Source organism: Bradyrhizobium sp. 191 (assembly GCF_023100985.1).
GTDB lineage: Bacteria > Pseudomonadota > Alphaproteobacteria > Rhizobiales > Xanthobacteraceae > Bradyrhizobium > Bradyrhizobium diversitatis.
The window spans coordinates 4096421-4152803 of record NZ_CP064692.1 but is presented as its reverse complement, the minus strand read 5'-3'; the positions used below and the strand labels follow the sequence as shown (position 1 = coordinate 4152803).

At 65.0% G+C, this 56383-nt stretch carries 51 protein-coding genes and 1 tRNA gene (2 of these 52 cut by a window edge); 28 read left to right on the top strand and 24 right to left on the bottom strand.

What is annotated here, in order from left to right; translation table 11 throughout:
• Positions 1-108 carry the end of a trehalose-6-phosphate synthase gene (locus IVB23_RS19320; protein WP_247804718.1) on the top strand. Its footprint begins 1356 nt before the window's first position, so only the last 108 of its 1464 coding nucleotides appear in the window; its start codon lies off the left edge, out of view; it ends in the stop codon at positions 106-108.
• 132 nt (positions 109-240) lie between these two features.
• On the opposite strand, the gene IVB23_RS19315 is transcribed toward IVB23_RS19320, so the two are convergent.
• Positions 241-576, bottom strand: a complete 336-nt coding sequence (locus tag IVB23_RS19315) for a hypothetical protein (RefSeq protein ID WP_061882688.1) — start codon at positions 574-576, stop codon at positions 241-243.
• 194 nt (positions 577-770) lie between these two features.
• On the opposite strand from IVB23_RS19315, the gene IVB23_RS19310 reads away from it, so the two are divergent.
• Positions 771-860 (top strand) — tRNA-Ser (locus IVB23_RS19310).
• Positions 861-990: 130 nt separating this feature from the next.
• Here IVB23_RS19310 and IVB23_RS19305 read toward each other — a convergent pair.
• A complete protein-coding gene (locus tag IVB23_RS19305; protein ID WP_061882687.1) occupies positions 991-1944 on the bottom strand; it encodes a LysR family transcriptional regulator in 954 nt (317 codons plus the stop codon).
• A gap of 99 nt (positions 1945-2043) precedes the next feature.
• Between IVB23_RS19305 and IVB23_RS19300 the strand changes: the two genes are divergently transcribed.
• From IVB23_RS19300 to IVB23_RS19290, 3 genes are all read left to right on the top strand, one after another.
• Positions 2044-3225 carry an MFS transporter gene (locus IVB23_RS19300; RefSeq protein ID WP_061882686.1) on the top strand — a complete coding sequence of 394 codons (1182 nt, stop codon included), beginning with the start codon at positions 2044-2046 and terminating at the stop codon, positions 3223-3225.
• A gap of 15 nt (positions 3226-3240) precedes the next feature.
• On the top strand, positions 3241-4275 hold the full coding sequence (locus IVB23_RS19295; protein WP_247804717.1) for an aldo/keto reductase: 1035 nt from the start codon (positions 3241-3243) through the stop codon (positions 4273-4275).
• 121 nt (positions 4276-4396) lie between these two features.
• The gene (locus IVB23_RS19290) at positions 4397-5983 is read left to right on the top strand and encodes an amidase family protein (protein WP_247804715.1); all 1587 of its coding nucleotides are present in this window, start codon (positions 4397-4399) and stop codon (positions 5981-5983) included.
• 145 nt (positions 5984-6128) lie between these two features.
• Here IVB23_RS19290 and IVB23_RS19285 read toward each other — a convergent pair whose 3' ends face one another.
• Together IVB23_RS19285 and IVB23_RS19280 are read right to left on the bottom strand one after the other, a co-directional pair.
• Positions 6129-6974: an alpha/beta hydrolase gene (locus tag IVB23_RS19285; protein ID WP_197968608.1), complete on the bottom strand. Its 846-nt coding sequence runs from the start codon at positions 6972-6974 to the stop codon at positions 6129-6131.
• 28 nt (positions 6975-7002) lie between these two features.
• Entirely contained in the window at positions 7003-7581 is a 579-nt protein-coding gene (locus IVB23_RS19280) for a TetR/AcrR family transcriptional regulator (protein ID WP_197968607.1), read from the bottom strand.
• 215 nt (positions 7582-7796) lie between these two features.
• On the opposite strand from IVB23_RS19280, the gene IVB23_RS19275 reads away from it, so the two are divergent.
• The 6 genes from IVB23_RS19275 (at position 7797) to recQ (ending at position 17600) form a co-directional block, all read left to right on the top strand.
• On the top strand, positions 7797-8900 hold the full coding sequence (locus IVB23_RS19275; RefSeq protein WP_197968606.1) for an efflux RND transporter periplasmic adaptor subunit: 1104 nt from the start codon (positions 7797-7799) through the stop codon (positions 8898-8900).
• Positions 8900-12010 carry an efflux RND transporter permease subunit gene (locus IVB23_RS19270; protein WP_247804713.1) on the top strand — a complete coding sequence of 1037 codons (3111 nt, stop codon included), beginning with the start codon at positions 8900-8902 and terminating at the stop codon, positions 12008-12010. The genes IVB23_RS19275 and IVB23_RS19270 overlap by 1 nt, the downstream gene beginning before the upstream one ends.
• A gap of 320 nt (positions 12011-12330) precedes the next feature.
• Positions 12331-13632, top strand: a complete 1302-nt coding sequence (locus IVB23_RS19265; RefSeq protein ID WP_247804711.1) for an O-acetylhomoserine aminocarboxypropyltransferase/cysteine synthase family protein — start codon at positions 12331-12333, stop codon at positions 13630-13632.
• A gap of 12 nt (positions 13633-13644) precedes the next feature.
• Entirely contained in the window at positions 13645-14646 is a 1002-nt protein-coding gene (locus tag IVB23_RS19260) for a homoserine O-succinyltransferase (RefSeq protein ID WP_247804710.1), read from the top strand.
• 104 nt (positions 14647-14750) lie between these two features.
• Complete coding sequence (locus tag IVB23_RS19255) at positions 14751-15494, top strand: polysaccharide deacetylase family protein (RefSeq protein ID WP_061882678.1); 744 nt, start codon at positions 14751-14753, stop codon at positions 15492-15494.
• Between the two features lie 240 nt (positions 15495-15734).
• On the top strand, positions 15735-17600 hold the full coding sequence (gene recQ / locus IVB23_RS19250) for a DNA helicase RecQ (RefSeq protein ID WP_197968601.1): 1866 nt from the start codon (positions 15735-15737) through the stop codon (positions 17598-17600).
• A gap of 204 nt (positions 17601-17804) precedes the next feature.
• Here recQ and IVB23_RS19245 read toward each other — a convergent pair whose 3' ends face one another.
• A complete protein-coding gene (locus IVB23_RS19245; RefSeq protein WP_061882727.1) occupies positions 17805-18818 on the bottom strand; it encodes a 1-aminocyclopropane-1-carboxylate deaminase in 1014 nt (337 codons plus the stop codon).
• Positions 18819-18981: 163 nt separating this feature from the next.
• Between IVB23_RS19245 and IVB23_RS19240 the strand changes: the two genes are divergently transcribed.
• The 3 genes from IVB23_RS19240 to IVB23_RS19230 all read left to right on the top strand — a co-directional run bounded on the left by IVB23_RS19240 (position 18982) and on the right by IVB23_RS19230 (position 21383).
• A complete protein-coding gene (locus tag IVB23_RS19240) occupies positions 18982-19446 on the top strand; it encodes an Lrp/AsnC ligand binding domain-containing protein (protein WP_061882676.1) in 465 nt (154 codons plus the stop codon).
• A gap of 105 nt (positions 19447-19551) precedes the next feature.
• Complete coding sequence (locus IVB23_RS19235; protein WP_247804708.1) at positions 19552-20715, top strand: PLP-dependent cysteine synthase family protein; 1164 nt, start codon at positions 19552-19554, stop codon at positions 20713-20715.
• A gap of 107 nt (positions 20716-20822) precedes the next feature.
• On the top strand, positions 20823-21383 hold the full coding sequence (locus IVB23_RS19230; protein ID WP_061882674.1) for a hypothetical protein: 561 nt from the start codon (positions 20823-20825) through the stop codon (positions 21381-21383).
• Between the two features lie 207 nt (positions 21384-21590).
• Here IVB23_RS19230 and IVB23_RS19225 read toward each other — a convergent pair whose 3' ends face one another.
• Positions 21591-22463, bottom strand: a complete 873-nt coding sequence (locus IVB23_RS19225) for a hypothetical protein (protein ID WP_247804935.1) — start codon at positions 22461-22463, stop codon at positions 21591-21593.
• A gap of 215 nt (positions 22464-22678) precedes the next feature.
• On the opposite strand from IVB23_RS19225, the gene IVB23_RS19220 reads away from it, so the two are divergent.
• Positions 22679-22924 (top strand): hypothetical protein, encoded by a 246-nt coding sequence (locus IVB23_RS19220; protein ID WP_061882672.1) that lies wholly within the window; start codon positions 22679-22681, stop codon positions 22922-22924.
• A gap of 13 nt (positions 22925-22937) precedes the next feature.
• Here IVB23_RS19220 and IVB23_RS19215 read toward each other — a convergent pair whose 3' ends face one another.
• Positions 22938-23873 carry an alpha/beta hydrolase gene (locus IVB23_RS19215; protein ID WP_247804706.1) on the bottom strand — a complete coding sequence of 312 codons (936 nt, stop codon included), beginning with the start codon at positions 23871-23873 and terminating at the stop codon, positions 22938-22940.
• A 221-nt stretch (positions 23874-24094) separates the two neighbouring features.
• Here IVB23_RS19215 and IVB23_RS19210 point away from each other — a divergent pair, with 221 nt between their 5' ends.
• The gene (locus tag IVB23_RS19210) at positions 24095-24982 is read left to right on the top strand and encodes a branched-chain amino acid aminotransferase (protein WP_247804705.1); all 888 of its coding nucleotides are present in this window, start codon (positions 24095-24097) and stop codon (positions 24980-24982) included.
• Positions 24983-24998: 16 nt separating this feature from the next.
• Here IVB23_RS19210 and IVB23_RS19205 read toward each other — a convergent pair whose 3' ends face one another.
• Positions 24999-25619, bottom strand: a complete 621-nt coding sequence (locus IVB23_RS19205; RefSeq protein ID WP_247804703.1) for a class I SAM-dependent methyltransferase — start codon at positions 25617-25619, stop codon at positions 24999-25001.
• 52 nt (positions 25620-25671) lie between these two features.
• Positions 25672-26262 carry a polyhydroxyalkanoate synthesis repressor PhaR gene (gene phaR, locus IVB23_RS19200; RefSeq protein WP_247804702.1) on the bottom strand — a complete coding sequence of 197 codons (591 nt, stop codon included), beginning with the start codon at positions 26260-26262 and terminating at the stop codon, positions 25672-25674.
• Between the two features lie 306 nt (positions 26263-26568).
• On the opposite strand from phaR, the gene IVB23_RS19195 reads away from it, so the two are divergent.
• From IVB23_RS19195 to IVB23_RS19185, 3 genes are all read left to right on the top strand, one after another.
• Positions 26569-27747, top strand: coding sequence for an acetyl-CoA C-acetyltransferase (locus tag IVB23_RS19195; RefSeq protein ID WP_061882726.1), 1179 nt, complete (start codon positions 26569-26571; stop codon positions 27745-27747).
• 240 nt (positions 27748-27987) lie between these two features.
• Positions 27988-28713 carry an acetoacetyl-CoA reductase gene (phbB, locus tag IVB23_RS19190; protein WP_061882667.1) on the top strand — a complete coding sequence of 242 codons (726 nt, stop codon included), beginning with the start codon at positions 27988-27990 and terminating at the stop codon, positions 28711-28713.
• A 162-nt stretch (positions 28714-28875) separates the two neighbouring features.
• On the top strand, positions 28876-29745 hold the full coding sequence (locus IVB23_RS19185) for an EamA family transporter (RefSeq protein WP_247804700.1): 870 nt from the start codon (positions 28876-28878) through the stop codon (positions 29743-29745).
• 1 nt (position 29746) lies between these two features.
• Here the strand turns inward: IVB23_RS19185 and IVB23_RS19180 are convergent, their stop codons facing one another.
• Positions 29747-30169, bottom strand: a complete 423-nt coding sequence (locus tag IVB23_RS19180; protein ID WP_061882665.1) for a cupin domain-containing protein — start codon at positions 30167-30169, stop codon at positions 29747-29749.
• A 37-nt stretch (positions 30170-30206) separates the two neighbouring features.
• A complete protein-coding gene (gloB, locus tag IVB23_RS19175) occupies positions 30207-30974 on the bottom strand; it encodes a hydroxyacylglutathione hydrolase (protein WP_061882664.1) in 768 nt (255 codons plus the stop codon).
• Between the two features lie 108 nt (positions 30975-31082).
• On the opposite strand from gloB, the gene IVB23_RS19170 reads away from it, so the two are divergent.
• A complete protein-coding gene (locus IVB23_RS19170) occupies positions 31083-31829 on the top strand; it encodes a methyltransferase domain-containing protein (RefSeq protein WP_061882663.1) in 747 nt (248 codons plus the stop codon).
• Positions 31830-31972: 143 nt separating this feature from the next.
• Here the strand turns inward: IVB23_RS19170 and IVB23_RS19165 are convergent, their stop codons facing one another.
• The 5 genes from IVB23_RS19165 to IVB23_RS19145 all read right to left on the bottom strand — a co-directional run bounded on the left by IVB23_RS19165 (position 31973) and on the right by IVB23_RS19145 (position 39131).
• A complete protein-coding gene (locus IVB23_RS19165) occupies positions 31973-32743 on the bottom strand; it encodes a DUF4167 domain-containing protein (RefSeq protein WP_247804698.1) in 771 nt (256 codons plus the stop codon).
• A 462-nt stretch (positions 32744-33205) separates the two neighbouring features.
• Complete coding sequence (gene prmC, locus IVB23_RS19160) at positions 33206-34087, bottom strand: peptide chain release factor N(5)-glutamine methyltransferase (protein WP_247804697.1); 882 nt, start codon at positions 34085-34087, stop codon at positions 33206-33208.
• Between the two features lie 3 nt (positions 34088-34090).
• Positions 34091-35176, bottom strand: a complete 1086-nt coding sequence (gene prfA / locus IVB23_RS19155; protein WP_247804695.1) for a peptide chain release factor 1 — start codon at positions 35174-35176, stop codon at positions 34091-34093.
• Positions 35177-35232: 56 nt separating this feature from the next.
• A complete protein-coding gene (gene ptsP, locus IVB23_RS19150; protein ID WP_197968595.1) occupies positions 35233-37500 on the bottom strand; it encodes a phosphoenolpyruvate--protein phosphotransferase in 2268 nt (755 codons plus the stop codon).
• Between the two features lie 374 nt (positions 37501-37874).
• Entirely contained in the window at positions 37875-39131 is a 1257-nt protein-coding gene (locus tag IVB23_RS19145; RefSeq protein WP_061882658.1) for an aspartate kinase, read from the bottom strand.
• Positions 39132-39288: 157 nt separating this feature from the next.
• On the opposite strand from IVB23_RS19145, the gene IVB23_RS19140 reads away from it, so the two are divergent.
• The 3 genes from IVB23_RS19140 to IVB23_RS19130 all read left to right on the top strand — a co-directional run bounded on the left by IVB23_RS19140 (position 39289) and on the right by IVB23_RS19130 (position 41640).
• Positions 39289-39756 carry a PH domain-containing protein gene (locus IVB23_RS19140; RefSeq protein ID WP_061882657.1) on the top strand — a complete coding sequence of 156 codons (468 nt, stop codon included), beginning with the start codon at positions 39289-39291 and terminating at the stop codon, positions 39754-39756.
• Between the two features lie 14 nt (positions 39757-39770).
• Positions 39771-40538 (top strand): bifunctional 2-polyprenyl-6-hydroxyphenol methylase/3-demethylubiquinol 3-O-methyltransferase UbiG, encoded by a 768-nt coding sequence (ubiG, locus tag IVB23_RS19135; RefSeq protein WP_247804693.1) that lies wholly within the window; start codon positions 39771-39773, stop codon positions 40536-40538.
• 202 nt (positions 40539-40740) lie between these two features.
• Positions 40741-41640, top strand: coding sequence for an EamA family transporter (locus IVB23_RS19130; protein ID WP_247804691.1), 900 nt, complete (start codon positions 40741-40743; stop codon positions 41638-41640).
• A gap of 97 nt (positions 41641-41737) precedes the next feature.
• On the opposite strand, the gene IVB23_RS19125 is transcribed toward IVB23_RS19130, so the two are convergent.
• From IVB23_RS19125 to IVB23_RS19110, 4 genes are read right to left on the bottom strand one after another with little or no spacing between them, the layout of a single operon-like run.
• On the bottom strand, positions 41738-42223 hold the full coding sequence (locus IVB23_RS19125) for a DUF1178 family protein (protein ID WP_061882654.1): 486 nt from the start codon (positions 42221-42223) through the stop codon (positions 41738-41740).
• Entirely contained in the window at positions 42220-43098 is an 879-nt protein-coding gene (locus tag IVB23_RS19120) for a carbon-nitrogen hydrolase family protein (RefSeq protein WP_247804690.1), read from the bottom strand. The genes IVB23_RS19125 and IVB23_RS19120 overlap by 4 nt, the downstream gene beginning before the upstream one ends.
• Positions 43095-43370, bottom strand: a complete 276-nt coding sequence (gene grxC, locus IVB23_RS19115) for a glutaredoxin 3 (protein ID WP_247804688.1) — start codon at positions 43368-43370, stop codon at positions 43095-43097. Before grxC ends, IVB23_RS19120 begins: the two co-directional genes overlap by 4 nt.
• 35 nt (positions 43371-43405) lie before the next feature.
• Entirely contained in the window at positions 43406-44215 is an 810-nt protein-coding gene (locus IVB23_RS19110) for a ComF family protein (RefSeq protein WP_247804686.1), read from the bottom strand.
• Positions 44216-44428: 213 nt separating this feature from the next.
• On the opposite strand from IVB23_RS19110, the gene IVB23_RS19105 reads away from it, so the two are divergent.
• Positions 44429-45277: a methyltransferase domain-containing protein gene (locus IVB23_RS19105; protein ID WP_247804934.1), complete on the top strand. Its 849-nt coding sequence runs from the start codon at positions 44429-44431 to the stop codon at positions 45275-45277.
• Positions 45278-45536: 259 nt separating this feature from the next.
• On the opposite strand, the gene IVB23_RS19100 is transcribed toward IVB23_RS19105, so the two are convergent.
• From IVB23_RS19100 to IVB23_RS19090, 3 genes are all read right to left on the bottom strand, one after another.
• Positions 45537-45947: a (deoxy)nucleoside triphosphate pyrophosphohydrolase gene (locus IVB23_RS19100; protein WP_061882649.1), complete on the bottom strand. Its 411-nt coding sequence runs from the start codon at positions 45945-45947 to the stop codon at positions 45537-45539.
• Positions 45948-45951: 4 nt separating this feature from the next.
• Positions 45952-47193 carry a bifunctional glutamate N-acetyltransferase/amino-acid acetyltransferase ArgJ gene (gene argJ / locus IVB23_RS19095; protein WP_247804685.1) on the bottom strand — a complete coding sequence of 414 codons (1242 nt, stop codon included), beginning with the start codon at positions 47191-47193 and terminating at the stop codon, positions 45952-45954.
• A gap of 101 nt (positions 47194-47294) precedes the next feature.
• On the bottom strand, positions 47295-48233 hold the full coding sequence (locus tag IVB23_RS19090; protein WP_061882647.1) for a peptidylprolyl isomerase: 939 nt from the start codon (positions 48231-48233) through the stop codon (positions 47295-47297).
• 352 nt (positions 48234-48585) lie between these two features.
• Here IVB23_RS19090 and secA point away from each other — a divergent pair, with 352 nt between their 5' ends.
• Positions 48586-51426, top strand: a complete 2841-nt coding sequence (gene secA, locus IVB23_RS19085; RefSeq protein ID WP_061882646.1) for a preprotein translocase subunit SecA — start codon at positions 48586-48588, stop codon at positions 51424-51426.
• Between the two features lie 509 nt (positions 51427-51935).
• On the top strand, positions 51936-53312 hold the full coding sequence (gene ltrA / locus IVB23_RS19080) for a group II intron reverse transcriptase/maturase (RefSeq protein WP_247799886.1): 1377 nt from the start codon (positions 51936-51938) through the stop codon (positions 53310-53312).
• A 398-nt stretch (positions 53313-53710) separates the two neighbouring features.
• Here ltrA and IVB23_RS19075 read toward each other — a convergent pair whose 3' ends face one another.
• Positions 53711-54154 carry a MarR family transcriptional regulator gene (locus tag IVB23_RS19075; RefSeq protein WP_061882645.1) on the bottom strand — a complete coding sequence of 148 codons (444 nt, stop codon included), beginning with the start codon at positions 54152-54154 and terminating at the stop codon, positions 53711-53713.
• 179 nt (positions 54155-54333) lie between these two features.
• On the opposite strand from IVB23_RS19075, the gene IVB23_RS19070 reads away from it, so the two are divergent.
• Together IVB23_RS19070 and IVB23_RS19065 are read left to right on the top strand one after the other, a co-directional pair.
• Positions 54334-55518: a substrate-binding domain-containing protein gene (locus IVB23_RS19070; protein WP_197968589.1), complete on the top strand. Its 1185-nt coding sequence runs from the start codon at positions 54334-54336 to the stop codon at positions 55516-55518.
• A 165-nt stretch (positions 55519-55683) separates the two neighbouring features.
• Positions 55684-56383, top strand: the 5' portion of a protein-coding gene (locus tag IVB23_RS19065; RefSeq protein WP_061882644.1) for an amidase. The gene runs 815 nt beyond the window's last position; 700 of the gene's 1515 nt are visible here — the first part of the coding sequence; the start codon lies at positions 55684-55686; its stop codon lies off the right edge, out of view.

Here is a 56383-nt window from a genome sequence, read left to right as displayed (position 1 = left end):
CTCGAGAAGTGCCGGACGGAGAAGGTGGCGGTCGCGCCGCTCGCAGCCCAGCCGCCGCAGGCACTGCGCTGGCTGAAGTCGGCGATATCAGGCGTGCGGTTGATTTAAGATCTTCGCAGGCTCTGTCCACGCCGTGATGGCCGGCCATGTCCCGGCCATCACGTCTCGCCAGGCGGATCCGAGAACTTGGATGCCCGGGAGGAGCCTCGGGCATGACGGCCCAGGCGAATGGCGCGAACCTCAATAACAATACGACACGCCCTCCAGAATTGCGCATTGCCGCTTGTTCGGCGCGTTGGGATCGTCCAGCGGCATCACGCCCTTGCCCTGGCCGACGAATACGCCTGACCCGACATGGACCGAGCTCTTGTTGCCAATGACGACGCTCTGATGCGGCGTCGAGCTCGAGCGCGTTCCGTCCGGCCAGAGGATGGCATCGCCCGAAAGCACCCCGCGCCGACCATCGTCACAGCTGACGTCGACGCCTTGCCGGGTGCAGACCTGCGCGGCGGCGGGCACGGCGAAGCCGATGGCCGAAATCAGGCCAAGGGCGGCGATGGTCCTGCAGATGGTCATGGCGTCCCCGGTCGTGTTTGGCGGCTTACTGTGAATCGTCGCGCCAAACCCGCCTGCGGTTCAGCCAACAGGCGGGTCAAGGCACGTCTGGCGTCAGATATTGTCCCGTAAATACAATGAGTTGCGGAAAAATCGCCGGATATCCCCGCGATCCCTTGCAAAATCGTTGGCGCCCCTTCAAGAGAGGGCGCTCCGGAGAGATGGCCGAGTGGCTTAAGGCGCACGCTTGGAAAGCGTGTGTGCGGGAAACCGTACCGTGGGTTCGAATCCCACTCTCTCCGCCAGCCTTCGCAAACGAAGTTTGCGCAAGGCTGGCGTGCCGAAGCCCGCAGGGCGAAGGCGGAGTCGTTGCCGTTTGCTTCGGCTCGGCAAGCCGGCCGGAATCAAACTTCTCCTGCGCTCTCCGCCGCCACCTCACCCCACCAATCTCCACCTTCCGTCACTCGCCCGTTTCAACGCCGGATCGCCCACCCGCACGTGCTCGGCGAGAAAATCGATGAACGCGCGCACGCGCGCGGGCAGTGGCGCGGTGTGGCCGACATAGACGGCGTGGATGTCTTCGCGGTCGCCGGGATTGTAGCCTTGCAGCACCGGGACGAGGCGGCCGGATTCGATGTCGGGGCCGATGTGGAAGAGGGCGAGGCGGGCAAGTCCGACGCCGCCCAGCGCAAGGCGGCGGGCGGCTTCGCCGTCGCTGGCGCGCGCGACCGGCGTGGGCACCGCCTCCTCGGTGTGATCCCCGCGCCTGAACGGCCAACCGCGGATGCTGCGCGGAAAAGTCCAGCCGATGCCGCGGTGATCGGCAAGGTCCGCCGGCGTTTTCGGCGTGCCGCAACGGGCGAGGTAGGCCGGCGCGCCGACCACGACCATGCGGCTGCTGCCGAGCTTTCGCGCGACGAGACGCGAGGCCCGCAGCGGGCCGACGCGGATGGCGACGTCGGCGCGCTCCTGCATCAGGTCAATCAGCGTGTCGGTGAGCACGAGATCGAGCGTGACGTCGGGATGCCGTTCCAGGAAGCGCGGGACCAACGGCACCACATGCAGCATGCCGAAGGGAATGTTGCAGTTGACCGTGAGGCGGCCGCGCGGCGCCGCGCCTGAGGCGGCCTCGCGCTCGGCCTCCTCCATTTCGGCGAGGATGCGCAACGAGCGCTGGTAGAAGGCCCGGCCCTCCTCGGTCAGCGTCAGCTTGCGCGTGGTGCGGTTGACGAGTCGCGCGCCGAGCCGCGCCTCCAGCCGCGACATCAGTTTGCTGACGCCCGACGGCGTCAGGCGCAGCTTTCGCGCGGCCTGGGTGAAGCCGCCGAGATCGACGACGCGAACGAAAACCTCCATCTCGGCGAAGCGGTTGGTGTCGAAACGGGCCATGTTGAATTCACGTCACAAATGATTGGATTGCCGACATTCTAATGGTTTTGCGGCCATGCGGCTATCTGCGGGACTTCGTCTCATCCATCGGAGCCATGCATGCCTCCCGCCGTCCTCGCGCTCACCGCTGGTGCCTTCGGCATCGGCACCACCGAATTCATCATCATGGGTCTCTTGCTCCAGGTCGCCGCCGACATGCATGTTTCCGTGCCGGTCGCCGGCCTGCTGATATCGGGCTATGCGCTCGGTGTGTTCGTCGGCGCGCCGGTGCTGACGCTGGCGACGCGGCGGATGCCACGGAAAACAGTGCTGCTCGCGCTGATGGCGATCTTCACGCTGGGCAATGCGGCTTGCGCGCTGGCCCCGAATTACGAACTGCTGATGGCTGCGCGCGTGCTGACCTCGCTCGCCCACGGCACGTTCTTCGGTGTCGGCTCGGTCGTGGCCACCAGCCTCGTCGCCGAGGACAAGCGTGCCTCCGCGATCGCCACCATGTTCATCGGCCTGACGGTCGCCACGCTCCTGGGCGTGCCCTTCGGCGCGTGGTTCGGCCTGATGCTCGGCTGGCGCGCCGCGTTCTGGGCCGTGACGGTCATCGGCGTGATCGCGTTCGCAGTGGTCGCCGCGCTCGTGCCTGGCCATGTCGGCAATGGCGACAAGCCGATCTCGCTTACCGAAGAAGTGGCCGTGCTCGGCCGTCCGCAGGTGCTGCTCGGCCTCGCCATGACCGTGTTCGGCTTCGCTGGCCTGTTCGTCGTCTTCACCTATATCCAGCCGATCCTGACGCGTTTTACCGGTTTCTCGGAGGCTGCCGTCTCGCCGATCCTGCTGGTGTTCGGCGTCGGGCTTGCGATCGGCAACGTTGCCGGCGGCAAGCTTGCGGACCGCGGCCTGGCACGGGCCTTGACCGGCACGCTTGCTGCGCTTGCGATCGTGCTGCTCGGGCTGGCAGCCGTGCTATCGATCAAGATCCTCTCCATCGCGTTGATCCTGCTGCTCGGCATCGCCGCCTTCGCAACCGTCGCCCCGCTCCAGCTTCGTGTGCTGGAGGCAGCCGGCCCCAGCGGCCGCACGCTCGCCTCCAGCCTCAACATCGCCGCGTTCAATCTCGGCAACGCGCTCGGCGCCTGGGCCGGCGGCGTCACTATCGATCGCGGATTCGGGCTTCCCGCGCTGCCGCTGGTCGCGGCCGGCATCACAGCGATCGGCCTCGCGCTGGCGCTGTGGAGCCTTCGGCTCGATCGCGCGTCGGTCGCCGCCGCGGCGTGTCCGGCGGAATAGTGGAGGAAACCCGTCATGGAATACCGCAATCTCGGTGCCTCCGGACTCAGGGTCCCCGTCCTCAGCTTCGGGACCGGCACGTTCGGCGGGCAGGGTCCCCTGTTCTCGGCCTGGGGCCGCAGCGATGCGGACGAGGCGCGCAGGCTGATCGACATCTGCCTCGATGCCGGCGTCAACCTGTTCGACAGCGCCGACGTCTATTCGGACGGCGCGTCCGAGGAGATCCTCGGCGCTGCGATCAGGGGCCGGCGTGACAAGGTGCTGATCTCCACCAAGATGAGCCTGCCGACGGGCGAGGGGCCGCACGATGCAGGCTCGTCGCGGCAGCGGCTCCTGACCTCGGTCGACGCGGCGCTGCGCCGGCTTGCCACGGACCACATCGACCTGCTCCAGCTCCACGCTTTCGACGCCTTCACCCCGATCGAGGAGGTGCTGTCGACACTCGACATGCTCGTGCGCGCGGGCAAGCTGCGCTATGTCGGCGTCTCCAATTTCGCCGGCTGGCAGCTAATGAAGTCGCTCGCCATTGCGGACCGGCATGGCTGGCCGCGCTATGTCGCGCATCAGGTCTACTACTCGCTGCTCGGCCGCGACTACGAGTGGGAGCTGATGCCGCTCGCGCGCGACCAGGGGGTGGGTGCGCTGGTCTGGAGTCCGCTCGGCTGGGGCCGCCTTACCGGAAAGATCCGGCGCGGCCAGCCGCTGCCGCCGAACAGCCGCCTGCACGCGACCGCACAGTTCGGTCCGCCGGTGCGCGAGGAGATGCTCTACGCCGTCGTCGACGTGCTGGACGCGATCGCGATGGAGACCGGCCGCACCGTGCCGCAGGTCGCGATCGCCTGGCTGCTGAGCCGCCCCACGATCGCCTCCGTCATCATCGGCGCTCGCGACGAAGCGCAGCTGCGCGACAATCTCGGTGCAGTAGGCTGGTCGCTGAGCGCGGATCAGGTCAAGCGTCTCGACGAGGCCAGCGCGGTGATGCCGCCCTATCCCTACTATCCCTATCGCATCCAGCAGGGTTTTGCCCGGCTGAATCCGCCGGCTGTTTAGGCCAGGGGACGCAGGCAATTCGTCGCATCGGTGTACCGTCGCAATGCGCCATGCAGAAACGCGGCTGTACACGCCTCATCCTCGTCCGTAACCTCCGCCGCACAGTTTCAGGAGATGCGACGTGGCGAAGAAAACGGCAACCAAGAAGAAAAGTACTTCCAGGAAAGCGGCAACGAAGACGAGCAAGAAGGCATCGAGCAAGAAGACCTCAGCCCGAAAGGGCGTCGCTGCGAAAACGATCAAGCCCGCCAAGAAGGTCGCCGCGCGCAAATCAGCCACCGCGCGCCGGCCCAGGGGACCGGCCTGGCAATGGTCCGCGGTCGATACCGCGGCCGCGATCCGCTCCGGCGCAATCTCCGCGGTCGAGGTCGTGGAAACGCATCTCGAGCGGATGCGCACCGTCAATCCGGGGCTCAATGCCGTTGTCGTGGATCTCTCGGAAGAAGCGCTCGCAGCCGCGCACGCCGCCGACAAGCAGCGCGCCAAGGGCGGTGAGCTCGGCCTCCTGCACGGTGTGCCCATCACCATCAAGGAGAATGTCGACTATGAAGGCCGGCCCAACTTCAACGGCGTTCCCGCCAACAAGGATCTCATCGCGCCATCGGATGCGCCTGTTGTCCGCAACCTCAGGAAGGCCGGCGCCATCGTTCTTGGTCTCACCAACACTCCGGAATTCTCCTTCCGCGGCTTCACCGACAATCCCCTGCACGGGCTGACGCTGAACCCCTGGGATCCCGATATCACCTGTGGCGGCTCCTCGGGCGGTGCGGGTTCGGCGGTCGCGGCAGGCATCGGCACCATCGCCCATGGCAACGACATCGGCGGTTCGCTGCGTTGGCCGGCGCATTGCAACGGCGTCGCCACCATCAAGCCGACGCAGGGCCGCATCCCCGCCTTCAACGGAAGCGCAACGGCGGAGCGGCCGATGCTGGCGCATCTGATGTCGGCGCAGGGTCCGCTCGCCCGCCACGTCGCCGACGTCCGCCTCGCGCTGGAGGCGATGAGCCAGCGCGATCCGCGCGACCCCTGGTGGGTGCCGGCACCGCTGATCGGACCCAAGCCGAAGGGGCCGATCAAGGTCGCGCTGGCGAAGATCCCCGAGGACATGGACGTCGATCCCTCCGTCGCCGCGGCGCTTCGCCAGGCCGCCGACCATCTCGAGCGTTCCGGCTATCGCGTCAGCGAGGTCGAGGTGCCCGACATCAACGGTGTCTGGCAGACCTGGTGCGACATCATCACCAACGAGACCGTGGTGATGCAGGAGGCCGGCATGCTGAAGGTCACGTCGGAGGATTTCCACAAGGCCTGGGGCGGCATGAAGGCCGAGGCCAACGTGCTCGATCTCAAGGCCTGGATGCAGGCGACTGCAGCACGCAGCAGCCACATCCGCGCCTGGCAATTGTTCTTCGAGGAGTATCCGGTTGTGCTGGCGCCGACCACGGTGAAGCCGACGCCGGGCCCGCGCGACGACACCGTCAGCGCCGAGCGCGTGTGCGAGATCTTCTGGGGCGAGATCCGCTTCATCTCCGCCATCAACGTGCTGGGTCTGCCCGGCGCGGTGGTGCCGGTGGCGCTGCATGACGGCAAGCCGATCGGCGTGCAGCTCATCGCCGGCCGTTACCGCGAGGACCTCGCACTCGATGCCGCCGCCGCGATCGAGACGCGTGCCGGCGTGCTGACGCGCCAGCTCTGGGAGAGGATGGGTTAGGGCGATAGCCTTATCCCTATCCCCTTGCGGAAGAGGGGGCTCGCGGACAGCGTCTCGGCAGCCGGAGCTCTGCGGCGCTGAAGAGCCAGATCGAGACAGTCGCTTATGTCGGATTAACGGCGTTCACCGCTGATGGACGGGTATTCTATCCCAAGATCACGCGAGCCAGTTCCGACGGGTTTTCGACAGCCGAGAAGTGGCCTGTCTTCTTGAGCGTCACCATCCGCGAAGCGGGAATCAGCGACCTTGTGCGTTCGCGCTCATCGTGCCGAGACCAGTCGCTGTCGCCATAGACGAGCGTCGCGGGCGCCGAGATCTGCTGATAGTAGTCGCGTGCCTTGCTCCAGGAGCGCCAACCAGCCAGCACCTTCCGCGCCGCTCGCTTGTATCCGGGGCGGCGGGCGACTTCACCGAATTCGGCGAGCAGATCGGCCGGCAGTTTGCGCGGGTCGTGATATCCGCCGCCCATGATCTTGCCGAGGACGAGCTTGTTTTCGAGCCAAGCATTGATGGCGCCGAGCACCGGGATCTGCAGGCTTCCGATGATGAAATTCGCGAACCAGTTGCCGCGCCGAATGCCGTCGCCGTAACGGGTGTCGTAGTCGTAGGGATTGATCGCAACGACCCGCTTCACCCGCTGCGGAAGCGACGCTGCAACTGTAAGGGCCAGTGTTCCGCCGATCGATTCACCAACGAGCGTCACGTCCGAGAGGTCTAGCTCTTCGATGAAGCGTATCACGCCCCGTCTGAAGTAGGGTTCATCGAAGCTTGCGCTTGGGTCGATTGCCGAGTGTCCGTGACCGGGAAGGTCAATGGCGTACACTGTGTGTGATCTCGCGAGGATGGGCGCAAGAGCACGAAAGTATTCCAGCTGGGTCCGGATCGTATGCAAGAGGAGCAGCGGAGGCCCGCTGCCAGTCTCTTGAAAACGTACGCTTAACTTGTCCGATATCTCCAACAAACTGGGTTTGGCTTCGGCGATGCTGAGCATTGGACTGTCTCCGTGCTTCGGGGGGCGTTCAAGCGGCTGCGGCAGCGCGAACCTGTTCGGCCGCTGCATCCAGAATGGCCTGAGCCAGCTCAGGGTCATTGACCACGCGCGATAGCGTCACCGCGCCGACCATCGTCGCGAGAATGGCCATGGCCTTGCTGCGGGAGGCCTCGTCGCGAGTTCCGGCGAGAAAGCGGTCGAGCACGTCGAGATGCGCTTTGATTCCTGCTTCGAATTCCGCCTTCACCTCAGGGCCCTGTCGAGCGGCATCCGAGCCAAGCGCCACGATCGGGCAGCCGTCCATCTTCTCTCCGCGATGGTCTCCACTGAGGTAGAACCCAATCACTGCGCCGAGTGGATCGTCGGGATGGGTCGCGGCCGCGTCTGACCATCGGCCGGATGCGCTTTCCAATGCGCGCCTGGACGCCTCCACCGCCAGATCCTCTTTTGATGCGAACTGCTTGTAGAAGGCGCCTTGGGTTAGCCCGGCCCCCTTCATCAGATCTTTGAGGCCGATGCCATCAAAGCCGCGCTCCCTGAAGAGGCGACTGGCCACATTGATCACGGTTTGGCGGTTCTCGGCCGCCTGGGTGCGACTCACTCGCATCGCGGATCTCCATTTGGATTTCGTCCAACCTCTATAGTCAATATAGAGTTCAATCGCAATCTATAAATCCGCGCAGCTAGATTTTGAGCGCAGCGCGACGAGAACCCGTGCTCTGGGGATCACGCTCCCGTGATCATCTCAGAATTTAGATTGCGAACGAAATCTAAATTCCATATAGAGGTCGCTTGAAATCTAAATTTCAAAAGGAGACGGTCATGAAAAGGGGTGTTGCGGTGCTCGCCGGTATTTTGATCCCGGCGGGGGTGGCGACCTTCGTTGCTCTTGCGATTCCCGCCCATGAAGCCTCTGCGGTCATCGACCCCAGGCAAGAGCCCCCTATGGTCCGCCTGGTGACGCCCACTCGCGTCAGCGGATCTGAACGTGGTTTCACGGGGACCGTCGGCGCCCGCGTGGAAAGCAATCTCGGTTTCCGCGTTGCCGGGAAGATCGTCGAACGACTCGTGAATGTCGGTGAGCAGGTCAAATCCGGCCAGCCGCTGATGCGGATCGACGAAACCGACCTGCGCCTGGCGGTCACAGCGAAGCGCAACGCCGTCGCCGCTGCGCGTGCGGTTGTCGTTCAGACCGACGCCGACGAGCGGCGCTACGCCAATCTGGTGAACGACGGATGGACGTCAAAGCAACGCTACGAGCAGGCGAAGGCCGCATCGGACACCGCCAAGGCGCAGCTCGCGGCAGCCGAAGCCGAAGCAGGAGTCGCCGAGAACCAGGCGACCTATTCCGTGCTGGTGGCGGACGCTGACGGAACGGTCACCCAAACGCTTGGTGAGCCCGGCCAAGTCGTCGCCGCCGGCCAGGCGGTGGTTCGGCTGGCCCAGTCCGGTCCTCGCGAAGCTGTGGTGGCGCTTCCCGAAACGACCCGGCCGGCGATCGGATCGCTCGCCGAGGCGAGCCTGTATGGGAGCGATGGGCGCCGCTTTACCGCGCATCTGCGCCAGTTGTCGGATTCCGCCGATCCCCAGACCCGCACCTATGAGGCCCGATACGTGCTCGATGGTGACGCCGCGGCGGCGCCGCTTGGCGCGACGGTCACCATTCGGCTTGCAAGCCAGGATCATCGGCCGGAAGTCCAGGTGCCGCTGGGAGCCGTGCTCGATGACGGCAGAACGACCGGCGTTTGGGTCTTCGACAGCGCGAACTCAACCGTGCGCTTGCAACCCGTCAAGCTTCTGCGCGTGACCAGCGAAACGGCTGTTATCTCCGGATCGAAGTCCGGTGACCAGATTGTCTCCCTCGGCGCTCATCTTCTGCACGAGGGCGCTCGCGTCAGGACCGCGTCGGAAACCAGGAGTAACTGATGAGCTTCAACCTCTCCGCCCTCGCCGTTCGCGAACGGGCCGTCACCCTGTTCTTCATCCTCCTGCTGGCAGCTGCGGGCGCCTACGCCTTCTTCATGCTTGGGCGGGCCGAGGATCCGTCCTTCACCATCAAGACCCTGACGGTGACGACGGTTTGGCCGGGCGCGACCGCGCGCGAGATGCAGGACCAGGTCGCCGAACCGCTGGAGAAGCGGCTTCAGGAGCTGACCTGGTACGACCGGGTGGAGACGACGACGCGGCCCGGTTATGCCTACATGACCGTGACGCTGAAGGACAGCACGCCGCCGTCGAGCGTGCAGGAGGAGTTCTATCAGGCCCGCAAGAAGCTCGGAGACGAAGCGCGCAAGCTGCCCTCTGGCGTGCTCGGCCCCTTCGTCAACGACGAATATTCTGACGTGAGCTTCGCGCTTTATGCGCTCAAGGCCAAGGGCATGCCGATGCGCGAACTCGCAAGGCAAGCCGAGACCATCCGTCAGGACCTCCTGCACGTGCCCGGCGTCAAGAAGATCAACATCCTCGGTGAGCGTCCCGAACAGATCTTCGTCGAATTTTCCTATGCCAAGCTGGCAACGCTCGGCGTATCGGCAACGGATATCGTTGCCGCCTTGCAGCGGCAGAATACCGTCACGCCGGCAGGCTCGATCGACACCAAGGGACCGCAGGTCTTCATCCGGGTCGACGGCGCCTATGACAGCGTCGAGGCGATCGCCGACACGCCGATCGTCGCTGCCGGGCGGACGCTGAAGCTGTCCGACATTGCCGAGGTCCGCCGCGGCTACGAGGATCCACCCACCTACATCATCAGGCACCAGGGCGAGCCCACCATCATGCTCGCAGCGGTGATGCAGGAGGGCTGGAATGGTCTGGCGCTCGGCAAGGCGCTGGAGGAGAGGTCCGCAGCGATCGCTGGGACGCTGCCGCTCGGAATGAGCCTGGCCAAGGTCAGCGACCAGGCCGTCAACATCACCTCGGCGGTCGACGAATTCATGATGAAGTTCGCGATGGCGCTCGGCGTGGTGCTGCTGGTGAGCCTTCTCAGCCTCGGCTGGCGCGTCGGCATCGTCGTGGCGGCTGCCGTGCCTTTGACGCTCGCCGTCGTGTTCCTGATCATGCTGGAGACCGGCCGGTTCTTCGACCGCATCACGCTCGGTGCTTTGATCCTGGCGCTCGGTCTCCTCGTCGACGACGCCATCATCGCCATCGAGGTGATGGTGGTGAAGATGGAAGAGGGCATGGACCGCATCAGCGCGGCAGCTTACGCGTGGAGCCACACCGCGGCGCCGATGCTGTCCGGAACGCTCGTGACGATCGCAGGCTTCCTGCCGGTGGGCTTCGCCCGCTCGACCGCCGGCGAATATGCCGGCAACATCTTCTGGGTCGTGGGCTTCGCCCTCATCGTCTCATGGATCGTCGCGGTGATCTTCACGCCCTATCTTGGCGTCAAGATGCTGCCCGCGATCAAGCCGGTCGAAGGCGGTCACCACGCGATTTACGGCACGCCCAACTATCAGCGCCTGCGTAGCCTCATCACCCTCGCCGTGCGCCACAAGTTCCTGACCTCCAGCATCGTCGCCGTCGCCTTCGCGCTTTCCGTCGTCGGCATGGGCGGAGTCAAGCAGCAGTTCTTCCCGACATCCGACCGCCCGGAAGTGCTGGTGGAGGTCCGTCTGCCGGAAGGCGCCAGCATCGAGACGACCACGGCCACCGTCGAGAAGCTCGAGGGTTGGCTGCACGATCAACCCGAGGCCAAAATCATTACCAGCTATGTCGGTCAGGGTGCGCCGCGCTTCTTCTTCGCGATGGCGCCGGAGCTGCCCGATCCGGCCTTCGCAAAGATCGTCGTCCTGACGCCTGACGCAGAGGCGCGGGAGGCTTTGAAGCACCGGCTCCGGCAGACCGTGTCACAGGGCCTGGCACCCGAGGCCAATGTGCGCGTCACCCAACTCGTGTTCGGACCTTATACGCCCTTCCCGGTGGAGTTCCGGATCATGGGGCCGGATCCCGCTCAATTGTATGCCATCTCTCAGAAGGCTCTCGAAGTCATGCGTGGCGTTCATGACGCGCGGCAGGCAAATCGGGATTGGGGCGATCGCACGCCAGTGCTCCGCTTCATCCCAGATCAGGATCGGCTGAACCTGATCGGCCTTTCGCCGGCCGAGGTGGGCCGCCAGCTCCAATTCCTGCTCACTGGCATTGCCGTGACCCAGGTTCGCGAGGACATCCGCAATGTCCCCATCGTGGCGCGCAGCGCCGGCGGCGAGCGGCTGGATCCATCGCGTCTGGCGGATTTCTCATTGATGAGCAGGGACGGCCGCTCGATTCCGCTCGACCAGGTCGGTCATTCGGAAATCCGACTCGAAGAGCCGATCATGAAGCGCCGCGATCGCACGCCGGTCGTCACCATTCGCTCTGATATCAATGAGGCGACCCAACCTCCGGAGGTCTCCAAGGAGATCAAGACGGCCCTGCAGCCGCTGATCGCCTCCCTTCCGGCCGGCTATCGTATCGAGCTCGGCGGATCGATCGAGGAAGCTACCAAGGCCAACGACGCGCTGGCGACGATCTTCCCCGCCATGATTGCCGCGATGCTGATCGTCGTCATGCTACAGGTGCGGTCCTTCTCGACGATGGCGATGGTCGTGCTAACCGGACCGCTCGGCCTCGTCGGCGTCGTGCCGGCACTGCTCCTCTTCAACCAGCCGTTCGGGTTCAACGCGATCCTGGGCCTGATCGGACTGGCGGGCATTCTAATGCGCAACACTCTGATTCTGACCGAACAGATCAAGGAGAACCTCGCCGCCGGACTTGACGACTATCACGCTGTCATCGAAGCCACAGTCCAACGCACCAGGCCCGTGATCCTCACGGCGCTTGCTGCGGTGCTTGCCTTCATCCCGCTCACGCACTCCGTCTTTTGGGGATCGATGGCCTACACGTTGATCGGCGGCACCGCGGTCGGAACGGTGCTGATCCTGCTGTTCCTCCCAGCGCTCTATGCAGCGTGGTTCCGGATCAAGCCGACCGCAGATGATATGCATGAGGCTTCACGCGAGAAGCCGGAATTGCAAGCGGCATTGGCTGCCGAGTAAGGCTCCGTTGATCCCATGGAGGATCGTCCGGTCCGAACGGGAAAAGGACAAGGCCCGCGCCCACATCCGGGAAGTGGCGGAAGTACGCTTTCGCTGGGGATCACCACAGGGCGTCGGTAGCCGACATCGCCGCCGCTAATTGATTAATCCAATTTAACTCGAACTTTAGCCAATTTGCCAACGGCGGTTAAGGTTACTTCCTCGATCTCTAGGCGATTATTGTCCGCTTTACCACCCGCCTCTAACACGAGGACGGCGGACAACGCACATGCCTCATTCTAGGCCAATAAGTGCGGCCCGCTCCACGCGGAGGTGGTACGATGCGCAACGAGACGATCGCTGTTCACGCCGGTTACGAGCCCGAGGCCACGACGCATGCGGTGGCCGTGCCGATCTACCAGACCGCGGCCTACGCATTCGACAGCGCCGATCACGGCGCCGCCCTGTTCAATCTCGAGACCGAAGGTTTTCGCTACAGCCGCATCGCCAATCCGACCAGTGCGGTGCTGGAGAAGCGTATCGCCCAACTTGAAGGCGGCGTCGGCGCGCTTGCGGTCGCGACCGGGCAGGCTGCGCTGCATTTCGCCTTCGTCAACGTCGCCGATCACGGCGGCAACATCGTTTCCGTGCCGCAGCTTTACGGCACCACGCACACGCTGCTCTCCCACATCCTGCCGCGCCAAGGCATCACCGGCCGCTTCGCCGAGAGCGACAGGCCTGAGGCGATCGAGAAGCTGATCGACGAGAACACCCGGGCCGTCTTTGCCGAGACCATCGGCAACCCCGCCGGCAACGTCTGCGACATCGAGGCGCTGGCGAAGATCGCGCATGCGCATGGCGTGCCGCTGATCGTCGACAACACTGTCGCAACCCCGATCCTGCTCAAGCCGTTCGACTACGGCGCGGACATCGCGGTGCATTCGCTCACCAAGTTCCTGGGCGGTCACGGCACCACGCTCGGCGGCGCCATCGTCGATTCTGGCAACTTTCCCTGGGCCAAATACGCCGAGCGCTTCCCGGCCTACAACAAGCCGGATGCCTCCTATCACGGCCTCGTCTATGCCGAGCGCTTCGGCCGTACCGCCTTTATCGAGCGCGCGCGCAGCGTTTATCAGCGCACCATGGGCTCGGTGCTGTCGCCGTTCAACGCCTTCCTGCTGCTCCAGGGCATCGAGACCGTCGCGCTGCGCATGGAGCGCCATGTCGAGAATGCGCGCAAGGTCGCCGAATTCCTCCGCGGCGATCCGCGCGTCGCCTGGGTCAATTACACCGGTTTTCCGGACAGCCCCTATTACCCGCTGGTGCAGAAGTACCTGAACGGCAACGCCTCCTCGCTGTTCACCTTCGGTATCAAGGGCGGCATGGAGGCCGGCAAGACCTTCTATGACGCGCTGAAGCTGATCACGCGGCTCGTCAATATCGGCGACGCCAAGTCACTGGCCTGCCATCCGGCCTCGACCACCCATCGGCAGATGTCGGCGGAGCAGCAGCGCGTTGCCGGCGTGCTGCCGGAGACCATCCGCTTGTCGATCGGCATCGAGCATGTGTCTGATATCATCGAGGATATCGACCAGGCGCTGGAAAAAGCCTGCCCGTCGGCGCGGCTCGAGGCCGCGGAGTAGGCGGCGTCGACCATGACGATCCTGATCGACAGGGATCAAGTCGTATCGAGCCCGGCCCTGGTGCCGGGCGAGGGCGATCTCGTGCGCGATCATGCCGGCGCCGACCTCACGATCGGGCTGATCAACAACATGCCGGACCCGGCGCTGAAGGCGACCGAGCGGCAGTTCATGAAGCTGCTCCAGGCCGCCGCGGGCCCGCACCGCATCCGCTTCCACTGCTTCTCGCTTCCCAGCGTGAAGCGGTCGCCCGAAGCGAAGTGGCATGTCGAGAGCGAGTATTCCGACCTTTCCGATCTCGAGCGCGGCAAGTTCGACGGACTGATCGTGACCGGCGCAGAACCGATCGCGCCCGAGCTCGACCAGGAGCCATACTGGCAGGACCTCACGAACCTCATCGACTGGGCCAAGACCAACACGCGTTCGACGATCTGGTCGTGCCTTGCCGCGCATGCCGCGGTGCTGCACCTCGACGGCATTGAACGGCGGCGGCTGCCGGCCAAATGTCACGGCATTTTCGATTGCGACGTCGTGACGCGCGATGGGTTGACCCGTGCTGCGCCTGCGCCGCTCAAGGTCTCGCATTCACGTCTGAACGAGATCGCCGAGAGCGACCTCGTGCAGGCCGGCTATCAGGTGCTGACACGCTCGGCTCAAGCCGGCGTCGACGTCTTCGTCCGCCAATATGCCAGCCGCTTCGTGTTCTTCCAGGGCCACCCGGAATATGACGCGCTGTCGCTCCAGCGCGAATATCTGCGCGACATTGGCCGCTATCTCGCGCGGGAGCGCGAGACCTACCCGCGCCTGCCGGTGAGCTATTTTGACGCAGCGACCGAAGAGAAGCTGGCTCGCTTCGAGAAGAAGGCGGCGCATCAGCGCCATCCGGCACTCGCCAACGAGCTGCCTGGGCTGAACTTGCGCGCCGATATCGGCGCTGGCTACGCGGCGGCAATGCTATTCCGCAACTGGTTGCGCTATCTCGGCGCGGACGCCGACGCATCGGTAGCGGCGCGCTAGTCCAAGCGGCATTGGTCTCACGTTAGGATTACCCAGGCGTTAGGCTTGCCTCAGCCTGCGCACGAATGTTTCACTTGAGGAATGGGAATCACGGGAAGCGCAGCGTGTGGTCGGCACTCCAAGGACGCGTGAACAATCGGTTGGCCCGGCATTTCCACGCCGCGCCGCACCGATTGCCCGCGCATGCGCCGATGGTGAGCTTCACCTTCGACGATGCCCCCGATAGCGCCGCAGACGAGGGGGCCGAGCTTCTGGAGCAGCATGGCGGGCGGGGGACATTCTATCTCGCCGGCAGCTTGATCGATCAGCCGTCGGACCATTGGCACGGTTTGTCGAACGATGCGATCGTGCGGCTTCACAGGACCGGTCACGAGATTGCCTGCCACACCTTCTCGCACCGGAGTTCGGCCACTCTCGATGAGACCGCGATGGCTCGCGAGATCGAGCGGAACCGCAGTCATTTCCGCGGCATCGATTCCTCGATCACGCTGGAGAACTTCGCCTACCCCTATGGGCTCGCCTCGGTCTGGCGCAAGCCGCAACTCGCGAAAGCCTTCCGTTCCGCGCGCGGCATTCTTCCCGGTGTCAACAGCGACGTCATCGATCTCCAGTTCCTGCGCGCCTCGCCGCTTGTGGATTGCGAGATCGATCAGGCAGGCGTCGATCGCTATTTTGACGAGGCGGTCGCTAGCGGCGGCTGGCTGATCTTCTACGGCCACGACGTCGCCGATGCGCCAAGTCCTTATGGCTGTACGCCGCATCTGATGCGTCATGCGCTGGAGGCCGCTGGGAAGCGCAACATGCCGATCGTGACGGTCGCAGAGGCACTGCGGCGAATCGGGGCGTAGGCCTGTTCACCTCTCCCTGCTCGCGGGGAGAGGTCGGATCGCCCTTGCGATCCGGGTGAGGGGGTACAGGTCTCACATGCATCTCATCTGCGGAGAAATGCCCCTCACCCGAACCCTCTCCCCGTAAGAACGGGGAGAGGGAGAGGAAGCTGCGTGTCTCGCCCCCAAACAGTCTTGCCACGCCCACGCCGGCATGCGACTGGCGTTGTGATGAATCTCACGGCCTGATCTGTTCCGCCCATGTCCGCTCCCTCCACCGCTCCGCTCTCTGCGCCGGCCAACGGCCGCGACGCGCTGTCGGTGCTGCATTCGGTGTTCGGCCTGCCGGGTTTTCGCGGAGCGCAGGGCGAGATCATCCGGCATGTTACCGAGGGCGGCAATTGCCTCGTGCTGATGCCGACCGGCGGTGGCAAGTCGCTGTGCTATCAGCTTCCGTCCTTGCTGCGCGAAGGCTGCGGCATCGTGGTGTCGCCGTTGATCGCGCTGATGCGCGACCAGGTTGCCGGGCTGATCGAGGCCGGAGTCAATGCCGCCGCGCTGAACTCGTCGCTGACGCAGCAGGAGGCGTCCGACATCGAGCGACGCCTTCTCGCGGGCGATCTCGACCTGCTCTATGTCGCGCCGGAACGGCTGGTCACGCCGCGCTGCCTGTCGCTGCTGGCGCAGGCGAAGGTGGCGCTGTTTGCGATCGACGAGGCGCATTGCGTCTCGCAATGGGGGCATGACTTCCGACCCGAATATGTCGGCCTCTCCATCATCGCCGAGCGGTTTCCCGACGTGCCGCGCATCGCCCTGACCGCGACGGCCGACGAGCTGACGCGCAAGGAGATCGTCGAGCGGCTTCAACTGACGGGTGCGCCGCAATTCGTCTCGAGCTTCGACCGGCCCAACATCCGCTACGAGATCGTCGACAAGCGCAACGCGGTGTCGCAACTGAAGGAATTGATCCGCGAGCGCCACATGGGCGACGCCGGCGTGGTCTATTGCCTGTCGCGCAACCGGGTCGAGGAGGTCGCCGCCGCGCTTCAAGACGCCGGCATTGCGGCGCTGCCCTACCACGCCGGGCTCGACGGGGCGTTGCGCTCGCGCAACCAGGACCGCTTCCTCAACGAGGACGGCATCGTCATCGTCGCGACCGTGGCGTTCGGCATGGGCATCGACAAGCCCGATGTGCGCTTCGTCGCCCATCTCGATCTGCCCAAGAGCATCGAGGCTTATTATCAGGAGACGGGGCGCGCCGGCCGCGACGGCAAGCCGTCGACGGCCTGGATGGCCTATGGCCTCTCGGACATCGTGCAGCAGCGCCGCATGATCGACGAGTCCAACGCCTCCGACGAATTCAAGCGGGTCTCGATCGGCAAGCTCGATGCACTGGTCGGCCTTGCCGAGACGCCGCATTGCCGGCGCCACCGGTTGCTCGCTTATTTCGGCGAGATCGTGATGGGCGAGAGCTGCGGCAATTGCGACAATTGCCTGACCCCGCCCAAGATGCGCGACGGCAAGGTGCTGGCGCAGAAGCTGCTCTCCTGCGTCTACCGTACCGGGCAACGCTTCGGCGCGATGCACCTGATCGACGTGCTGGTCGGGCGCCTGACCGAGAAGGTCACGCAGTTCGGTCACGACAAGCTGTCAGTGTTCGGCATTGGCCGCGAGCTCAACGAGAAGCAATGGCGCACCGTGCTCCGGCAATTGGTGGCGATGGGCCATTTGCGAAGTGACAGCGAAGCCTACAGCGCGCTCAAGCTGACGGAGTCTTCGCGCGGGGTGCTGCGCGGCGAGACCGAGGTCTGGCTCCGCGAGGAGGCGCCGGGCATCCGGCTGCGTTCGAGCCGCGCCAAATCCCGTCGCGGCGACCTCGCGCCCACGGCCAGCGCGCCGCAGGGCGATGTCGATCCCGAACTGCGCGCGCGCCTGCGCTCATGGCGTTCCGACGTGGCGCGCGAACGTGGAGTGCCGGCCTACGTGGTGCTGCACGACGCAACGATCGACGGCATCGTCCGGGCCTGGCCGACGACGCTGGACGAACTCCGCAACGTGCCGGGGATTGGCGACAAGAAGCTCGAGCACTACGGCGACGAGCTGCTGCAGATCATCAGGACGCGGTAGGGAGCGGCCTTTAACTCCGCCGTCATCCCGGACAAGCGCGCCCAAAGCGCGCGCAGATCCGGGATCCATAGCCACAGGACGATGTGGTTACGGCAGGCAGGCCACCACGAGCCGTCGCAAAACGATTGCTGCGGCGTATGGGTCCCGGATCGGCGCTGACGCTTGCCCGGGACGACAGCGGAGGGGAGGCGAGAGGTGGGTACCTCACCCATTCCTGAACGCATACGCGTATCCGTTCAGCGCGGGGGCGCCACCGAGATGGGCGTAGAGGATCTTCGCACCCTTCTCGAAATAGCCTTTCTTCGCGAGGTCGATCAGGCCCTGCATCGACTTGCCCTCGTAGACGGGGTCGGTGATCATGCCTTCGAGCCGCGCGGTGAGGCGGATCGCCTCCTTGGTTTCTTCCGACGGCACGCCATAGGCGGGATAGGCGTAGTCCTCGATCAGGACGACGTCGTCATCCACGAGATCCTTGCCGAGCTCGACGAGCTTAGCGGTGTTCTGCGCGATCTCGAGCACCTGCGCCTTGGTCTGGGCCGGCGTGAACGAGGCGTCGATGCCGATCACCTTGCGGGCGCGGCCATCGGCGGCGAAGCCGACGAGCATGCCGGCATGGGTGGAGCCGGTGACGGTGCAGACGATGATGTAGTCGAACTTGAAGCCGAGCTCGGCTTCCTGCTTGCGCACCTCCTCCGCGAAGCCGACATAGCCGAGGCCGCCAAACTTGTGCACGGAGGCGCCGGCGGGAATCGCGTAGGGCTTGCCGCCCGCCGCCTTCACCTCCTCGATCGCCTGTTCCCAGCTCTTGCGGATGCCGATGTCGAAGCCGTCGTCGACCAGGCGCACGTCGGCGCCCATGATGCGCGAAAGCATGATGTTGCCGACGCGGTCATAGACCGCATCCTCGTGCGGCACCCAGGCCTCCTGCACCAGACGGCACTTCATGCCGATCTTGGCCGCGACCGCGGCGATCATGCGGGTGTGGTTGGACTGCACGCCGCCGATCGAGACCAGCGTGTCGGCGTTGGAGGCGATCGCATCGGGGATGATGTATTCGAGCTTGCGCAGCTTGTTGCCGCCATAGGCGAGGCCGGAATTGCAGTCCTCGCGCTTGGCATAGATCTCGACATTGCCGCCGAGGTGTTTTGACAGCCGCTCCAGCTTTTCGATCGGCGTCGGGCCGAAGGTCAGCGGGTAGCGCGCGAATTTTTCCAGCATCATTGGTCATCCCGATTGGCGGTGGCGTCTGGGAAACGGAGCTAGCATTACCTTGGATAAATGTGCTCTCGAATATCGGCTCGATACTATTCGTATCTTGCACAAATAGATACGATAAGCCGGATTTCTTCCATATTGTGCGTAATGAATGAAAGCTTCTTCCATGGCCGCTCGACTTGACCGCATCGACCTTAAGATACTGAGATTGCTTCAAAATAATGGCCGGCTCAGCAATGCCGAGCTGGCCGAGACGGTCGCGATCAGCCCCGCCACCTGCCATCGCCGCACTCAGCGCCTGTTCGAGGACGGCTTCATCGCCACCGTGCGCGCCATGGTCGCGCCGAAGAAGCTGGCAAAGGGTACGCTGGTGATGGTCGGCGTCGTGCTCGACCGCTCGACGCCTGAGAGTTTTGCCACCTTCGAAAAGGCCATCGCGAAGTTGAAATTCGTGCTCGACTGCCACCTAGTCGCCGGCGACTTCGACTACTTCCTCAAGATCCGCGTCGGCGACATGGAGGATTTCAACCGCATCCATGGCGAGCAGCTCATCGCGCTGCCCGGCGTGCGCCAGACCCGAACCTTCTTCGTGATGAAGGAAGTCGTCGACAACGCGCCGCTGGAGTTTTGAACGGAAGCGTTTTCCAGCGAAGTGGAAGCCGGTTCGCATCATAAAACACGTCAAACAAAATCCAGCGCACTTGATGCGCGATCGGCATCATGAGAGGTTCACCCGATGCAGACATTCCCCTTCCGCCAGTTCAATCCGGCCGGGCCGAGCTATCGGCGCGGCTGGGTTGACGAGGCCGTAGCTGCGATCGAGGCCGACCAGTGCCGCACCGCCGACACGCATCTGATCCGGCTGATCGTGCCGGCGCTCTCCGGCATCGACATCTATCTCAAGGACGAGTCTACGCATCCGACCGGCAGCCTGAAGCATCGCCTCGCGCGTTCGCTGTTCCTCTATGCGCTCTGCAACGGCCACATTGGCGAAGGCACGCCCGTGATCGAGGCATCGTCGGGATCGACGGCGGTGTCGGAAGCCTATTTCGCGCAGATGATCGGCGTGCCCTTCTACGCCGTGATGCCGCGGACGACCTCGGCGGAGAAGATTGCCGCGATCGAGCATTATGGCGGCAACTGCCATTTGATCGACGACGGTCGCGCGCTCTATGCGGACGCCGCGGCGCTCGCCGCCCGTCTGAACGGCCACTACATGGATCAGTTCACCTTCGCCGAGCGCGCCACCGACTGGCGCGGCAACAACAACATCGCCGAGTCCATCTTCACGCAATTGCAGGGCGAGCCGCGCCCGCTGCCGGACTGGATCGTGATGGGCGCCGGCACCGGCGGCACGTCGGCCACCATCGGGCGCTATCTGCGCTATCGGCAGTATCCGACGCGGCTATGCGTCGCCGATGTCGAACATTCCGCCTTCTTCGACTGCTTCCGCTCGCAGGACCGCTCCCATGTCTGCGACCGCCCGTCGCTGATCGAGGGTGTGGGCCGGCCGCGCTGCGAGCCGTCCTTCGTGCCGGGTGTGGTCGATCGCATGATGAAGATCCCGGATGCGGCGACGATCGCGGCGATGAACGTGCTGTCGCGCCGGCTGCGCCGCGCGGTCGGCGGCTCCACCGGCACCAACTTCCTGGCGCTGTGCCGGCTCGCCTCGGAAATGCGTCAGGCGAACGCGACAGGGTCGCTGGTGACGCTGATCTGCGATTCCGGCGAGCGCTACCGGCAGACCTGTTACGAGCCCGCATGGCTGACGGCGCGCGGCCTCGATCCGGCGCCTTACGAGGCGGCCTTGTCGTCGTTCCTCGCGACAGGCGAGCCGCTGAGGCTCGATGTCGACGACGTCTTCAATCCGCAGGGCGCACGAAGCCCCGCCGCGTCATAGCAGCGCCTTCCTGCCGTTTTTCAAATTGGCACGACCGTCACGCCAACTTCACTTGCCCTGCGCACGCATGCAGGTGACGGTTGCGGTCTCAACGAGGAGATCCTGCCGTGCGCCTTCCCATTCTCGATCCCAAGGATCTGACTGACGAACAGAAGCCGCTCTATGACGACATGCGAGCCGGCATCACGGACCATTTCAAGGGCTTTGTGAACATGCGCGACGACGGCGCGCTGCTCGGGCCCTGGAACCCCTGGATCCGCGAGCCGCGCTTCGGCGGGCCGGTGTGGGAGCTGGTCAAGGCGGTCGCGTCGAACCCGCTGCTGCCGGCGCCGGTGCGCGAGGTCGCGATCCTCGTCACCGGCTCGCATTTCCGGTCCGGCTACGAGCTCTATGCCCACGTTCTGGTCGCCGAGCAGCGCGGTCTGTCCGACGAGAAGCTGGCGACCATCGTCGCCGGACAGCGGCCTGTCGATCTGACCAGGCAGGAGGCGGTCGCCTATGACATGGCCTCGGCCCTGGTCAGCGGTGGCGTGCTGCCGGAGCTGACCTATCGTGCGGCGGTGAAGGAGTTCGGCGAACACGGCGCGGCCGAGCTGTCCTATCTGGTCGGCGTCTACTGCATGGTCTCGGTCACGCTCAACACGTTCGACGTGCCGGTGCCGGATTAAAGCGAAGTGGCTTTCAGGTTGATCGACTGTTGCGGCTCGTTCACCTCTCCCGCTTGCGGGAGAGGTCGGCGCGAAGCGCCGGGTGAGGGCTTTCTCCTCTAGGGGATTGTCCCATTGCGGAAGCACCCTCTCCCGCAAGCGGGAGAGGGTGCGCACTTCTGTCGTTGCGCGATCAAGCGTCATTTTATCGCGTTTTAGCTCGCTGCGCTAATTGCGCACGGCGTAGAGCGGCGTTCGCAACGTCAGCTGATAGGACGGCTTCGGCGTCCACCCGATCAGCGCGGTGATGCCGAACAGGCGGTTGTCGTTGTCGTCCATGCGGTCAAGGTCGAGCCGCAGGATCGGCTGGGTGAAGGACTCCGCGATCGTCCGTCCCGCGAGCTGTGCGCCACCGAAGGACTGCATGCCGAAGCGCCCGGTGAACTTCCAGTTGCTCGGCCATTGGTAATAGCCGCCGCCATAGAGGACCGTGTTCGGCCGGATGCTGGCGAACGGGCTGGCAATGGTGGCGGTGGTGTATTGCATGCCGGCCAACCAGCCCCGCGTCTCGTCCTCGTCGAGCGCGTAGTCGAATTCCAGGATGTTGTTGAAGGAATTCACCATGCCCTGCTCGTTCGGCACCGACTGCGTCAGCGTCGATTGCAGCGTGATCGTCGGGATCTTGCCGCCATTCTGCTGGTAGAGGTCGGCCTGCACGCCGATGTTCCAGCTGGTGATATCGAAGGACGACCAGCCGCCGCCAATATCCGTCGTCGATCCGGACACGCCGCCATAGAGCGAGACGCGGTCGGTGACGTCGACGGTCAGCGGCAGGTCAACGGCAATCGACTTCGCCGCCGGCAAGCCGTTCGGCAGCGTCGTGCTTCGTCGCGCCGCCAGCGCTTGGAGCGCCGCCGACAGCGAGGTGGTGCCGAAGCCGAGCCCGAGCGTGCCTGCGGGAATCGTCGCATAGCTGGTGCGGAGGTCGAGGTAGATGTTCGGAACAGCCGGCTTTGCCGCTGCGTCCTCGTCCGCCTCGGCGGCGAAGGCAGCGCTCGCTGAAACCGTCAGGCAGGCCAGCCCCAGCGCGATCGCGCGCAAAGCCGGACGATGCGGAGGGTTGCGAGTTGACACGTGACAATCCGACGCGTGAGGCTCTGGTGGCGGAAACGCTCGCTAGATGGAACGTGATTGTTCCCGCGGTCAAGCGCTATCCGCAAACGATGGACTGTATCGACGCACGCGGCTACCCTGTCGTGACTGCACCGACACTCTCGCCGGCCAGAGTGCAGGCCAGACAACGGAGGACGACAGCCATGAACACGTCACGCCGCATCCTGCTCGCCGGAATGGCGGGGCTCGCCCTCGCTCCGACCGCTGCGGCGGCCGCACCGGCGCCAGTGGTCGATGATGTGACGGTTGCCGAAGAACGCTTTGCGCGCATGATCGCTGGCGCGCATGCTCCGGACGTCACTTGCGCACGGCAGGCGGAGCGCTATGCGGATGCGCACTGGCCCGAGTATCTCGCGGCCGCCAGAGCCGTTCTCGACGCACGCGTGTGATTCTCGCGCTCACTCACTTCTTCACCGCCCTCCGCACCTGTTCGCCGATCTGCGACAGCACGAGCTGGGCCTGCGGCAGGATCGCGCCCATGGCGTGGAAATTGTGGACCATGCCGTCGTGGCAGACATGCTCGACGGCGACGCCCGCGGCGAGCAGCTTGCGAGCATAGGCATTGCCTTCGTCGCGCATCGGGTCGTATTCGGCGGTGTGGATGATCGCGGTCGGCAGTCCCGTCAGCCGTGTCGCGCGCAACGGAGAGACGCGGGGATCGGCGGCGTCGATGCCCTCGGGCAGATAGTCGGAAAGATCCGCTTCGATCGTGGCGCGGTCGATCAGGTGGCCCTCGGCAAAGGCCTCGCGCGAGGGCGAGGTCTCCTCGAAATCCAGCACCGGGCAGATCAGACATTGCGCGGCAATGGAGAGGCCGGCGGTCTGCGCTGCCTCCTGGCACACGACCGCAGCGAGCGTTGCGCCGGCGGAATCGCCACCGATCACCAGGCGGTCCGCGTCGATGCCGAGCGATGCCGCCTCGCGCGCCACCCACTCGGTAGCCGCTATCGCGTCATCGACGGCGGCGGGGAATCTGTGCTCGGGCGCGAGCCGGTAGTCGACCGACACGAGGCGGCAGCCGGTGGCATGCGCCAGCGCGGCCGCGATGCGGTCGTGCGTGGCAATGCTGCCGGCGACGAGCCCGCCGCCGTGAAAGAACACGAAGCCCGGTGCGAGCTCCTCGGCGCTTGCCGGCGTGTAGAGGCGATAGGGCAGTTCGCCGGCGCGGCCGGCCAGAACGCCGTCGGACGTCGTCACATCCGCCGCCTCGGCACGCGCGAACTGCATCAGCTTTGCCAGCGATTGCCGCCGCGCCTCCACGCTGGGCCGGCTCCGCGCCTGCGGCGCAGCCGCAGCCATCATGGTCAACAAACGCTTGGCGAGCGGATCGAGCGGCATTGATTCTTCCTTCTCCCCTTGTGGGAGAAGGTGGCGCGCAGCGCCGGATGAGGGGTTTTCTCCGCAGATGAGTTCGCGGATGGATACCCCTCACCCGTCTCGCCGCTACGCGACGAGCCACCCTCTCCCACGAAGAGGAGGGTAGCTCACCAAGTCCCCGCAGGGAATCTTTTAGAAATTGGGCGCAATAGTGCCCGGACATTTCCAAGGGGAGGCCGGTCATGGCCGAGATCAAGAAGCCCATCGACTATTCGCCGAGCTGGACCTTCTTCGAGGGCGAATGGCACGAGGGCAACGTGCCGATCATGGGCTCGCGCACGCATGCGGCCTGGCTCGGCTCGATCGTGTTCGACGGCGCGCGCGCGTTCGAGGGGGTTGCGCCCGATCTCGACCGGCACGTCGCCCGCGTCAATCAATCGGCGATCAATTTTGGCCTGAAGCCGGTGCTCGATACCGGCGCCTGGCTTGCGCTCGCGACCGAAGGCATTGCGCGATTTGCGGCGGATGCCGAGCTCTATATCCGTCCGATGTACTGGGCGCAGAACGGGAGCGGTGGCGGCGTGCTGTTCGACCCCGAGACCACCAATTGTTGCCTGTGCATCTACGTGGCGCCGATGCCAAAACCCGTCGGCAACGCGATCACGCTGTCGCCGTTCCGCAGGCCCACCGCCGAATGCGCGCCTGTCGAGGCCAAGGCGGCCTGCCTCTATCCGAACAATTCGCGCGCACTCGCCGAGGCCGCCGCGCGCGGCTTCAACAACGCGCTGATGCTCGACATGCTCGGCAACGTCGCCGAGTTCGGCAATTCGAACGTGTTCATGGCGAAGGACGGCGTGGTCTTTACGCCGGTGCCGAACGGCACATTCCTGAACGGCATCACGCGCCAGCGTGTCATCAGCCTGCTTCGGGCCGACGGAGTAACCGTGGTCGAGAAGACGCTGCGCTATGCCGATTTCCTTGCCGCCGACGAGATCTTTTCATCCGGCAATTTCGCCAAGGTCGCGCCCGTGATCCGCATCGACGAGCACGAGCTGAAGCCGGGGCCGTTCTATACGCGCGCGCGAAAGCTCTATTGGGATTTCGCGCATGCGGTGAAGCTGGCGGCTTGAGCCGGCTGTCGCGCGCTTATGAGCTGCGTCTCCGGAACCGGCTGAACTGAAACGCCTGCGTTGAATCCCACGGCGTGTGATGCGTCTCGCTGCGCGTCTCGACGAGCTCAAACTCAGGCCCGAGCTCCGCTGCAAGGCTCGCGCTGTCGTGTCGCTGAACCGGCAGGCCGCTGCATTTCTCCGGACCATCGGGCGCGAACGTGCCGATGATGACTTGCCCGCTGGGGGTAAGCGCTGCCCGCAGGCGTTCGACATAGGCCGCCCTGTCGCGCGGCTCGGTCAGGAAATGAAACGCGGCGCGATCGTGCCAGACGTCGTAGGACTTCGCCGGCTGCCACGTCGTGGCGTCGGCAACGATCCAGTCGACGATCGAACCGGCTCCACCGATTCGCTTCTTCGCCGCATCAAGCGCGTTGGCAGAGAGATCCAGCACGGCGACGTCGCGATATCCGTCCTGCAGCAGCGCATCGACCAGCCGCGAGACGCCGCCGCCGATATCGATGATGGCTGCGCCATGATCCGGATTGGCCGCGCGGATCATCTCGAGCGAGATTGTCGGACTGTCCTGAAACCAGCTGACCTCGGCTTCGCCCTTGGTGGCGTAGACATTGTCCCAATGGGTGCTTCGGCCAGACATGGCTCGTCCTCGCTCGTCCTCCCGCTCGCTGGGGGCCGGTGCAAATGAAGGACTACTCGTCCTTCTTCGACATCCGCTCGAGGCGTTCCTGCATCTCCTTCATCTGCTGGCGCAGATCGTCGATGTTGCTGTCCTTCGACTCCTCGGTACTCGCACCGACCTCCGGCTCGGCAGTGGCAGTCGGACGGGGCGCCGCGAACGGCTTGAACATCGAGAAGGTCTGCTGGAACAGCTCCATGTTGCGGCGGACCTGCTCCTCCAGCGGAGCAAAAGGAGTGCCGGACAGCGTATTGGCGATCTGCTTGCGGAACTTCTCCTGCTCCTGCGTCAGCGTCGCGATCGACTGCTCCAGATATTTCGGCACCACCATCTGCATGCTGTCGCCATAGAAGCGGATGAGCTGGCGCAGGAAGGTGGTCGGCAGCAGGTTCTGGCCGGCCTTGTTCTCCTGCTCGAAGATGATCTGGGCGAGCACGGAGCGGGTGATGTCGTCGCCGGTCTTGGCGTCATAGACCAGGAAATCTTCGCCGTCCTTGACCATGGCGGCGAGGTCTTCCAGCGTCACGTAGGTACTCGTTCCGGTGTTATAGAGCCGGCGGTTCGCGTATTTCTTGATGGTGGTGGGTTGGTCTGATTTCGCCATGGGCTCTCACTTGCAAACGCGGAGAACGGGAACCTGTCGGGCAATGCCGCAGGGCGGGAAGAGTACGCAACGCAACAAAATAAGCATTTTCAAAGGGCTCACGCTACCGTTTTGTGCGGCACGGTTAATCGCAGAGCAAAATCCTGCTTGCGAAAGCGCCAAGAACGCTATTTTGAATGCGTTGCGGCATGAATTCGGAGACCGTCCGATTGACATGCCTCAACGACGTTAACAGGATGCCGGTCGAGACTGGCGAGCCGTCTTTTCCCCAGCCCCGCCTGCCCCCTTCAAACCCAGGAGATGCCCATGTCAGACGATGTCGTCATCGTCAGCGCCGCCCGCACCCCGGTCGGTAGCTTCAACGGAGCGTTCGCGACCCTTCCCGCCCACGATCTCGGCGCTATCGCCATCAAGGCCGCGCTGGAGCGCGGTGGCATCGAGCCCGGCCGGGTCTCCGAGGTCATCATGGGTCAGATCCTGACCGCCGCCCAGGGCCAGAACCCGGCCCGCCAGGCTTCGATCGCCGCCGGCATTCCGGTGGAGAGCCCGGCCTGGGGCGTGAACCAGCTTTGCGGCTCGGGCCTGCGCACGGTTGCGCTCGGTTATCAGGCGCTGCTCAACGGTGATTCCGAGATCGTGGTCGCAGGCGGCCAGGAATCCATGAGCATGGCCCCGCACGCCCAGTACCTGCGTGGTGGCGTCAAGATGGGCCCCGTCGAGTTCGTCGACACCATGATCAAGGACGGCCTGTGGGATGCCTTCAACGGCTACCACATGGGCAACACCGCCGAGAACGTCGCACGGCAGTGGCAGATCACCCGCGCCCAGCAGGACGAGTTCGCCGTCGCTTCGCAGCAGAAGGCGGAGGCCGCGCAGAAGGCCGGCAGGTTCAACGACGAGATCGTCCCCGTCACCATCAAGACCCGCAAGGGCGACGTGGTCGTCAGCGCCGACGAATATCCGCGTCATGGCGCCACGCTCGACGCGATGGCCAAGCTCAAGCCGGCCTTCGAGAAGGATGGCACGGTCACTGCGGGCTCGGCCTCCGGGATCAACGACGGCGCCGCCGCCGTGGTGCTGATGACCGCCAAGCAGGCGGCCAAGGAAGGCAAGAAGCCGCTCGCGCGCATCGTGTCCTGGGCTCAGGCCGGCGTCGATCCTAAGATCATGGGCTCGGGCCCGATCCCGGCCTCGCGCGCCGCGCTGAAAAAGGCCGGCTGGAGCGTCGGCGATCTCGACCTGATCGAGGCCAACGAAGCCTTCGCGGCACAGGCCTGCGCCGTCAACAAGGATCTCGGCTGGGACACATCCAAGGTCAACGTCAATGGCGGCGCGATCGCAATCGGCCATCCGGTCGGCGCATCCGGCGCACGCGTGCTGGTGACGCTGCTGCACGAAATGCAGAAGCGCGATTCGAAGAAGGGCCTGGCCACGCTGTGCATCGGCGGCGGCATGGGTATCGCGATGTGTTTGGCGCGCGACTGACGACAACCTTGCACGGAGCTGACGCGTGCGCCGCACACGTCAGCGCTGCGTTGCACGCGGCTAAAAAGGCGGCGGTTGCAAATCAAATATTCTTCGCAACCACGCAAGCCTCGACTAAAGAGAAACGCCCGGCTCGACGCCGGGCGTTTTGTTCTTGATGTCCGTCAAACGTCCCGCATAATCCGCAGCTAAAAACAGTCACTCTCAAGCGTCCGAAGAGTCCAAGGGAAGGAATACGACATGGCACGTGTTGCACTGGTGACGGGTGGTACGCGGGGCATCGGAGCGGCGATCAGCAAGGCGCTGAAGGCGGCCGGCTACAAGGTCGCGGCGAACTATGCCGGCAACGATGCGGCGGCGGAGAAGTTCAAGGCCGAGACCGGCATCGCCGTCTACAAATGGGACGTCAGCAGTTTCGACGCCTGCGCGGCCGGCGTGAAGCAAGTCGAAGCCGATCTCGGGCCGATCGAGGTGCTGGTCAACAATGCCGGCATCACCCGCGACACCGCCTTCCACAAGATGACGCTCGAGCAGTGGACCGCCGTCATCAATACCAATCTGGGTTCGCTGTTCAACATGACGCGCCAAGTCATCGAGGGCATGCGCGCGCGCAAGTTCGGCCGCATCATCTCGATCTCGTCGATCAACGGCCAGAAGGGGCAGTTCGGTCAGGTCAACTATTCCGCGGCGAAGGCCGGCGACGTCGGCTTCACCAAGGCGCTCGCGCTCGAGAACGCCAAGGGCGGCATCACCGTCAATGCGATCTGCCCGGGCTACATCAACACCGAAATGGTGCAGGCGGTGCCGAAGGACGTCCTGGAGAAGAACGTGATCCCGCAGATCCCGGCCAACCGGCTCGGCGAACCCGAAGAGATTGCGCGCGCGGTCGTGTTCCTCGCGGCCGATGAGTCCGGCTTCATCACCGGCTCGACGCTGACGATCAACGGCGGCCAGTACATGGTGTGATGCGATCGCATCACGTGCGATCATATTGGTGACCCAGTCATGCCCGGGCTTGTCCCGGGCATGATGCCCTGTCATTCCGGGGCGCCGCGCTAGCGGCGAACCCGGAATCTCGAGGTTCCGGGTTTGGCTCTTCGAGCCGCCCCGGAACGACGAGGCCCTGGAATGACTCCCCGTACCGCCACGCTGATCGGTTTGACCGCGATCCTGATGTGGTCGCTGCTGTCAGTGATGACGGTGGCGACCGGAAAGATCCCGGCATTCCAGCTCGCCGCGATGACCTTCGCGATCGGCGGTGTCGTTGGGCTGCTCACCTGGATCGGGCGGAGCGAGGCGGCGAAAAGCCTGCGTCAGCCGCTCGCCGTCTGGGTCGTCGGCGTTGGTGGCCTGTTCGGCTATCATGCGCTGTATTTTCTCGCGCTGCGCTTCGCCCCGCCGGCCGAAGCGGGCCTTCTGAACTACCTGTGGCCGCTGCTGATCGTGCTGTTCTCGTCATTCCTGCCTGGCGAGCGGCTGGCTGCGCATCACATCATCGGCGCCGTGCTCGGCCTCGTCGGCACGGTGCTGCTGTTCGCCGGCAACACCAGCGGTTTTGCGCCTGGAGCTGTGCCGGGTCTCATCGCGGCCTTCATCGCGGCGTTTGTCTGGGCGACCTATTCGGTGCTGTCGCGCCGGTTGAAAGCGGTGCCGACCGATGCGGTCGCGGGCTTCTGTCTTGCCACGGCAATATTGGCCGCGCTGATGCACGGCCTGCTTGAAACCACGGTCTGGCCGGGGACGGGCTTGCAATGGCTCTCGGTCATCGCACTCGGCATCGGCCCGGTCGGCGCCGCGTTCTACGCCTGGGACATCGGCATGAAGCGCGGCGACATCCGCGTGCTCGGCGCCGCCTCCTACGCGACGCCGCTGCTCTCGACCGGCTTCCTCATCGCCGCCGGTTTTGCCAAGGCCAGCACCAGCATCGCCATCGCCGCCATCCTGATCGCCGGTGGCGGCCTGATCGCGGCAAAGGACATGGTGCTGCGGAAGAGGTGAGCTACGGCTCCCAGCCCTTTGGTGCGAGCTCGAACTTCGCGAACTCGAATGCGGGCGCCACGGTGCAGCCGACCAGCGTCCACTCGCCCGTGGTTTCTGCCATCTGCCAGGCCTGCGCCGGCACGATCGCCTGCGGCCGCTCGCCGTTGGCGAGGTCGGTGCCCAGCCGCACCTCATGCTGGGAGCAGCCGTCATGGGCGATGCGCAGCATCAAGGGACTGCCGGCGTAATAGTGCCACGTCTCGACCGCATCGACGCGATGCCAGTGCGAACGCTCGCCGCGGGCGAGCAGGAAATAGATCAATGTCGAGCGCGAACGCCCGTTGGCGTCCGTGGCCAGATCGCGAAACGTTTCGCGGTAATGCCCGCCTTCGGGATGCGGCCGGAGTTCGAGGCGCGCGATGATCTCGGCTGCGGTCGGCATCGATCCCCGTCAGGATTTGTTCTTCAGGACTTGTGCTTCAGGACTTGTTCTTGCGCTCGCGCAGTTCGCCGAACACCGCGGCGGCATCCGCGCCCTTCATGTGCAGCTTCGCCGCGACCGCCGGCTCATCGGCGCGCAGGAATACGTTGGCGCGCTTCTCCTCACCAAGCAGCGAGGGAATGGTCGGCTTGTTCTCGGCCCGCAGCTTCGCCACTTCCGCGGCGCGCGCCTGGAGCGCCGCATTGTCCGGCTCGATGGTGAGTGCGAACTTGACGTTGGACGCCGTGTATTCGTGGCCGCAATAGAGCTTGAAGTCGTCGGGCAGCGCCCGCAGCTTCAGAAGCGAATCCCACATCATCGGGTAGGTGCCCTCAAAGACGCGGCCGCAGCCGATCGAGAACAGCGTGTCGGCGGCGAAAACCGTCTTCTCGGTGTCGAACACGTAAGAGATGTGGTCGAGCGTGTGGCCGGGCGTCTCCACGACACGCGCCAGCAAATTCCCGATCTTCACCACGTCGGCGTTGGCGACACGCAGGTCGACATTCGCGATCTTCGTGGTCTTGTCGTGCGGCGCCACGACGCGGCAATTGTATTTCTGCTTGAGTTCGGCAACCCCGCCGACATGATCGCCGTGATGATGGGTGATCAGGATGTCGGTGAGCTGCCAGCCCTCGCGCTCCAGGGCCTGGAGGATGGGACCGGCCTCGGGCGCGTCGATCGACGCCGTCGCCTTGGTTTCCACATCGTGGATCAGATAACCGAAATTGTCGTTTAAACAGGTGAAAGTACGAATTTCGGCGGCCATGTCATCTCCATCGGGCTCAGCCCCGCCAGACAAATATGGCGTTAACGTTGCGCAGGCAATGCAATATTCCGCGCGCAGTGGCGGCCTGGCGCATGTTACATTGCCGTCATGACCATCGACGTCGTCGACCTCCGCGAGTTCTATTCCCGCCGCCTCGGGATCGTGGCGCGGCAAATGATCAATCGCGGCATCAGGGAGCGCTGGCCAAGCGCCGAGGGCCAGCGCGTGCTCGGCATCGGCTATCCCACGCCCTATCTGGGATTGTTCCGTGAGGACGCCGAGCGCTGCATCGCCTTCATGCCGGCGGCCCAGGGCGTCCTGAAATGGCCGACGGGACGACCGGCGCTGGCCTCGCTGGTCGACGAATACTCGCTGCCGCTTCCTGACGCCGCGGTCGACCGCATCCTTCTGGTCCACGCGCTGGAGATGTCGGACGATCCGGCCGCGCTGCTGCGCGAGGTGTGGCGCGTGCTGTCGCCGTCCGGGCGCGTGATCGCCGTGATCCCGAACCGGCGCGGGGTGTGGACCCGCACCGACAGCACGCCCTTCGGTCACGGCCGGCCCTATTCGCGCTCGCAGATCACCGAGCTGCTGCGCCAGACCTGGTTCACGCCGACCGCCTGGGGCGAGGCGTTGTTCATGCCGCCCTATGCCGGAGGCTGGGTGCTGAAATCGGCGCAGATGTGGGAGCGCGCCGGGGCAGCGTTGTCGCTGCCCTTTGCCGGCGTCCATATCGTGGAGGCGACCAAGCAGGTCTACCGCGCGATCCCCGCCAAGCGCGAGCGCGCGCGGCTCATTCCCTCGCTCGCGAAGCCGGTGCTGGTGCCGTCCCAGACGACAGCGACGCGCGGCTAGCTTAACCTCTCCCTATGGGTCCCTATGGGAGAGGTGGTCCGTGCTTGCGGCCCCCACCGATTGGACCAACGCACACCGTCCAAACAAATCGTCCCGGCGCGAGGCCGGGACGATTTCAGTTCAGGACATCAGATCAGAAATGGCTACTCGCCAGGGGCGACCTCGTCGCTGGACGCGACTGGGGCGGCCTCGCGCTCGGGGCGCGGGCCATGCGGCCGGCGCCGCCGCCGCGGATAGCGCTCGCCGCCACCGGCGCCCTCGAACCCGCCCTGGCCGCCATTCGCTGCGACATTCACTTGCGGCTGCGCGCCGGTGATGAAGGAGGGCAGGCGGTCGACGCTGCCGGCATCGGCGATGACGGGCTGCGGCTGGTTGGCGGGTTGCGGCTGATATTGCGGCTGAGCACGATGATCGCGTTCGCGGTGCTCGCGCGGCTGCTGGTTGTCGCGCTGATAGGGCTGCTGGCTCTCGCGCTGCTGCTGATCACGCTGGTGGTGATCGCGCTGGCCATCGCGGTCGCGCATGAAGGGCTGCTGCGGAGGCTGCGGGACGAAACCCGGCTCCTGGCCGAAAGCTGAGAAATTCTCGCCGTCATCCTCGCCGTCGTCGCTGCTGCTGACGGGCTCATCGCCGCGCGGCTGCTGGTTCTGACGGAACTGCTCCTGGGCCGCCGCGATCAGGCGGAAGTAATGCTCGGCATGCTGGTAGTAGTTCTCGGCTGCAACGGGGTCTCCGGAGGAGCGCGCATCACGCGCAAGCTGGAGATACTTTTCAGCGATGTGCGAAGCGGTGCCGCGAATCTTGATGTCGGGTCCGTTGGACTCGTAGACCCGGGTCATCGGGTTCTGGCCACGCCGGTTGTTGTTATTGTTGTTGCGGTTGCGCATCCGCTGCTTGTTCTGACCGTTTCTCATGTCCTGCCTTCGATTCCAGCCCTAAAGGTTGCACGCATTACTGATTGCTAGGAGTGACCTGGTGACAGCGGCTCACATCTCTCGCGCGCACCGCGCGCAAGCCGGATCGAGCCCTGCCAATGTTCGTCGACCGTCGCGTTCAACAAAGACGCGTTCCCCACCCGCCAGCATTCGTTGCCAGCGAACCCATTCATTTCGCCTGCCGAAACAAGCCCAGCGTTCTTGCGTAAGTCTTCAAGCGCAATATCAGGCTTTCGTTCACGTTGCGGTCGGAGAGCAGCGCAGCTCCACTGGCCATCGCGCTCAACAGGACCTGCGGCTTGGAACCTTTAAATCAGTAACGCTCTCGCCCGAGAGCCCGGCTTTCACCCGTAGGTATACGGGGCCGGCACCGATGTGTTGGACGGAACGTAGTCGTTCCCAGGCGATATTCCAAGAGGTTTTTGCAGCCCAATCCAGCTTTTATGGAGGCATTTTTCGGGCCGAAACGGCCCGCGGAATGCCCGCCAGGTCGGCCTTGGGCGGCCGGTCCAGCGATAACGCGGCGCCCCTCATCAAGGTTTCAATATTTTGGGCCTGACCCTGTCCGGCCTCGACGATCACCGCTCCGCCGGGCGCGAGCCGTTCGGCCGCCTGGGGGATCAGCGCGCGGTAGGCGTCATATCCGTCATTGCCCCCGTCGAGCGCCAGATACGGATCGTGCCCGCGCACCTCGATGCTCAGTTTCGGAATCTCGGCCGAGGGAATATAGGGCGGGTTCGAGACGATGAGATCGAACGGGCCGCGGAGCGCAGCGGCGTAGGAGCAGGCGACGAAGGCGGCGCGGTCGGCGAGGCCGAGCGCGGCGGCATTGTCCCTGGCGGTTCTGAGCGCGTTCTGGCTGAGATCGGTGCCGACGCCGAAAGCATCAGGAATTTCGTGCAGCAGCGCGAGCAGGATCGCGCCGGATCCGGTGCCGATGTCGGCGATACGCGGCGGATGAGACGCCTGCCGCTCGCGAAATATCTCGAGTGCAAGCTCGACCACGGTCTCGGTATCGGGGCGCGGGACCAGGGTTGCTTCCGACAAGCGAAATGGCAGGCCCCAGAATTCGCGTGTTCCGAGGATGCGCGCCACCGGCTCGCCGGCGACGCGGCGCTGCGCATGCTGCGCGAGCCGCGATGCTTCGGCCGCGGTGAGGGGACGGGCAGCCTGCGTGACCAGGCCGGTGAGGTCGAGGCCGAGCACCGCACCGATCAGGATGCGGGCGTCGAGCTCGGCTTCGTCGAGCTGTGCCGATCTCAACAGCGCAGCGAGCGTGCGCCGCGCACCCTCGATGGATTGTCCGGTGAAGGGGTTGCTCACGCCTCAGGCCGCCGCGCCTTGCGCAGCGAGCTGTGCGGCCTGGTGCTCCGTCGTCAGTGCATCGATCAATTCGCCCAGGGCTTCACCCGCGATCACCTGCGGCAGCTTGTAGAGCGTGAGGTTGATGCGGTGGTCGGTGACGCGCCCTTGCGGAAAATTATAGGTGCGGATGCGCTCGGAGCGGTCCCCGGAGCCGACCTTCTCCTTGCGCTCGGCGGAGCGTGCGGCGTCGACGCGTTGCCGCTCGGCGTCGTAGATGCGCGAGCGCAGGATGTTCATGGCGGAGGCGCGGTTCTTGTGCTGCGAGCGGCTGTCCTGCATCATCACCACGATGCCGGTCGGGATGTGGGTGATGCGGATCGCCGATTCGGTCTTGTTGACGTGCTGGCCGCCCGCTCCTTGCGCGCGCATGGTCTCGATCCGCAGGTCGTCGTTCTTGATGTCGACGTCGACGTCCTCGACCTCCGGCAGCACGGCCACCGTCGCGGCCGAGGTGTGGATGCGTCCCTGCGTCTCGGTGTCGGGCACGCGCTGCACGCGGTGCACGCCGGATTCGAACTTCAGCTTCGAGAACGCGCCGCGGCCCTGCACCTCGGCGATGATTTCCTTGTAGCCGCCGACGGTGCCTTCGCTGGCCGAGATCACCTCGACCTTCCAGCCCTGAAGGCTGGCAAAGCGCTCGTACATTCGGAACAGGTCGCCGGCGAACAGCGAGGCTTCGTCGCCGCCGGTGCCGGCGCGGATTTCCAGCACCACGTTGCGGTCGTCCATGGCGTCCTTCGGCAACAGCGCGACGCGGATCTTCTGGACCAGCTCCTCGATTTGTCGCGTCAGCTCGTCGCGTTCGGCCTCCGCCATGCTGCGCATCTCGGCATCGGTCGCCGGATCGGCGATCAGCGCCTCGGTGTCCGCCAGCTCCTTGACGGCGGAGCGATAAGCCTTCACCGCTTCGACCAACGGGGTGATCTCGGCGAGCTCGCGTGTGATCTGCACATACCGCTCGGAGGTGAGTTGTCCGAGCGATTCGGCCTCGAGCGAGGCGTGATGCGCGAGCAGGACGTCCAGTTTGGCTTCGGGGAGTGATGACATCGGTTCAGTCTCAATAGCGGCAAGAGGCGGGGCGGCAGGACGCGGCGACAGGCCCGCTACAAGGCCAGCCCTTCGGCCTCGGCAAATTCCGTCAGCTTCTGCCGGATCGAGACGCTGCCGGCCGGCGCATCCAGCAGCGGGCCAAGCGCCGCCTCGGCCTTCTTGGCGTCGAGGTCGAGCACCATCGCCTTGACCGGGCCGAGCGCAGTCGCCGAGAGCGACAGCGAGCGGTAGCCCAGCCCGATCAGCGCCAGCGCGCCGATCGGCTTCGACGCCATCTCGCCGCACAGCGAGAGCGATTTCTTCGCCGCGTGCGCCTTGCTTGCGATGTCGCGCAGCGCGCGCAGGATCGGCGCCGACATGGTGTCGAAGCGTTCGGACACCTTGGCATTGCCGCGATCGACCGCGAACAGGAACTGGAACAGATCGTTGGAGCCGACCGAGATGAAGTCGACCTTCTTCAGGAGCTCGTCGAGCTGGTACAGCAGCGCCGGCACCTCGACCATGGTGCCGATGTCGATTCTTTCAGGCAGCGTGTGGCCGTGCTGGCGCAGATATGTCAGCTCGCGCTCGACCAGCGCCTTGGCCGAATCGAACTCGGCGACCTCCGAGATCATCGGGAACATGATGCGCAGCGCGCGGCCGCCGCCGGCGCGCAGCAGCGCGCGGATCTGGCCGCGCAGCAGGCCGGGACGATCCAGCCCGAGCCGGATCGCGCGCCAGCCGAGCGCGGGATTTTCCTCGATCACGGCTTCCATATAGGGCAGCGCCTTGTCGCCGCCGATGTCGAGGGTGCGGAAGGTGACGGGCTTGCTGCCGGCGGCGTCCAGCACGGTGCGATAGAGCGCGAGCTGGTCGCTGGTGCGCGGCAGGCTCTGGCCGACCATGAATTGCAGCTCGGTGCGGAACAGGCCGATGCCGGCGCTGCCGGTGTCCTCGATATGCGGCAGGTCGATGGCGAGCCCTGCGTTGATCATCAGCTCGACCTTCTGGCCGTCCTTGGTGACGCAGGGCCGGTCGCGCAGCGCCAGATACTGGGCCTGGCGGCGGGCGCGGAAGCGCACGCGCTCGGCGAAGGCCGCCTCGATCTCCTGCGACGGCCGCACATAGATCGAGCCGGACGTGCCGTCGACGATGATGGCGTCGCCGGGATCGGCGATGCCGGGCGCGTTCGGTACTTCGCCGACCGCGGGAATGCCGAGCGCGCGCGCCACGATCGAGACGTGCGAATTGGCGGTGCCTTCCTCCAGCACGATGCCGCGCAGGCGCTTGCGGTCGTAGTCGAGCAGTGCCGCCGGGCCCATCGCGCGGGCGATGACGATGGCATTGTCGGGCAATTGTTCGCGCGAAGGCGCGTGATCCTGGCCGACCAGCTGCCGCATCAGGCGGTAGCCGAGGTCTTCGAGGTCGTGCAGGCGGTCGCGCAAGTATGGATCGGTCGAGCGCAGCATGCGCGCGCGGGTGTCGGATTGCACGCGTTCGACGGCGGCTTCCGCGGTGAGGCCGGTGGCGACCGCCTCGTGCAGCTTGTGCGACCAGCCCTGGTCGTTGGCGAACATGCGGTAGGCTTCCAGCACCTCGCGATGCTCGCCGCCGTCGGCGACGTCGCCGCGCTCCAGCATGCGGTCGAGGTCGGCGCGCAGCTTGGCGAGCGCGGTGTCCAGCCGCTTGATCTCCTTCGGCAGGTCCTCGGCGATGTAGTCCTTGATGACGACGCGGGGCTCGTGCAGCACGACATGGCCGAGCGCGATACCCTCGGACAGGATCGCGCCGGCCTTCTGCGCGGAATGGCGCGCCGCCGGCTCCTGGCCCGGCTGGGCCAGCGCGGACAGCTCGCCCGAGGCAATCAGCTCGGCCAGCACCATCGCGGTGGTCTGGAGTGCCTCGAGCTCCTCCTCGACATAGTTGCGCTTGGCGCGGTTCTGCACCACCAGCACGCCGAGCGTGTTGCCGGCGCGCAGGATCGGCACGCCGAGGAAGGAGTGGTAGATCTCTTCGCCGGTCTCGGGGCGGAACGAGAAGGCGGGGTGGCTCTGCGCATCGCTCAGATTGAGCGGCGTCGCCTCGCTGGCGACCAGGCCGACCAGGCCTTCATGGGCGCTGAGCACGGTATGGTGCACCGCCTCGCGGTTGAGACCTTCGGTGGCGTAGAGCTCGAGCGTGTTGTCGATGCGCAGCACATAGACCGAACACACCTCGGCCACCATGTTGGCGGCGATCAGCACCACGATCTTGTCCAGCCGCTCCTGGGCCGAGACCTGCTCCGCCATGGTTTCGCGGAGCCGTCTCAACAAGACGCGGGGACCTCCCGACGCGCTCCGCATGAACCGTCAATCTCCTCCGTCTGCCGGGCCCGGCGGTATCAGCCGGCGGCTGGCTCAAAATTCCAGAAAAACAACCAAATTGTTTGTCCGGCGCAGGCACAAGCCCAAAATCTACCTGAGATTTAGCGCTTGTACCGAATCAGCGCCGCCTGAACTGGGACACAGTCTGCGGCAGCCCACCCTGTTCGCCGTATAGCGAATTGAGGCTTGTTTTGCCAAGCAAAACGCCTGCCAAACGCGAAGGTGTGTACACCTTCCCGTTTGCTGCGACCGCTAAGAGAAAATTAGCCTAGGCATGGTCCGGGAAAGTGCGAGGCGGTTTTCCGGAAAGACCATGCTCTGACAACAACCTGAAGCGCAACGATGGTCGCGCTTCAGGCCTGATCGAGGCCGTAGAGCGTATGCAGGGTGCGCACCGCCAGCTCGGTATAGGCGGCATCGATCAGAACCGAGAATTTGATCTCGGAGGTTGTAATAGCCCGGATGTTGATGTTCCGCCCGGCGAGGGCCGAGAACGCCTGGGCGGCAACGCCGGCATGGCTGCGCATGCCGCTGCCGATCACCGAGATCTTGGCGACGTCGGTGGCGGTATCGAGCCGCGCATAGCCGATCTTGGCCTTGGCGGCGGTAATCGTATCCTTGGCGCGGGTATAGTCGGCGGCCGGCACCGTGAAGGTGAGGTCGGTGGTCTTGCCGTCCTCGGACACATTCTGCACGATCATGTCGACGTTGATGTTGGCATCCGCCAGCGGGCCGAAGATCGAGGCCGCGACGCCGGGCTTGTCCTCGATCTGGCGCACCGAGATCTGAGCCTCGTCCTTCGAAAAGGCGATGCCGGTGACGACGTGGCTTTCCATGATCTCCTCCTCGCTGCAGATCAGCGTGCCGGGCGGCTGGTTGGCATGCGGGTCGATATCCTCGGGCTTGTCGAAGCTCGAGCGGACGAAGATCGGCATGTTGTGGACCATGCCGAGTTCCACCGAGCGGACCTGGAGCACCTTGGCGCCCTGCGAGGCCAGTTCCAGCATGTCTTCGAACGCGATCTTGTCGAGCCTCCTGGCCTTCGGCACGATTCGCGGGTCGGTAGTGTAGACGCCGTCGACGTCGGTGTAGATGTCGCAGCGATCCGCCTTGACGGCGGCGGCGATCGCCACGGCCGAGGTGTCGGAGCCGCCACGGCCGAGCGTGGTGATGCGATTGGTCTCGGGGTTGATGCCCTGGAAGCCGGCGATGACCGCGACCTCCTTGCGCTCCCTAAAGCGCTTGATGATCTCGCTGCCGTCGATGTCCTCGATCCGGGCCGAGGCATGGGCGTCGCTGGTCTTGATCGGGATCTGCCAGCCCTGCCAGGAGCGGGCCTGGATGCCCATGCCCTGGAGCACGATGGCAAGAAGACCCGACGTCACCTGTTCGCCCGAGGCGACCACGGCGTCGTATTCGCGCGCGTCGTGCATCGGCGAGGCCTCGGTGCACCAGGCGACCAGCTCGTTGGTCTTGCCGGCCATCGCCGAGACGACCACGGCCACTTCATGGCCGGCATCGACCTCACGCTTCACATGGCGTGCGACGTTGCGGATACGTTCGATGTTGGCGACGGACGTGCCGCCGAATTTCATCACGAGGCGGCTCATGACGACGCGTGCATTCCTTCATAAGGATCAGTATGGTGACCCGCACCGGACGGGTGCCTCGCGGACACCGACGCGCGTATACATAGCGGCGGGGGCCGGGGGGCAAGCGGGTTCCTGCGGGGGGCAGGGCGCGGGGGAAAGTAGGTCAACCGAGATCATGGCGCGCTATATCGACGAGATCCTGCAACCGGGCGAGCGGGTGCTGTATTCGACCAATGCGCACTGGATCTTCCACTTTCCGGCCATCGTGGCCTGGATCGTGGCGCTGGCCCTGTTCGTGCTGTCCCGGCAGGCCACCGCCGACTGGCTCGTCCTGCTTTGCCTGGTCGCCTCGGGTCTCGTGGCTCTGGCCGCCTTGTATTGGACCATCAAGGGCTGGTTCCATCGCTTCACCACCGAGACCGACGTCACCAATCTCAGGGTCGTGCACAAGACCGGTTTCATCAAGCGCCGAACCTTCGAGATGGCGCTGGACAAGGTCGAGAGTGTCGACGTCGACCAGTCCATCCTTGGACGTATTCTCAACTACGGCGACGTGACGATTCGCGGCGTCGGCGAGGGCATCGAGACGATCAGGACCATCGCCTCGCCGCTCGCCTTCCGTAGTTCGATCACCACGCGGTAGGACCGCGCGCAACCATGAGCATGCAGCAAAATACTTCCCTTTCCGCCCAGCCGGGCTCCACCGTCGACGCCGCCGAGATCGCGAAATTCTCAAAACTCTCCGCGGAGTGGTGGGACCCCAAGGGCAGGATGGCGCCGCTGCACCGGATCAACCCGCTGCGGCTCGGCTATATCCGCGATGCCGCCTGCCGCAAGTTCGAGCGCAACGTGCGCAGCCTCAATTGCCTCGGGTCCCTGCGCGTGCTCGACATCGGCTGCGGCGCCGGCCTGCTGTGCGAGCCGTTGTCGCGGCTGGGCGCACAGGTCATCGGCATCGATCCTTCCCAGAGCAACATCGCGGCCGCAAAGCTCCACGCCGACAAGAGCCATCTTGCGATCGACTACCGCTGCACCACGGTGGAGGAGATCGACCCGCGCGAGCGCTTCGACATCGTGCTGGCGATGGAGGTGGTCGAGCACGTCGTCGATGTCGGCGTCTTCCTGAAGCGCTGCGCCGCGATGCTGAAGCCGAACGGCCTGATGGTGGTCTCGACGCTGAACCGCAACTGGAAGAGCTTCGCGCTCGCCATCGTCGGCGCCGAATACGTGCTGCGCTGGCTGCCGCGCGGCACCCACGAATGGAGCAAGTTCGTCACCCCCGACGAGCTCGCAAAACACCTGCTCGACACCCGCCTCGTCATCACGGAGCAGACCGGCGTGGTCTACAGCCCCTTCGCCGACAAATGGACCCTCTCGTCCGATATGGACGTGAATTACATGGTGGTTGCGGAAGCCATGGTGTGAGGGGGCATGAGCGAGATGCGAAGTCCAACGCCCCGGGCGGTGTCGTCCCTGCGAACGCACTAGATACGTGCATGCCCTAGTGCGTGCGCAGGGACGACACCGAATTTGTTGCGAGCGCATCGCACCCATGACACCCATGCGGTTGACCAGCGAATCTGTTCCCGTCACGCTGATCACCATTCCTCTCTGATTACCCACCCCGATGCTCACCATCGCCAGCCTCTGGATTCCCTTCACCATCATTGCCGCGCTCGGGCAGGTCGCGCGCAATGCGATGCAGCGGTCGTTGACGAAGCCGCTGGGGACCTGGGGCGCGACCAATATCCGCTTCCTGTTCGGCTTTCCATTCTCGGTGCTGTTCCTCGCCGTCGTGCTGCTCGCGACCGGCGATCATCTGAGCGTGCCGCCGACCGTGTTCTGGCCCTGGCTGCTGTTAGGGGCACTCAGCCAGATCGTCGCCACCGGCCTGATGCTGCTTGCGATGAACGACCGCTCCTTCGTGGTGACGACGGCTTACCTGAAGACCGAGGCGATACAGACCGCGATCTTCGGCTTCATCTTCCTCGGCGATCACCTCACCTGGCTCAAGGTGCTCGCGATCGCGATCGCCACCGTCGGCGTCGTCATCACCGCGCTGCGCCCCGGCGGCGAGAAGAGCTTTGCCGAACTGAAGCCGACCATCACCGGCCTCGTCGCCGCCGCGGCGTTCGCGCTGTCCGCGGTTGGTTTTCGCGGAGCGATCATCACGGTGCCCGACGTGTCGTTCGTGACGGCCTCCTCGTTCACGCTGGTGCTCGGCCTGTTCGTGCAGACGCTGGTGCTGACGATCTATCTGCTTCTACGCGCGCCAGACGTATTGCGGGGAATCCTCGGATTATGGCGGCCGTCGATGCTCGCCGGCTTCACGGGCGCCTTCGCCTCGCAATTCTGGTTCCTGGCGTTCGCGCTGACGGCGGCTGCCAATGTCCGCACACTCGCTTTGATCGAGGTGCTGTTCGCGCAGGCCGTGGCCTACTACTCGTTCAAGCAGCCGATCGCGCCGCGCGAGCTCGCAGGGATCGCGCTGATCGTGATCGGCGTGGCGGTGCTGGTGGCGGTGTAGCTGGGCGTCATTCCGGGGCGCCCGACGGGCGAACCCGGAATCTCGAGATCCCGGGTCCGGTCCTTCGGACCGTCCCGGAACTGACGCGCTCCGCGCGTCAGTTCCGGTCTTCCGGGAGCGTCGGCAGCGGCGAGACCTCGATGCCTTCGTCGATCAGCGACTTCGCCTCTTCCGGCGAGGCCTCGCCGTAGATCGGACGGTGCTCCTTGTCGCCGTAGTGCATGGCGCGGGCTTCGTTCGGAAAACGCTCGCCGACATTGTCGGCGTTCTTGACGATGTGATCGCGCAGCTCCTTGAGCTTGGCGCGCAGCTCGCGCTCCTGCGCCATCAGCAGCGGGGTCGGTCCTGACGGTGCAGCATCGGGCGTCGTGGCCGTGGTAACTGGCTCCGGCGGCGGCACTGCGGGACCGCGGCCCTTCTTGCCGACGATGCGTGGCGCCATGATCGCCTTGTCGACCTTGGCCGAGCCGCAGATCGGGCAGGTCACGAGCTTCCGCTTCACCTGCGAATCATAGGCCGACGAGCTCTGGAACCAGCTCTCGAAGGCGTGGTCCCGGTCGCAGCGAAGGGCGTAGCGGATCATGCCGAGCCCCGCACGAGGTGCAAATGGTCCGGTCCCGCCTTGGGGTCGGAGACGCCGAAGCGGCGGCCATGCTGGAGCGACGGAATGGCCCGGCGGGCGGTCTCGACCTTGGCTGGGTCGATCCTGGCCATGATGATGCCGGGCTCGACATCGCCCTCGGCGAGGATCTCGCCCCAGGGATCGATGATCAGCGAGTGGCCGTAAGTCTCGCGCTTGTTCTCGTGCAGGCCGGCCTGGGCCGCGGCGAAGACGAAGCAGCCGGTCTCGATCGCGCGTGCGCGCAGCAGCACGTGCCAATGCGCTTCGCCGGTCTTGCGGGTGAAGGCCGACGGCACCGTGATGAAATACGCGCCGCTCTCGGCGAGCGCACGGTAGAGTGCCGGGAAGCGCACATCGTAGCAGATCGTCAAGCCCACGCGGCCCCAGGGCAGATCCGAGATCACGGCGGTCTCGCCCGGCTGGTAATTGGCGGATTCGCGATAGCTCTCGCCGTCCGGCAGCTCGATGTCGAACATGTGGATCTTGTCGTAGCTCGCGAGCACATCGCCCTCGGGCCCGATCAGGAAGGAGCGGTTGACCGCCTTCTCCGGCGAGAAGCGCAGCGCCAGCGAGCCGACATGGAGATGAATCTTCAATTCCGCCGCGAGGGCGCGATAGGCCTTCAGCGAAGCGTCGTCCTCTTCACTCTGCAGATGCTCGAACAATGCCTTGCGGTTCAGCTGCATCATGTTGCTGACTTCGGGCGTCTGCACGTAGTCGGCGCCGTTGGCCGCAGCCTGCCGGATCAGTTTCGTTGCCTGTTCGAGGCTCGGCTCGGGCATCAGGCCGGTGCGCATCTGCACCATGGCCCCGGTGAAGGTGCGATTCTCGCTCATGAGACCGCCTTGACGCTCTCGAGCATGCCGTCGAGCTTGCCGTTGCGGTCGAGCGCATAGAGCTCGTCGCAGCCGCCGACATGGGCGCCGCCGATCCAGATCTGCGGGAAAGTCGAACCTTGGCCGGCGCGGCCGTACATTTCCTGGCGCCAGGACGGGTTCTTGGCGACGTCGAATTCGGTGAAGGTCGCCTTCTTGCGGGTCAGCAGCGACTTGGCGGCGGAACAATAGCCGCAGCCCGGCCTAGTGTAGATCTCGACAGCAGCAGTCATTTCGTCTGGCGCTCTCATGTCATGAAGTCATTGAACTATATGGGACGGGGGCCGCTTTCGACAACCCGGGCGAAGACCAGCACGTCGACCTGGGCCGCTTTGGCGCGGAGCAGGACCCGCGCGCAGGCATCCAGCGTCGCCCCCGAGGTCAGGACATCGTCGATCAGGACAATGCGGCGGCCCTGAATCTCGGCCTGACGGTCGGGAGATACCTGGAATGCGCCCTGCACATTGGTGGCGCGCTGGGCACGCGACAGGCCGATCTGCTGCTCGGTGGCGCGCACCCGGCGCAGCACATCGCTCTGCACCTTGACGCCGCTCTGCCGCGCGATCACGCGCGCCAGCGCCCCGGACTGGTTGTAGCGGCGCCGCCAGGCCCGCCGCCAGTGCAGGGGCACCGGCACCAGCATGTCGGCGCCGGCCAGCAGCTCGCCGCCCGCCCGTGCCATCCAGCGGCCCATGGCGGGCGCCAGATCGGTGCGGTCCTGGTATTTCAGCGCATGCACCAGCGTGCGCGCGACGTCGTCGTAACGTACCGCCGCCCGCGCGCGCTGGTAGGCCGGCGGGCTCGCGATCGCCTCCATCGACAGCATGTCGGGGCCCGGGTCATAAACGAAGGGAATGCCCAGCCGCGGACAGTAGGGTCGCTCGATGAACGACAGCCGCGCCCAGCACGAAGCACAAACGCCCTCGCCGTCGACCGGCTCGTGGCAGGATACGCATTGCGTCGGCAGTGCGATGTCGAGCGCGAGCCGTGCCGCGCGCGACACCACGTGGCGGCCAGCCGTCCACGCGGCCCGCAGCAGTACGGCGATCGAGCGGGTGGGGGCGGCGTCGGCTTCCATGAGACAAGGCTAGCGTTCCGCTTGCAAGGGCTCAAGCGGCTGTACCGGTCTCGTGCCCCGGACGCAGCGCACCGCGCAGTGGTGCGCTGCTGAGCCGGGGCCCAGCGAGCCGCACGTGCAGATGCATGGGTCCCGGCTCTGCGCAGCAGCGCTGCAGCGCGTCCGGGACACGAGAGCGTTGCAAGAACCGTGGCGATCGGCGTAACCAGCGGCATGGCTCAGACCCCGCAAACCCCGCCCGCCTTGTTCGATCGCGCCTTGCTGAACGCGCGGCAGCGGCGCGCGCAGGCGCTGGGCGAGGTGACATTTCTGCTCGATCGCGTGGCCGAGGACATGTCCGACCGGCTGGCTGCGGTGATGCGCGAGTTTCACGCTCCGGCCGATCTCTGGACGCCCGGCGACGGGCTCGCTGTGTTGCGCACGCGGCTTCCGGCAATCGCGCGGATTGCACCCGACGCGACGGGCGCGGAGACGCTGCCCTTCGCGCCGGAAAGCCTCGATCTCGTCGTCTCGGCGCTGGCGCTGCAATTCGTCAACGACCTGCCGGGTGTGCTTGCGCAGGTTCGCCGGGCGCTGAAGCCGGACGGCCTGCTGCTCGCCGCGATGATCGGCGGCGACAGCCTGACCGAGTTGCGGCAGGCCTTCGCCGCGGCGGAAGCCGAATGCGAGGGCGGCGTGTCGCCGCGCGTGGCGCCGTTCGCCGACCTGCGCGACATCGGCGCTCTGTTGCAGCGGGCGGGCTTCGCGCTGCCGGTCACCGACGTCGACCGCGTCGTGGTGCGCTATGCCAATGCGTTCGCGCTGATGCAGGATCTCCGCCGCATGGGCGCGGCCAACGTGATGATCGAGCGGCGGCGCACGCCGAGCCGGCGCGCGACGCTGCTGCGGATGGCCGAAATCTACGCCGAGCGCTTTGCCAATGCCGACGGCCGCATTCGCGCAACGTTCGACATCATCTGGCTGTCCGGCTGGGCCCCCCATGCGAGCCAGCAGCAGCCGCTGAAGCCGGGATCGGCGAAGGCGAGCCTGGCGGAAGCGGTGAAGAAGGCGGGGGAACGCTGAGTCGTTCTCTCCGTCGTGGCCGAGATCGTCGTCCAAGAATTGGATGTCGTCCCGGACAAGCGTAGCCTGGCAACGCGTAGCGTTGTCCAGAGCGCAGCGCCGATCCGGGACCCATAACCACAGGAAGTCGTTTGGCGAGGATTCGGAGTGACCACTTCCTCTACAACATGGCTCCGTGGTTATGGGTCCCGGATCTGCGCGCGCTTTGGGCGCGCTTGTCCGGGACGACGATAGAGATTGAGGCGTGGCGACTGCGACCTCACATCAGCAGATCGATCAGATGCGGGATCAGCGGAATGTCCGCCGGCGGCATCGGATAGTCGCGCAGCTTGTTGGCGCGGACCCAGGCGAGGTTCTGCCCTTCGCGCGCCGTCACCATCCCTTCCCAGCGCCGGCAGATGTAGAGCGGCATCAGGAGGTGAAAGGTCTCGTAGCCGTAGCTGGCGAAGGTCAGCGGCGCGAGGCATGGCTCGGCGACGGTGATGCCGAGCTCCTCATGGAGCTCGCGGATCAGGCTTTGCTCCGGTCGCTCGCCCGGCTCGAGCTTGCCGCCGGGAAATTCCCAAAGGCCGGCCAGCTGCTTGCCCTCGGGACGTTGCGCGATCAGGATGCGCTTGTCGGCATCGACCAGCGCGCAGGCCACGACGAGGGTGAGCTTCAGTTCGGCCATCCGATCAGGACCTGTAATCCCCGTTGATCGCGACGTATTCCTTGGTGAGGTCGCAGGTCAGCACGCGGTCGCGACCCTTGCCGAGCCCGAGCGAGACCTTGATCGCGATCTCCGGCGCCTTCATCGCTTCCGACACCTGCGCTTCGTCATAGTCAGGATCGCGCGCGCCGCTCTTGGCGACGCGGATGCCGTTGAACGAGATCGAGAGCTTGTCGCGATCGGCCGGCTCGCCGGCCTTGCCGACCGCCATCACCACGCGCCCCCAATTGGCGTCTTCGCCCGCGATCGCGGTCTTCACCAGCGGCGAGTTGGCGATCGACATCGCGATCTTGCGCGCCGAGGCCTTGGTCTTGGCGCCCTCGACCGTGATCTCGACCAGCTTGCGCGCGCCTTCGCCGTCGCGTGCCACCTGCTCGGCGAGGTTGGCAAGCACCTGGTTGAAGGCTTTGACGAAGGCCTTCAGGCGCGGATCGCTGGCGCGGCTGATCTTCGGTGCGCCCTGCCCGGCGGCGGCGCCGGTCGCAAAGGCCAGCAGCGTGTCCGACGTCGACGTGTCGCCATCGATCGTCACCGCATTGAAAGTGTCCTCCACGCCGCTCTTGAGCAGCGCCTGCAGCGCGGCCGGCGCGATCGGGGCGTCGGTGAAGATGAACGACAGCATCGTTGCCATGTCGGGGGCGATCATGCCGGCGCCCTTGGCCATGCCGTTGATGGTGACCCTGGCCTTGCCGAGCTTGACCGTCGCGGTCGCGACTTTCGGGAATGTGTCGGTGGTCATGATCGCCTTGGCCGCGGCGAGATAGTCGCCGGGCTCGGCGGTCTCGGCGAGGCGGCCGAGCACGCCGTCGAATTTGGTCGCATCCAGCGGCTCGCCGATCACGCCGGTCGAGGCCAGGAAGATCTCGCCCTCGCTGCACCCGACCGCCTTGGCGGCGATCTTCGCGGTCAGCGCGGTGGAGGCGCGGCCGGTCTTGCCGGTGAAGGCATTGGCATTGCCGGAATTGACCACGAGCGCGCGGGCCTTGCCGCCCTTCAGCTTGGCGCGGCACCATTCCACCGGGGCGGAGGGGCACTTCGACTTGGTGAAGACGCCGGCGACGGCGGTGCCCTTGTCCACCACCGCCAGCAGCACGTCGGTGCGGTTCTTGTAGCGGATGCCGGCTTCGGCCGTCGCAAGACGGATGCCCGCGATCACGGGCATGTCGGGAACGGTTTTGGGGGCGAGGGGAGAGACGGCAGAGGACATCGTGGGGCGCCTTGGTGGGTCTGGACATGCAGATGGCCGGGGGATGCCCGGCCATTGCGATGCTTAGATACTCTCGGCGTCAGCGAAGTGACAGCGAATTCTTACTTCTTCGCTGGCGGCGCCATCTTGCTGTCGGACGGCTTGGCAGGATCCGCCGGCTTGGCGTCCTTGGACGCATCCGCCGCCGGCTGGTCCAGCCGCTCGACCTTGGCTTCGGTGCGCAGTTTGGCGACATACTCGGCCTGAGCCTTGCGGGTCACGTACTGCTCGATCTGGGCCTTGACCTGCTCGAAATCGGGCGCCTTGCGGTTGCGCTTTTCCTCGACCTTGATGATGTGCCAGCCGAACTGCGACTTCACGGGGTCGGAGATCTTGCCGGGCTCAAGCGAGAACGCCACGGCCGAGAACTCCGGCACCATCTGCTCCTTGGTGAAGAAGCCGAGGTCGCCGCCATCGGCGGAGCCCGGGTCCTTGGACTTCTTCTTGGCGAGCTCGGCGAAATCGGCGCCCTTGTCGAGCTCGGCCTTGACCGCCTTGGCCTCGTCCTCGGTCTCGACCAGGATGTGGCGGGCGCGCACCTCCTGCTCGCCCGTGATCTGCTTGGCGGCTTCCTCGTAGACCTTCTTCATGGCGTCCGGCGTGGTGGCGGCCTTGCCTTCATTGGCGAGCAGGCTGTCCATCAGGAGCCGGTTGCGGGCGAATGCCAGGCGCTTCTTGAACTCCTCGCTGTCGGCGATCTTCTTGTCTTCGGCAGCCTTGCTGACGATCTTCATGTCGATGAGAAAGGACAGGACGTTCTCGTCCTTGGTCGCCGGGTCCATCTGGGCGAGGCTCGGCCCGAGTTCCTCCTCGGCCATGGCGACGTCGCTCTTCTTGATTTCCGCGCCATTGACCTTCGCCAGCACCGGATCGTCGGCGGCCCGGAGCGGGCCCGCGAACGCCAGGGACAGCGCCAAGCAGGCTGTCAAGCCGAGGCTGCCAGCCAGGGCCGACGCATGCCGGAAGCGCTGGCCGGTGGTTACCGGGAACGAGGTGGTCATGGAAAATCCTTATGTTGAAGCAGGGGGCTGCTCGAGCGGGGCGGACACTCGCCCAATTCAGGGGGGCTTGGCAACGCGAAAAGTCTGTCAAAATGATGAATTAGCCGCAATGCGCCCGCCGTTGACAAGGCCCTGACCGGGCCATATCTCTGCCCGGTCGCGACCATGGCGATGGCGTTTATTTTGCTGCGTTTTTGGCCGTTGAACCCAGACTTGCCCAATTCCCACCCATATGGCGGATGAACCCGCAGTCCGGGCTCTGATGCCGCGAGGCGTCACGGTGAGTTGATAGGCGGGCGGGTGACAACTTCTTGGCTGCAACGCGGTTGAATCGCGAACACAGGAACTAGGCATGATCGGCGCGCTCGCCCGCAAGTTTTTCGGCTCCGCCAACGACCGGCGGGTGAAGGGATACCAGTCCCGCGTCAACGCGATCAACGCGCTGGAGCCCGAGGTCTCGAAACTCTCGGACGAGGCGCTGAAAGCGCGCACCGCCGACTTCAAGAAGCAGCTCGCCGAAGGCAAGACGCTCGACGATCTCCTGGTACCGGCCTTCGCCACCGTGCGCGAGGCTGCCAAGCGCACGCTCGGCCAGCGTCATTTCGACGTCCAGCTGATCGGCGGCATGGTGCTGCACGAGGGCGACATCGCCGAGATGAAGACCGGCGAAGGCAAGACGCTGGTCGCGACGCTCGCGGTCTACCTCAATGCGCTCGCCGGCAAGGGCGTCCATGTCGTCACCGTCAACGACTACCTCGCCCGCCGCGACTCCGGCTGGATGGGCCAGATCTACGGCTTCCTCGGCATGACCACCGGCGTGATCGTGCACGGCCTCGACGATGCCGAGCGCAAGGCGGCCTATGCCTGCGACATTACCTACGGCACCAACAACGAATACGGCTTCGACTATCTGCGCGACAACATGAAGTACCGGCTCGAGGACATGGTCCAGCGCCCGCACTTCTTCGCCATCGTCGACGAGGTCGACTCCATCCTGATCGACGAGGCGCGCACGCCGTTGATCATCTCCGGTCCACTCGACGACCGCTCGGATTTCTACAACACCATCGACGGCTTCCTGCCCAGGCTCGACAAGACCGATTACGAGGTCGACGAGAAGCAGCGCACGGTGACGCTGACCGAAGCCGGCATGGAGAAGATCGAGACCCTGCTGCGCGACGCCGGCCAGCTCAAGGGCGAGTCGCTCTACGACGTCGAGAACGTCTCCGTCGTGCACCACATCAACCAGGCCCTGCGCGCCCACACGCTGTTCACGCGCGACAAGGACTACATCGTCCGCGACAACGAGGTCGTCATCATCGACGAGTTCACCGGGCGCATGATGCCGGGCCGCCGCTATTCGGAAGGCCTGCACCAGGCGCTGGAGGCCAAGGAGCACGTCCAGGTCCAGCCCGAGAACCAGACGCTGGCCTCGATCACCTTCCAGAACTACTTCCGCATGTACGAGAAGCTGGCGGGCATGACCGGCACGGCCGCGACCGAAGCGGACGAATTGTTCGACATCTACAAGCTCGAGGTCGTGGAGATCCCGACCAATCTGGCGGTTGCGCGCCTCGACGAGGACGACGAGGTCTATCGTACCCAGCAGGAGAAATACGCAGCCATTCTTGCCGAGATCGAGCGCGCCAATTCGCGGCTCCAGCCCGTGTTGGTCGGCACGGCGTCGATCGAGAAATCGGAGGTGCTTGCCGAGTTCCTGAAGAAGAACGGCTACAAGCAGATCGATTTCGGCAAGGAGGGCGCGCTCGACAAGCTCTACGCCGCGGCCCGCGCCGGCAAGCAGGCGAAGCTGTTCGCGGTGCTGAACGCGCGCTTCCACGAGCAGGAGGCCTATATCGTCGCGGAAGCCGGCGTGCCCGGCGCGATTACGATCGCCACCAACATGGCCGGCCGCGGCACCGACATCAAGCTCGGCGGCTCGCTGGAGATGCGCATCCAGCAGGAGACCGCTGCTATCACCGACGAGGCCGAGAAGGCGAAGAAGATCGAGCAGATCAAGGCCGACATCGAGCGCTTCCGCGAAATCGTGCTCAAGGCCGAGGAGACCGTCGAGATCGAGCCGGCGAAGGGATCCAAGCCTGCCAAGACCGTGAAGAAGCCCGGCGGCCTCTACATCATCGGCTCGGAGCGCCACGAATCCCGCCGTATCGACAACCAGCTGCGCGGCCGTTCCGGCCGTCAGGGCGACCCCGGCCGCTCGAAATTCTTCCTGTCGCTCGAAGATGACCTGATGCGGATCTTCGGCTCGGACCGTCTCGACAGCATGCTCCAGCGTCTCGGCCTGCAAGAGGGCGAGGCCATCATCCATCCCTGGATCAACAAGGCCCTGGAGAAGGCGCAGCAGAAGGTCGAAGCGCGCAACTTCGACATCCGCAAGAACCTCCTCAAGTTCGACAACGTCCAGAACGACCAGCGCAAGGTAATCTTCGATCAGCGCGTCGAGCTGATGAAGGACGAGAGCGTCGCCGAGACCGTCACCGACATGCGCCACGCCTTCATCGACGACCTCGTCGCCAAGCACGTGCCCGAGCATGCCTATGCCGAGCAGTGGGATGTCGCGGGTCTGAAGGAGGAACTGAAGCGCGTGCTCGATCTCGACCTGCCGGTCGACGAATGGGCGAAGGAAGAAGGTATCGCCGACGAGGAGCTGCTGAACCGCATCGAGACCAAGGCCGACGAGCACATGGCGGCCAAGGTCGGGCAATGGGGCCCCGACGTGATGCGTTACGTCGAGAAGACCATCCTGCTCCAGACCCTCGACCATCTCTGGCGCGAGCACCTGATCATGCTCGATCATCTGCGCCAGGTCATTGGCCTCCGCGGCTACGGCCAGCGCGATCCGCTGCAGGAGTACAAGACCGAAGCCTTCAATCTCTTCCAGGAGATGAGCGCTCACTTGCGCGAGGCGGTCACGGCGCAGCTGATGCGGGTCGAGATCGTCCCGCCGGAGCAGGAAGCTCCTGTCCTGCCGCCGATGGAGGCGCACAAGTTCGACCCGAATACCGGCGAAGACGAAATGGCGCTTGCCAGCGTCACCCTCGGCGCCCCGGCCACGGATGCGTCTCTACGAGATCCGAAGAACCCAGCCAGCTGGGGCAAGATCGGCCGCAATGAGGACTGCCCGTGCGGCTCAGGCAAGAAGTACAAGCACTGCCACGGCAGGTATGCGTAGCGGCTAACTTCGCGGCCGTGCGCGCGTAAGGCGCGATATTCGCGCCTCATCCTCCACTGTCGTCGCCCGGCTTGACCGGGCGACCCAGTAGTGTGCCGAGTATGAACGACAGCTTGGAGGTGGAAGTCCTCTACCCAGCCTGATGACGGCGAAGGGTTAGCGAAGCGCAAGGGCGTCATCGCGAGGTGGGGTCTGAAGACAGCGTGGAGCAAAGCCGCGGCTCGATGGACAATTACCGGATAACGAGGCCTACCCGGCCGGACGAGCGAGCTACTGATCGCGAAGTCCATAGTCATCAAGGGTCGGGGTGGTAAATCCGGCGGGCGTGCGGCGAAGGCGGTCGGTCTTACCTCGGGAGGTCTGTGCGGTGTCCCGGCAACGGGACTGAGGTCGTCGCAAGGCGATCTGACCGCCGTGCAGAAGTCAGCAGAGGGCATAGTGGGCGGCAGCGCGCCGCTGAAGGCCCGAACGGTGGAAGTGGTCAGTAGAGCGGTCATCTCGCGCGAGCCATGCGACAGAAAACTCAGGTCGAGCTGAACTTGGGCACCGGAACAAGGGGTGAAGCCCCGAATACCGCCGCCCAAGAGGTCGAAGCAAGTGCGGCGGGGGCCAGTCTCGAACGCCCGGCGGTCGCAGGGCCGTCGATGGAAGCAGTAGTCGAGCGTGAGAACCTGAAGAAAGCGTTGGCGCAAGTGAAGCGCAACAAGGGTACGGCGGGCGTCGACGGAATGACCGTCGACGAACTGCCGGCCTACCTGAAGGAGCACTGGCTCACGATCCGCGCCCAGTTGCTTGATGGCACCTACAAGCCACAGCCGGTGCGGCGGGTGGAGATACCGAAGGCATCGGGCGGCCTGCGGCCGCTCGGCATCCCGACGGTACTCGACCGCTTTATCCAGCAAGCGGTGATGCAGGTGTTGCAGGCAGATTGGGACGGAACGTTCTCCGAGGCGAGCTTCGGCTTCCGGCCGACCCGCTCGGCGCATCAGGCGGTGGAACGGGCGCAGACCTACATTGCGTCCGGGCACGCCGTTGTCGTGGACATCGATCTGGAAAAGTTCTTCGACCGGGTCAACCACGACATCCTGATGGGGCTTGTGGCCAAGAGAGTTGCTGACAAGCGCCTCCTGAAGTTGATCCGCGGCTTTCTGACCGCGGGTGTGATGGAGGGAGGACTGGTCAGCCCGACTGAGGAGGGGACGCCGCAGGGTGGCCCGCTCTCGCCGCTGTTGTCGAACCTGATGCTGGATGTGTTGGACAAGGAATTGGAGAAGCGCGGACATCGCTTCGTGCGTTACGCCGATGACTGCAACGTCTATGTGCGTAGTCAGAAAGCGGGTGAGCGGGTGATGGCCGGCATCGAGAAGTTCCTTGCAAAGCGTCTCAAGCTGAAGGTCAACAAGGCCAAGAGCGCGGTCGCCAAACCGAGTGTCCGCAAGTTCCTGGGCTTTAGCTTTACATGGGAGCAGCCGCCACGACGGCGTATCGCGCCGCAGGCCGTCGCCCGCTTCAAGGCGAAGGTTCGGGAGCTGACGCGACGCACGGGCGGCCGAAGCCTCGCGCAGAGCGTCAAGGAGCTGTCCGTCTATCTCAAAGGATGGCGCGGCTACTTCGGCTTCTGCCAAACTCCGTCGGTGTTGCGCGCGCTTGATGAATGGATCAGGCGGCGGTTGCGCGCCGTCGTCTGGAAGCAATGGAAGCGCGGACCCGCTCGCTTTGCCGAGTTGCGACGCCGCGGCGTCGGCCGGGTTCTGGCGGCAAAGACCGCCAGCAGCCCACGTGGCCCTTGGCGGCTCGCGAACAGCCCCGCGCTCAACATGGCCTTGCCAATCGCCCTCTTCGGTTCACTCGGTCTGGTGTCCATCGCAGCTCAGCGCACCGCATAATCCGCCGAACCGCCGTATACGGACCCGTACGTACGGTGGTGTGGGAGGGGAGGAGTCGCGAGACTCCCCCCTATCCCGATCGCCGCGGCTCCTCGGCTCAATCACATCCGTCTCTGGAATACTGGATCGCCCGATCAAATCGGGCGATGACGGTTGAGCATGTGGCGCTCAGCTCTCACCACGCCGTCGTCCCTGCGGAACGCAAGGACCCATACCGCGGAATCCATCGGTGGCGCGCGGTGGTCGTACCGCGCGAGAAAGCGCAACTGCTGGTCCAATCTTTGAAACGACCACGGCCTGTGGCTATGGATCGCGGATCTGCGCTCCGCTTCGCTGCGCTTGTCCGGGACGACAAGCGTTGAGAACTCGCCAAGCTAACGTTTCAATTCACGCGCAGATCAATTCGAGCTGTCGATCAGGCTCTCCAGCAGCCGCTTGAGCTCGCTCGTCGACTTGCCGCCGTAGCTTTCCAGGATGTGCTCCTCCTGGTCCACCGCGAGCGAGTTGAGCTTCCTGCACAGCACCTTGCCGCGGTCGGAGATGAACATCAGGACCTTGCGGCGGTCGTTCGGGTCCTGCACGCGATAGACCAGCGTGTCGGAGACCATGCGGTCAATCATCTTGGTCAATGTCGGATGGTTGAGCAGCACCGCATCCGCAAGCTCGCCCATCGAGTGGCCGTTGCCATCCGACAGCACTTTCAGGATGCGCCATTGCTCGACGGGAACGCCTTCCTTGCTCAACCGCAGTTCGAGCTGCCGGTTGATTTCCCGGTTGGCTTGCGCGAGCAGGTAGGCGAGGTGTTCGGTGATCGGGGAGTTTTCTTTCGGCGGTTTTGCCACGGCTAAGACTTCGTCTTGACCCAGATGAGTGAATGTCTTGCAATCAATGCTGCATCTATATGCACTTCAATTCTTGAACATTCAATATTTTCAAAATAGGATCATTGCCCAACAAAAGGGCGGAAGCCGCGGCCGCCTGATCAATGTGCTTTCAGGTCTGGTCCCAGACAGGAGTTGGCGTGCGCGCGACGGTGAACTTCCCGGCTCACGGCGGACCGGCGTTGCCGCCGTCCCTGCTGTTCAGGAATTTGTCGTCATCGGTGGCGGATTTCGACCTGTCCCCGGTCGATGCGCATTTCATGAAGCGGCGCGGCGCCCGCAACAAGCTGCGCATCGGCAACTTCCTCACCTTCACCGGCTCGCCGGGGATCTGGGGCCCGAGTTCCACCAACAGCGCGATGCTGGCGGTCGCCGAGATCAACAAGCGCGGCGGCATTCTGGGCCGCGAGCTGGAGCTGTCGATCTACGATTCCGGCGGCCCGATCGACGAGGTGGTTCGTCGCGCCGAGCAGGCGATCGCCTTCGACGAGGTCGATCTGATCATGGGCTCGCATATCAGTGCCGTCCGCGTCGCGCTGCGCAAGGTCACCGGCGACCGCATCCCCTATATCTACACCCCGGTCTATGAAGGCGGCGAGCGCACGCCGGGGGTCATGGCGATCGGCGAGACGCCGCGCTGGCAGAGCCGGCCCTCGATCCATTGGCTCGCGGAGGTCAAGAAGGCGGCGCGCTGGTACCTGATCGGCAGCGACTACGTCTGGCCCTGGCAATCGCATCGCGCGGTGAAGCGCTACATCAAGGAAGCGGGCGGCCAGGTCGTCGGCGAGGAGTTCGTTCCGGTCGGCGAGGACAATCACGAGCCGCATCTGGCGCGCATCCGCGCCGCCAGGCCGGACGTGGTGCTGATCTCCCTGATCGGCACCGACAGCATCACCTTCAACCGCGCCTTCGCCGAAGCGGGCCTTGCCACCTCGACGTTGCGGCTCGGGGGCGCGATGGACGAGACCGTGCTGCTCGGCATCGGCGCCGACAATACCGAGAATCTGTTCTGCGCCTCCGGCTATTTCAACTGCATGGCGTCACGCGCCAACGACGAGTTCCTCAGCAAATACGAAGCCATGTTCGGCGCCAATGCGCCGCCGGTCGGTTCCGTCGGCCAGTCGAATTATGAAGGGTTGCGCTTCCTGGAGTCCGTGGCCAACCGCGCCGGCTCGCTGGCGTTTCGTCCGTTGCTGAAGGCCGCGCGCAACACCGTCTACTCGGCCGGCCGCGGTCCCGTGACTCTTCGCGACGGCCGCGCCGAGATGCCGATGTACTTCGCTGAAGCCGACGGTCTCGACTTCAGGATCATCAAGACGTTCTGAATGCGGCCGCCGATACGTCGCAGCCGTCGCGTGAAATAATACTTGAAAAGGAAAATATTTCCGTCTGTAATATCGCCGCGAAGCCAGATTGGCCCGCGCCGTGCAGGCGCGGGCGGAAGGCTTCCGTTCAACGCCAGGAAACAAGAAGCCTTCAAGGAGAGCGCCGTGACAGTTGTCCTTCCCACGCCCGACCAACTTCGCAGCGTCGCCGAGCAGTGCGGCCTTTCGCTGACCGACGACGACGTCGCCTCGTTCCGCGGCCTGATGCAGGGCTCGATCGAGGCCTACAATCTCGTTGCCGCGATGCCGGACGAGGTGCCGGAGGTGAAGTACCCGCGGACGCCCGGCTACCGGCCCTCGGCCGAGGAGAACCCGCGCAATGCCTGGTATCGCAAGTCGACCGTGAAAGGTGCCGCCAGCGGCAAGCTGAAGGGCAAGACCATTGCGCTGAAGGACAACATCATGCTGGCCGGCGTTCCCATGACCAACGGGTCGTCGACGCTGGAAGGCTATGTGCCCGATTTCGACGCCACCATCGTCACGCGCATGCTTGATGCCGGTGCCGAGATCAAGGGCAAGGTGCATTGCGAGCATTTCTGCCTGTCCGGCGGCAGCCACACCGGCTCCTACGGGCCGGTGCACAATCCGCACAAGATGGGCTACTCGGCCGGCGGCTCGTCGTCGGGCTCGGGCGTCGTGGTCGCGCTCGGCGAGGTCGACATGGCGATCGGGGGCGATCAGGGCGGCTCGATCCGCATGCCGTCCTCGTTCTGCGGCATCTACGGCATGAAGCCCACCTGGGGCCTCGTGCCCTATACCGGGATCATGCCGATCGAGATCTATGTCGACCATACCGGCCCGATGA

Excerpts from the sequence above, each read along its gene's own strand:
- IVB23_RS19315 (WP_061882688.1), bottom strand. The coding sequence starts at position 576 with ATGACCATCTGCAGGACCATCGCCGCCCTTGGCCTGATTTCGGCCATC.
- IVB23_RS19305 (WP_061882687.1), bottom strand. The coding sequence starts at position 1,944 with ATGGCCCGTTTCGACACCAACCGCTTCGCCGAGATGGAGGTTTTCGTT.
- IVB23_RS19300 (WP_061882686.1), top strand. The coding sequence starts at position 2,044 with ATGCCTCCCGCCGTCCTCGCGCTCACCGCTGGTGCCTTCGGCATCGGC.
- IVB23_RS19295 (WP_247804717.1), top strand. The coding sequence starts at position 3,241 with ATGGAATACCGCAATCTCGGTGCCTCCGGACTCAGGGTCCCCGTCCTC.
- IVB23_RS19285 (WP_197968608.1), bottom strand. The coding sequence starts at position 6,974 with ATGCTCAGCATCGCCGAAGCCAAACCCAGTTTGTTGGAGATATCGGAC.
- IVB23_RS19280 (WP_197968607.1), bottom strand. The coding sequence starts at position 7,581 with ATGCGAGTGAGTCGCACCCAGGCGGCCGAGAACCGCCAAACCGTGATC.
- IVB23_RS19275 (WP_197968606.1), top strand. The coding sequence starts at position 7,797 with ATGAAAAGGGGTGTTGCGGTGCTCGCCGGTATTTTGATCCCGGCGGGG.
- IVB23_RS19270 (WP_247804713.1), top strand. The coding sequence starts at position 8,900 with ATGAGCTTCAACCTCTCCGCCCTCGCCGTTCGCGAACGGGCCGTCACC.
- IVB23_RS19265 (WP_247804711.1), top strand. The coding sequence starts at position 12,331 with ATGCGCAACGAGACGATCGCTGTTCACGCCGGTTACGAGCCCGAGGCC.
- IVB23_RS19260 (WP_247804710.1), top strand. The coding sequence starts at position 13,645 with ATGACGATCCTGATCGACAGGGATCAAGTCGTATCGAGCCCGGCCCTG.
- recQ (WP_197968601.1), top strand. The coding sequence starts at position 15,735 with ATGTCCGCTCCCTCCACCGCTCCGCTCTCTGCGCCGGCCAACGGCCGC.
- IVB23_RS19245 (WP_061882727.1), bottom strand. The coding sequence starts at position 18,818 with ATGCTGGAAAAATTCGCGCGCTACCCGCTGACCTTCGGCCCGACGCCG.
- IVB23_RS19240 (WP_061882676.1), top strand. The coding sequence starts at position 18,982 with ATGGCCGCTCGACTTGACCGCATCGACCTTAAGATACTGAGATTGCTT.
- IVB23_RS19235 (WP_247804708.1), top strand. The coding sequence starts at position 19,552 with ATGCAGACATTCCCCTTCCGCCAGTTCAATCCGGCCGGGCCGAGCTAT.
- IVB23_RS19220 (WP_061882672.1), top strand. The coding sequence starts at position 22,679 with ATGAACACGTCACGCCGCATCCTGCTCGCCGGAATGGCGGGGCTCGCC.
- IVB23_RS19215 (WP_247804706.1), bottom strand. The coding sequence starts at position 23,873 with ATGCCGCTCGATCCGCTCGCCAAGCGTTTGTTGACCATGATGGCTGCG.
- IVB23_RS19210 (WP_247804705.1), top strand. The coding sequence starts at position 24,095 with ATGGCCGAGATCAAGAAGCCCATCGACTATTCGCCGAGCTGGACCTTC.
- IVB23_RS19205 (WP_247804703.1), bottom strand. The coding sequence starts at position 25,619 with ATGTCTGGCCGAAGCACCCATTGGGACAATGTCTACGCCACCAAGGGC.
- phaR (WP_247804702.1), bottom strand. The coding sequence starts at position 26,262 with ATGGCGAAATCAGACCAACCCACCACCATCAAGAAATACGCGAACCGC.
- IVB23_RS19195 (WP_061882726.1), top strand. The coding sequence starts at position 26,569 with ATGTCAGACGATGTCGTCATCGTCAGCGCCGCCCGCACCCCGGTCGGT.
- phbB (WP_061882667.1), top strand. The coding sequence starts at position 27,988 with ATGGCACGTGTTGCACTGGTGACGGGTGGTACGCGGGGCATCGGAGCG.
- IVB23_RS19185 (WP_247804700.1), top strand. The coding sequence starts at position 28,876 with ATGACTCCCCGTACCGCCACGCTGATCGGTTTGACCGCGATCCTGATG.
- IVB23_RS19180 (WP_061882665.1), bottom strand. The coding sequence starts at position 30,169 with ATGCCGACCGCAGCCGAGATCATCGCGCGCCTCGAACTCCGGCCGCAT.
- gloB (WP_061882664.1), bottom strand. The coding sequence starts at position 30,974 with ATGGCCGCCGAAATTCGTACTTTCACCTGTTTAAACGACAATTTCGGT.
- IVB23_RS19170 (WP_061882663.1), top strand. The coding sequence starts at position 31,083 with ATGACCATCGACGTCGTCGACCTCCGCGAGTTCTATTCCCGCCGCCTC.
- IVB23_RS19165 (WP_247804698.1), bottom strand. The coding sequence starts at position 32,743 with ATGAGAAACGGTCAGAACAAGCAGCGGATGCGCAACCGCAACAACAAT.
- prfA (WP_247804695.1), bottom strand. The coding sequence starts at position 35,176 with ATGTCATCACTCCCCGAAGCCAAACTGGACGTCCTGCTCGCGCATCAC.
- ptsP (WP_197968595.1), bottom strand. The coding sequence starts at position 37,500 with ATGCGGAGCGCGTCGGGAGGTCCCCGCGTCTTGTTGAGACGGCTCCGC.
- IVB23_RS19145 (WP_061882658.1), bottom strand. The coding sequence starts at position 39,131 with ATGAGCCGCCTCGTGATGAAATTCGGCGGCACGTCCGTCGCCAACATC.
- IVB23_RS19140 (WP_061882657.1), top strand. The coding sequence starts at position 39,289 with ATGGCGCGCTATATCGACGAGATCCTGCAACCGGGCGAGCGGGTGCTG.
- ubiG (WP_247804693.1), top strand. The coding sequence starts at position 39,771 with ATGAGCATGCAGCAAAATACTTCCCTTTCCGCCCAGCCGGGCTCCACC.
- IVB23_RS19130 (WP_247804691.1), top strand. The coding sequence starts at position 40,741 with ATGCTCACCATCGCCAGCCTCTGGATTCCCTTCACCATCATTGCCGCG.
- IVB23_RS19125 (WP_061882654.1), bottom strand. The coding sequence starts at position 42,223 with ATGATCCGCTACGCCCTTCGCTGCGACCGGGACCACGCCTTCGAGAGC.
- IVB23_RS19120 (WP_247804690.1), bottom strand. The coding sequence starts at position 43,098 with ATGAGCGAGAATCGCACCTTCACCGGGGCCATGGTGCAGATGCGCACC.
- grxC (WP_247804688.1), bottom strand. The coding sequence starts at position 43,370 with ATGACTGCTGCTGTCGAGATCTACACTAGGCCGGGCTGCGGCTATTGT.
- IVB23_RS19110 (WP_247804686.1), bottom strand. The coding sequence starts at position 44,215 with ATGGAAGCCGACGCCGCCCCCACCCGCTCGATCGCCGTACTGCTGCGG.
- IVB23_RS19105 (WP_247804934.1), top strand. The coding sequence starts at position 44,429 with ATGGCTCAGACCCCGCAAACCCCGCCCGCCTTGTTCGATCGCGCCTTG.
- IVB23_RS19100 (WP_061882649.1), bottom strand. The coding sequence starts at position 45,947 with ATGGCCGAACTGAAGCTCACCCTCGTCGTGGCCTGCGCGCTGGTCGAT.
- argJ (WP_247804685.1), bottom strand. The coding sequence starts at position 47,193 with ATGTCCTCTGCCGTCTCTCCCCTCGCCCCCAAAACCGTTCCCGACATG.
- IVB23_RS19090 (WP_061882647.1), bottom strand. The coding sequence starts at position 48,233 with ATGACCACCTCGTTCCCGGTAACCACCGGCCAGCGCTTCCGGCATGCG.
- secA (WP_061882646.1), top strand. The coding sequence starts at position 48,586 with ATGATCGGCGCGCTCGCCCGCAAGTTTTTCGGCTCCGCCAACGACCGG.
- ltrA (WP_247799886.1), top strand. The coding sequence starts at position 51,936 with ATGCGACAGAAAACTCAGGTCGAGCTGAACTTGGGCACCGGAACAAGG.